A 56324-nucleotide genomic window follows, 5' to 3' on the forward strand; every position below is an offset into this window, starting at 1 on the left:
TGGCGGCGCGCAAGCCGCGCGGCGAGTCTTCCACGGCCACGCAGTCGGCGGCGGCCAGGCCCAGGCGCTGCAAGCCCAGCTGGTAGCCGTCGGGCGCCGGCTTGCTTTCGCCATACATTTCACGCGTCAGCACGAAATCGAAGTGGCGCAACAAGCCCGTGGCCGCATGGCTGATCCGGAAATGCTGCTCGTAGGCACTGGTGACCACGCCCATGGCCACGTGCGGGCGCAGCGCCGCCAGCACTTGCCCGATGCCGGGCATGGCCAGTTGGCGCGCCTGGCGCAGGCGCTGCGCGAACAGCGCGGTGCGCTCGGCCCGCAAGCGCTCGACCAGCTCGATCCCATGGCCCTGCCCCAGCAGCACATGCCAGGCGCCGTAGTTATTGTCCAGGAACCAGTCAAAGAATTGCTTCGGCGTCAGGTCTATGCCGTAGGGCAAGAGCAAGTCGCGGTTGCTTTCATAAAACAGCTGCTCGGTATTGACCAGCACGCCATCGTTGTCCCACAGCACGCCCTGGATGGTTTTCATGGCTTGTTGTCGTTCAGAAACTTACTTGAAGAAAATGTCGTAGGACAACTTGACGATCAGCAACACCAACAGCACGAGGAACAGAATGCGCACGAAGGCGGCGCCACGGCGCACGGCGATCCAGGTGCCCGTCAGGGCGCCCAGGATATTGCACACGGCCATCGGCGCAGCCACGGCATACACCACGTGACCGGCGGGAATGAAGAAGGCCAGCGCGGCCACGTTGGTGGCGATATTCACCAGTTTCGAGCAGGCCGAAGCGAGGATGAAATCGAAGCCGAAAACGCGGATGAACAGGAAAATCAGGAAACTGCCCGTGCCCGGCCCGAACAGGCCGTCATAGAAGCCGATGGCGCCGCCGATGACGATGGCGAGGATGCGTTCGCGTCCACCGATGGGGCGCGCCTCGCGCGTCGTGCCGAAATCCTTCTTGATGAAGGTGTAGATGGCCATGATGATGATCAACACGAGCACCATGGGGCGCACCACCTGCTGCGGCACATACGACACGGCCGCCGCGCCGATAAAGGACATGACAAAGGCGCTGGCCACGGCCGGCAGCACCAGCAGCCACGGGATGTGTACCTTGCCGACAAACGAGCGGGCGGCAAACGTGGTGCCGCAGGCGGACGCCAGTTTGTTCGTGCCCAGCAAGGAGGTCGAGGCCATGTTCGGCATCAGGTTGAACAGGGCCGGCAGCTGTATCAGCCCGCCCCCGCCCACGGCGGCATCGATCAGGCCGGCAAAGAAGGCAAATAAACACAGCAGCGAGATGGTCAGCATGATAGGCAATGAGGAATGGGCGACAGCGGCAGTATAGGCGCCGTGGATTTTTCCGGATGCAACTTCATATTGCGGAAAACGCAATCAGGCGTAACGCTTGACGGAATGCGCCCCATACGGTCTACTGGCCTCTTTTGCCGGGAGTCACGCGATGTCGATGAAACTGATGTGGGAGATCCGCGCCTTTTGCACCGTGGTCGAAAAGCGCAGCTTCATCCACGCGGCGCGCATGCTGGGGCGCTCGCCGTCGGCCGTCACGCGCGCCATCCAGTTCCTCGAAGATGCCATCGGCGCCGAGCTGATCCTGCGCACGCAAAAGCAGTTCACCCTGACGACGGCCGGCGAAACGTATTACGCGTCGGCCAAGCACTTGCTGGAAACGCAGGCCGAGGCGGAAGATCAATTGGCGGAATTGAGCAATTCCCCGCAAGGCTGGGTACGCCTGTCGGCGCCGGAAATCCTCTCGCTGGGCTTTCTGCCGAAAGTGGTGGCGCAATTTTCGCGCGATTACCCGAACGTGTCGGTGGACATCCATTTCTCCGATAAATCCATCGATCCCATCCAGGAAAAGCTGGATTTCGCCATCCGCGGCGCCTTTCCCCAGTCCAGCGAGCTGATCGGCTACCCCCTGTGGAATTACCGCCGCTACATGTACGCCTCGCCCGACTATATACAACGCATGGGTGCGCCCGGGGAACCGGAAGAGCTGGCCGGCCACGACATCATCATGCACTCGGCCCCCCGCATCCTGCGCGACTGGCATTTCGTTTCCGGCGAACGCAACGTGCGCTACCAGGTGCAGCCCCGTTTCCGCTTCACTTCCGGCATCGCCACCTTCCAGGCCGCCCTGGAAGGCGCCGGCATCGTGCGCCTGGCCAGCTGGCTGGCGGAACCGGCCGTGGCCAACGGCACCCTGCGCAGGGTCTGCACGGCGTACCGGCTGACGTCATCGAAGGAGCTGGACCCCAGCATCCATGCCGTCTACGGCACCTCGCGCATGGCCAAGGGGGCGCGGTTGTTTCTGGAATATGTGCGCAAAAGGGGGATGGAGATACCGGATGAAAGAGAAAGTTAGGGTCTATTGCGCCACGATGGCATCGCCATACACGGCGAACTGCGCGCCGTCGAAGGCAAAGACGGCCACCTCGCGCATGGCAGCGTACAGCAGCGCCAGCAAGGCCTGCACCACAGACGCCTGCACGGTCGCCGCGCTGAACGTCAATGCACAACTGCACAACTCGCCGTCTTATTGGCCCTGGCAGCATCCGCCACCTGTAAGGCACTCCGCCTGACATCTCCCCACAAATACAATATTAGAAAAATGCCCACCAGCGGAAAAATAAAGTGCAGGACCTCATACTTTTTTTGCAAAACAGGACAGTCTTCGCCAGCGCAACGCTTATTTCGCCATAGCCCCACCACGCCGTAGCGACACAAATAAATAACTGCGTTCATCGTCACTGCAAGTAGCCACACTATCAAAATAACAAGGAGGCTGCCCAACCATTGCCTAACATTCGATAGAAGACTCTTGGTCAGCACTTCCGAAAAGACGAGCGACAATAACATCCCGGTAGTCATTGACACTGTATGCGAGATGCCATGTATGACAGGTACTAGTACTTTCTGCCTTAAAAAATGCCCCCACTCTGCAGCCAACAACATGGTGCATGACACCAGGAATAGGACAAGACTGGACAGCGGCGAGGGAATAGCCATGTAATGCGCAATAAATTCCCCTTGTAACGATTTGGCCATGTCACTGACAAGCTGATCGCTCGTGAATTGCAATCCAAATAAGACCAAACCAGTAAACAAGCCACTCGCAATACCAATACCCGTATGCTGTATCGCCTGCGCCAACGCTGGTGAAATCATCTCCACATGACATAACCATTGATTCGACTGAATCGAACGCAAGCGCCGGTAAAGGTCGTCGACTTTCGTCAGCAAACGCTCGAAACGATTGCATTCATCGCACATGATCGGCCTCCTGTCCCGTATCCGATGAGGTGTATTACTTTATCGGCCATGCCAGTAGCGCCGCCGGCTGGCCCGGTACCGCGTCACCTCGATATTGCCGCCAAACGCCAGCACCACCGCCCCCTCCACATCCGTGCGCAAGCGGGTAATACCCATGTCGCCATAGCGCGCATACACCTGCGCCTTCGGATGTTTATAGCGGTTGCGGTGCCCCACCTGGAAAATGGCCAGGGTCGGATGCACGGCGCTCAAAAACGCCGGCGTGGAAGACGTGCCGCTGCCGTGGTGCGGCGCCAGCAGCACGTCTGCAGCCAGTTCACCCTCCGCCGAGCGCGCCAGCAACTGCGCTTCCTGCGCCGCTTCGATGTCGCCGGCCAGCAAGATGGCATGCTTGCCTGCCGTGATTTTCACGGTGCAGCTGCGGGCATTCGGCGTCAAGCTGATGTCCGTATGGCTGGAGGGCAGCGGGTGCAACATGGCGAAATGCACCCCTTCCCAGGTCCAGCTCTGGCCCGCCGTACAGTGCAGGTACGGGAGCCGGGCTTGGCGACGGGCCTCGATGGCCGGGTGGCCGTCGAACAGGGACGAGGCCAGCCAGCCGACTTGCACGTTTTCCAGCAAGGATACAGCGCCGCCCGCGTGATCGAGGTCGCTGTGGGAAATGATCACGCCGTCGAGCCTGGCGATGCCGCGCGCGCGCAGGTAAGGCACGATGACCCGGCTGGCGCCATCGGAATCGAGACTGTAGGCGGGGCCCGTGTCGTACAGCAGACGGTGGCCGTGCGTTTCCACCAGCACGGCCATGCCTTGCCCCACGTCAAAGGCAGTCACCCATAGCTGGCCCGGCGGCGGGCTGGACGGCAAGGCCGTCAGCAGGGGCAGCCAGCCCAGCATGCCCGCCCAGCGGTGCGGCCAGCCGCGTGGCGCCAGCAGCCAGGCCGTGCCGAACAATGCCCAGCAAAAACTCCACATTGGCGGCGCGGGCGCCGTCCACACGGCAAAGCGGCGCGCGCCCAGCCAGTCCAGCACCTGTGCCAGCATCTGCACAATGGCGTGCGCCAGCAGCAACAGTCCATCGGACAGGGGCGCCGGCAGCAGGCTGCCAGCCAGAGACAAGGGCGTGACGACCAGGCTGATGACGGGAATGGCCAGCGCATTGGCGACGGGAGAAACCAGTGAGACTTGCGAAAACAGCAGCATCGTCAACGGTACCAGCCCCACCGTCACCACATACTGCGTGTGCGCACCGAGCGCCACGGCCGCGCGCAGGCGGCGCCAGCGTCCCGCCTGCTGCGGCAAGGGCACCGTGGTGCGGCCTGCCGTCGCATACAGCATGGTGGCGACGGCGCCGAACGACAGCCAGAAACCAGGCCATAGCACGGCCCACGGGTCGAGCAGCACCACGACGCCCAGCGCCAGGCACAGGATATGGCCGATGCTGGTAATGCGCCCCAGCCACAGGGCCAGCGCCACCACCAGCAACATATACAAGGTGCGCTGCCCGGGCACGCCGAAGCCGGCCAACAGCACATACAGGAACGCTGCCAACGCGCCGGCCAGCGCCGCCACCTTTTGCGCCGGCAGCCGCAAGGGCAATTGCCAGTCGGTAAAAAACGAGCGCCGCCACAACGTGCCCGCCCCCAGGGCGAACAGTCCCGCGATCATCGTGATGTGTAAACCCGAGATAGAGATCAAGTGGCTCACGCCCGTGCGGTTGAATACTTGCCAGTCCGACTGGGGGATGGCGCGCTGGTCGCCCACCACCAGCGCCACGATCACGCCCGCATACTGCCTATCTTCCAGGCTGCGCAGTATGCGTGCGCGCAAGGCCGCGCGACTAGCTTCCACCACATTGCCGAAGCCGCGCACGAAGGCAGCCAGGCGCACGTTCGGCGTATCGGCGCGCGGCTGCGGCCGCACATAGCCCGTTGCGCGCACGCCCTGTTCCAGCAGCCACGCCTCGTAGTCGAAGCCCATGGGATTCGCATTGCCATGCGGACGCTGCAGCCGCACGGTGAGGCGCCAGCGCTCGCCCGGCTGCACGTCGCCCACCTCGTTCGTCACTTCATCGCGAAAACCCGCATACCAGGACAAGGCGATCAAGGGAGGAACCTTCGCGCCAACCGCCTTTTCCACGGCAAAGTTAAAACGCACGCCCTGCTCGAAGCGGTACGGCAGGCTGGCAACGGTGCCCGTGACGATGATGTCCTGCCCTTCATCGGCCAGCTCCAGCTGCGGCGCCATGGCGGCCTGAGCCAGCCAGGCCGCCCAATAAAAGCCCAGTCCCACGCCAGCGGCAAGCGCAACAAAGCAGCGCCAGCCGGAGCCCCAGCGCGCATGACGACGCAGCGCCACGCTCGCTGCCAACCCGGCGCCCGCGATCCCCCACAGCAGCACGCCCGCATGCGGCGGCAAGCTTGCCTGCGTCTGCAACCAGGCGGCGCCAGCGGCAAAGCCGAGTATCAGGGTGCGCATGGGAACTCGACGCGAAAGGGATTCAGCTACTGTGCCCTTTCCCACTTTTTGCCCTCTGATCTGGCGCAATGGTGGCGTGGATAAACGCGGCCCTGCACGCCATCCAGCGCCACCGCTGGCGACACTTTCCGCATGCTAAGATGGCCATCCGGCGTTAAGGCGCCATGACTTTGCGAACCTTGCATGACACCACTGACTGCGGCCGAAACCTATTTGCAGGACTTTCATCAAAGGCAAGTGGGCGTCACCAGCGCCGCATTTGCCCATCTGCCGGCCAGTTCCCGCACCGGCGGCTGGGCCTCGTCCTACGACGTGCTGACCAGCCTGATACCAAGCGCGGACACGCCATTGAGCGTGCTCGACCTGGCCTGCGGCGATGGCCATCTGCTGGGTTTGCTGGCAGCCAGGCGGCAGCCCCGGCTACAATTGCTCGGCGCCGACATGAGCGAAGCGGAACTGGCCGCCGCGAGCGCAGCCCTGCCCGCTTCCGTGCGGCTGCTGCTGGGACGCGCCCAGGCGCTGGACCTGCCATCAAGCAGCGTCGATTATCTCGTGTCGCACATGGCGCTGATGCTGATGGACGACATCGAACAAGTCGTGCGTGAAATGCGCCGCGTGCTGCGTCCCGCTGGCCAGTTTGCGGCTATCGTCGGCCGGACATTCTTGCGGGGAGAAGTCAACGACGTTTTCATGCGCGTGTTCAAGCCGATCGCCAGTGACGCGCTGCCAAGCATGCGCTTCGGCGACCGGCGCGCTGGATCGGAAGCGGGCTGGCGCGAACTGCTCGATACCGGTTTCGCAGACGTCGCGTTTGACGATATCGACGTGCCATGGACGCCAACGCCGGGCGAATTGTGGACCGCCCTGCTGGACACCTACGATATCGACCGCCTGGACGACGGCGCCAGGCGGCGCCTGCGCAGCGCGCTCATGGAGGCCATGGCGCCGCTGCAAGACGGCGATGGCAAGATCGCCACCGGCTGGGGCCTGCGCCTGGTGCGCGCGCGTGCCGCCTGAACTGCCATCGACGCCATGGCTTGCTGGCGTCGATGGCAACAGGCTACGCTAGCGGGCTGCGCTCTCCTGTCAATTGCAGCCTTGCTGGCAGGCGGACCGCTCGGCGCCGCACTCGGCTTGAGACGTACCGCTGGCAATGCAAGCCCGCCATTCGGCGGCGCAGGCGCTATAGCAGCTGGCAAAGGCTGGCGTCGCAGTCACGGCTAAACCGAGACCGGTCGCAAAAAGAAACGCAGCGAGCTTTTTATTCATGATGTTCTCCTCAAGTCGGATGGCTGATGAATCCCTGCGCGCGCCATCCTCCGGCGCAGGGCCACATACACAGGTATGTCCTGGTTCATCGCTAGCTGGCTGTGCGTCAGCGCGAAGTGGAAATCATGGAGATAGGCGCGCCCTTTCGCGCAATAAGGACAGGTCTGCGTGCCATACACAACAACCTTGGTGGCGGTGCCGGCAAAATACGCGCTGTGATTCCTTTCGCCATACGCACGCTGCAGCCGTTCATATAAATTCGGCACGCCCCAGCCGATAGCAAGACCGCCAGCGAGAATAATGCCGCATATCGCCGTCGATTTCAGATGTTTTTGAAAACATGCCAAAATTTCCTCGAAAAATCTGAGGCCATGATCAGCTCACCATTATTAATTGTCAAGATAATTCAATTCATGTCGCCCCGCTGCACAATTGCTCATGCAATCAACATTGCAGGCGCGGTTCGCTCACTGTGCGCCAGGTTGAATTTCAAATCTGCAGTCTCGGTGGCCGTCATCGGCGCGCCGGCTGCCGCTGGCGCCATTGGAACAACGCGGCGTTTATTTATTTCCGATGCACGCAAGCGAATATGTGCAAGCCTGCCCCGCAAAAAACAATCTGCATACCAGGTAAATATCGTCGCCATGCGCTGATAGAAACAGACTCTCTGTCACCATCAATGTTAAGATAATTTAGATTCCACAATTAAATTAAAAAAATTAAACATTATTAATAAAAATATATTTGATAATTTTTCAGCCGGATATAAGCGCAACAGGCAAAAACCGGCAAGCGCAAACCGTCAGATATCGCCTGCCCATTTCGCATCCAGGCAACCTGATTCGCGATACCGTGGAAGCGCTGTTTTCCACGCTTGCCGGAAGCTTATCCAGCCCAGGTATCACCGCTTTCAAGATCAGCGCTGCTGCAGCGGCCGCACCGCGCGCCGGACAAAATCTTTACCCTGCGCACGGTATAATCGGCCTCGCTTACTTCAACACCCAGGCACGACATGACTTCCTCCGCACTTCCTCCCGATACTTCCACCGACATTTCCGACAGCAGCGAAGACAATAACGACGCCACCCTGGTCGCGGAACTGGGGGAACTGGCCGAGCATATCCGCCTCGTCAAGATGGAAGGCCGCGTCTTCGTGCGTTTTTCCGGCGTCGTCAAGGCGGGCCATCTGGTGGTGCCGTATGCGCTGGTACCAAGCCAGGGCGTGCTGGCGCGGCCGGCCAAGTGGCGCAAGATGGACCGCGAGACCAAGCTGGCCCTGGTGCGCGAACGGGCCAGCGCGGCCGTCTTCGAGGAGCTGCGCCAGCATGTGATCGATTTCGTCGCCGATATCGCGGGCTTGAGCGAGGACGTGGACACGGACCCGATGGTCTTCCTGCACACCCTGGCCGACATGCAGACGTCGGAGCCGGCCGGCATGGTGTTCGACCGCATCCGCCAGCGTTTCAATCACGCCATCGAGCGCCAGCAGGAAGAACAGCATGCTGCGCGCACGCGCCAGAGCATCAACCTGGCCGAATATCCCGCCTCGTTCGAGATGGCGCGCCGCCTGCCGCGCCGCTTTGTCGCCCTGCTAGGGCCCACGAATTCCGGCAAGACGCACCGCGCCATGGAAGCGCTGGTCAAGGCAAAGAGCGGCATCTATCTGGCCCCCTTGCGCCTGCTGGCTCTGGAAAACTATGAACGCCTGCAGGAAGCAGCACCGCACGGCAAGCCGCTGGCCGTGAGCCTGATCACGGGCGAGGAACGCAGGGTCGTCGACGGCGCCACGCACGTGGCCAGCACGGTGGAAATGCTGGACACGAAAACCGTCGTCGAAGTGGCCGTCATCGATGAAATCCAGATGCTGGCCGACCCGGACCGGGGCGCCGCATGGACGGCGGCCGTCTGCGGCGCGCCCGCCCACACCGTCTACCTGGTAGGGGCGCCCGAAGCGCGGCGCGCCATCGAAGCGCTGGCCGAGCGCCTGGACTGCCCGCTGGAAGTGCATGTTTTGAAACGCATGGCGCCCCTGTCGATGGAGCCGACGGCCGTGCGCAAGGTGCGCAACCTGCGCCGCGGCGACGCCGTCATCGCCTTTTCGCGCCGCGAAGTGCTGATGTGGCGCGACATGATCACGGAAACGGGGTTGTCGGTGGCGACTGTGTACGGCAACCTGTCGCCGGAAGTGCGGCGCGCGCAGGCGCAGCGCTTCCGCGACGGCACGGCCGATATCGTCGTCGGCACGGACGCGCTGGCGATGGGCCTGAACATGCCGATCGCGCGCATCGTCATGACCACCTGCGTCAAATACAATGGCCGCGAGGAGGAAGAGATTTCGGCCGCGCTGGCGCGCCAGATCGCCGGACGCGCAGGCCGCTACGGCGTGCATGAAGAGGGACTGGTGGCCGGCTACGACAACGAAACGCATGAAGTGATGCGCGCCCTGCTGAAGGAAAAGCTGCATCCGCTGAACACCAGCGGCTTTGCCGTGGCGCCGTCGCTGGAACACCTGCACCGCATTTCGTCGGTGACGGGCGAGCTGTCGCTGTCGAAACTGCTGCGCCGCTTCATCCACAATATCGACGTGCCGGATGGCTTTTTCTTCCCCCGCATCACGGAAGACCAGAAGGAGCGCGCCATCTGGCTCGACACCCTGCCCCTGTCCGTGGCCGACAAGTTCACCCTGTCGCTGGTGCCGATATCGAGCAAGGTGCCGTCCCTGCAAACGGCGTGGGAACACTGGGCGAAGAATCTGTCGCAGGGCAAGACGTCTACCTTGCGCCAGCACGCGTATGGCGGCGGCACGCAGAATCTGCAGCAGGTGGAAGACACGTGCCGCTACTATTCCGCATATGCGTGGCTCAGCTACCGCCTGCCCGAATTCTTCCCCGATATCGCCGTGGCGCAAAACCTGTCGCGCGATGCGTCCGAGCGGGTCGATTCCATCCTGCGCGCGCACAATGCGGCTTCGCGCGGACGCTCGAAGAAGTTCAAACAAGCGTAGAAAGCAAGCGTCAACGGAGTGGCCAGAACCAGACCTCGCCACACTCCCAGTAGCATTCGGTGCCGCACTCCTTGACGCCGATGGATGGCAGCAGGATATCGATATGCCCGCCCGCGCCGCCCAGGTAGCCGGGGATGCGGAAGAAGGCGACGAGGCCCTGGCGCTGGCCGATGCCGGCGATGGCGGCATTCCTGGCGAATTTTTCAGGCGTGCCGAACATCGACGGGCTGGCCAGCATGTGCGCCAGCTTGGCCTGACCCGGTTCGATCAGCGCGCCCTTGAACGGCCCCTTGCGGATGGCCATGCGGCCCCTGACCTGGACGCCGGCCTTGATCAGGGCCAGGCTGACGCGGATGGCGCAGGTATTGGCAAAGCTGTCCTTGCCGATCAAGTCTTCCCAGCCGATTTCGCCGAACAAGGCCGCCTGGTCGACGGCCGCCACGCTCGAGTAATTTTCACGCAGATTGATGAATGCGGGTTTCACGCCGGCCTCCCGTTGCCCCTGGACGATAGGGAACCTCAGGCCGATTGTAGGAGGATGCGGCAGCCCCCGCACTGAGCGAGGTCAAGCGATATGCATTACGGTTTGCCCGCCTCGTAATGCAGTTTCAACACCAGCCCATTATGGTCATCGGCCATATAGATATCGCCATCCTGCCCCTGCTTCACGTCGACGGGCGCGCCCCTGCCCTGCTTGCCCTTGCGCTCCCAGTTGCCGATCAACTCGACGGACTTGCCCAGCGGCGCGCCAGCCTTGTCGGGCAACAGGGCCACCATGCGGTGGCCATTGCTGCGGTAGCCGTGGTAGCCGATGATCAGGCTATTCTTGTACAGTGCCGGGTAGCGGCTGGCCGTGTAAAAGGTCATGCCCATCGGTGCGGCGTGGCCGGGCAGCAGGCGCTGCGGCGCCGCATACTGGGCGTCGCAAGCCGTCTTCGGATACTCGGGACTGGCCACATTGTCGTCGTAGCAGTACGGCCAGCCATAGTGCCGGTCGGCCTTGATCAAGTTGAGTTCTTCATGCGGCAGGTTTTCGTCGCTTTTCAGCTGCGGCATGGCGGCCTGGATGGCGTCGCGCGAGTTTTCCGCCTGCCACAGCTCGCCCGTGGCCGGATGGAAGGCCAGCGCCATCGAATTGCGCAAGCCGCGCGCATGCGTGCGCCAGCTCGTCACCGTGCCGGCCGGCCACGCCATCGTGTATTCGCGGATGGCGCCCAGCGCGTCAAGGCCTTCCGCCGAGGGGCAAGCCTTGGCCGGATCGGGCGCCTTGCCATCGTTCTCGCAATGGTCGGTACTGGAACCCACGTTCACATACAGGTCGCCCTTGGGGCTGAAACGCATGTTCGTCAGCAGGTGCAAACCGAGGCCCGGCAGGCGCGGCGTCTTGGCCGTGCCGCCGATCACGTCGGTGATGGCGCGGGCCGGATCGCGCAAGTCGAAGCGGAAGATGCGCCCCACCTCGCCCACGTAGACCATGCCGTCCGGTCCCTGCACGATGCCGTTCGGGCGATCGAGCTTGTCGAGCAGCAGCTTGCGCTCGTAGCCGCCACCGGCCGCCTTGGGCTGCAACAGCCATAATTTACCCTGTTTCGGCGCCCATCCCGCCATGTCCGTGACGACGATGTCGCCATTCGTCAGCGGCAGCACGCCGCGCGGGAATTTCAGGCCGTCGGCCAGCACGGCCACGCAAAAACCGGCCGGCGTGGTGACGTCGAGGCGCGGCATGCCGTCGCACTGGGCGCCGGTCGCCGCCTGGGCTGGCGCCAACACGGTGGACATACAGGCTGCCAGGGCGCCCGCAAGCATTTTCTTGTTCATGGTCTCACTCCATCAGGGGTAATCGGGGCATCACGGCGCGCGCGTTGGCGCTGGTGGCAAGCGCCACTTGCGCGATATCAAGGCCGCGCAGCTCGGCCAGCACGGCGCCGATGCGCGGCAATTCTTCGGGGCTGTTGCGGCCAGGGTGGATCCAGCTGGGGGAAATGTCGGGCGCGTCCGTCTCCAGCACGATGGCTTCCAAAGGCAGGTCGGCCGCCATGCGGCGTATCTGCAGCGCGCGCGTAAACGTCATGGCGCCGCCAAACCCCAGCTTGAAACCGAGGTCGATATAACCTTGCGCCTGCTGGAAGCTGCCGTTGAACGCATGGGCGATGCCGCCGTTCGGGCGGATCTGGCGCGCATGTTTGAGGACGATATCCTGCGAGCGGCGCACGTGGGTCAGCACGGGCAAGTCGAAGTCGCGGGCAATCTTCAGCTGCTCGCGCAGGAAATGCTCCTGTTTGACTCTCATGGCCGGTTCGCACAGCATGGGGATGAAGAAATCGAGGCCGATTTCGCCGATGGCGACAAAGCGCGGGTCGGCCATGGCGGCTTGCACGGCCTCGCGCAGGGCGATCAAATCGTCGTCCGTGGCGTGCGGCACGTAGATCGGGTGTATACCAAGGGCATAGCAGGCGTTGGGCGCCGTTGCCGCCAGATCGCGCACGATGCCGAAATTGGCCCGTTCGACAGCGGGAATGACGATCATGCCCACGCCCTGCTGCTGCGCGCGCGCCGCCACCTGCAGCGATTCGCTGCCGAATTCATGCGCGTCGAGGTGGCAGTGCGTGTCGATCCACATGGCGAATTCCTAGTATTGGTACGGCTGCAGCCCTTCGTCCGTCAGGCGCAGCACGCGGTCGCAGCGCTTGGCCAGCTCGATATCGTGCGTGACGATGACGAAGGCCGTACCCAGGGTGCGCGACAATTCCAGCATCAGGTCGAAAATCTGTTCGGCCGTGGCGTGATCGAGGTTGCCCGTCGGTTCATCGGCCAGCACGCAGGCCGGCTGCGTGACGAGGGCGCGGGCCAGGGCCACGCGCTGGCGCTCGCCGCCCGACAATTCGCCCGGCGTGTGCGTGACGCGCTTGGCCAGGTTCACGCGCGTGAGGATCTGCTGCGCCAGCTCGGTGGCGGGCGCGCGCTTCATGCGCCGTATCATCAGCGGCATGGCGACGTTGTCCAGCGCGGAAAACTCGGGCAGCAAGTGATGGAACTGGTAGACGAAGCCCAGCGAGGCGTTGCGCAAGTCGCCGCGCGCCTTTTCGCTGAGGGTGGCGAAATCCTTGCCCAGCAGGGTCACCTTGCCGCTGGTGGGCGTATCGAGCCCGCCCAGCAGGTGCAGCAGGGTCGATTTGCCGGAGCCGGAAGCGCCGACGATGGCGACCCGCTCTCCGCGGTGGACGTCGATGTCGATGCCGGCCAGGACCTGCACCTTGTAGCTGCCCTGCGTGAAAGTCTTGCCCAGGCCGCGGCAGCTGAGGACGGCGGAATCGGCGGAAGCGCCATTGGAGGCAGGTTTGTTCAGATCGGTCATGGTCATAGTCAGTGGTTTATTCATAGCGCAGGGCTTCCGCAGGTTTCACGCGGGCGGCCCACCAGCTTGGGTACAGGGTCGCCAGGAAGGCGAGGATCACGGCCAGCACGCCGATCTTGGTGACGTCGGGCCAGCGCAGGTCGGACGGCACGGTGCTGATGAAGTAAATGTCCTTGGAGAGGAACTGCACGCCCAGCAGGTGCTCGATGAAGGGCACGATGACGTCGATGTTCATGGCGACCAGCACGCCGCCGCCCACGCCCAGGATGGTGCCCAGGATGCCCACCAGCGCGCCCTGGATCATGAAGATCTTCATGATGGAACGGGGCGATGCGCCCAGGGTGCGCAAAATCGCGATATCGGCCTGCTTGTCCGTCACCGTCATCACCAGGGTCGAGACCAGGTTGAAGGCCGCCACCGCGATGATCAGGGTCAGGATGATGAACATCATGCGCTTTTCCGTCTGCACGGCAGCGAACCAGTTGGCGTTCAGCTTGGACCAGTCGCGCAGCCACAGGTCGCCCGGCATGGATTTTTTCAGCTCCGCCGCCACTTGCGGCGCCTGGTTCATGTCGGCCAGGCGCAAACGCAGGCCAGATGGGCCGTCCAGGCGCAGCAAACGCTGGCCGTCTTCGATATTGATGAAGGCCAAACCCGCGTCGAATTCATTGTGACCCGCCTGGAAGATGCCGCTGACGGTAAAGCTGCGCATGCGCGGCAGCACGCCGGCCGGCGTGACCTGGCCCTGCGCCAGCATCAGCGTGACTTTTTCGCCCAGGTTGACGCGCAAGGCGCGCGCCAGCTCGATGCCCAGCACGATATTGAAGGTGCCCGGCTGCAGGGCCTTGAAGCTGCCCATGCGCGTCTGGCCGGCCACGTCGGAGACGTTCGGCTCTTCCTCGGGCAGCACGCCGCGCACGATGGCGGGGCGCAGCGCATCGTCGCGCAGCAGCATGCCTTGCGTTTCCACAAACGGCGCGGCGCCTTTCACGGCGGGATTCTTGAACGCCTGCGCCGCTTCGGCGCGCCAGTCGGGCATGCTGCCGCTGTTGTCGAACACTTCCACGTGGGCCAGCACGGACAGCATGCGGTCCGTCACTTCCTTCTGGAAACCGTTCATCACGGACAGCACGACGATCAGCGCCGCCACGCCCAGGCCGATGCCGGCCATGGAAATGAGCGAGATGAAGGAGATAAAACTGTTACGGCCACTGCGCTTGCCGGCCCGCGTGTAACGCAGGCCAACCAGCCATTCGAAGGGCAAATTCTTGAAAATACTCATTGTTCAGGCGGTCTTTATCGTTTCTTGGAGTGTTATTCGTAGCGCAGCGCCTCGGCCGGCTTGACGCGCGCGGCGCGCCAGCTCGGGTAGATGGTCGCCACCAGCGCCAGGCCAAAGGCGATCAGGCCGATCTGCGCCACGTCCAGCCAGTGCACGTCCGACGGCACGGCGCTGATCTGGTAGATTTCCTTCGAGATGAAGTGCAGGCCGAAGATGCCTTCGATGAAGGGCACGATGACGCCCACGTTCAGCGCCAGCACGACGCCGCCGATCACGCCCAGCGCACTCCCCAGCAAGCCGACCAGCGCGCCCTGGATCATGAATATCTTCATGATCGAGAACGGCGAGGCGCCCAGGGTGCGCAAAATGGCGATGTCGGCCTGCTTGTCGGTGACCGACATGACCAGGGTCGAGACGAGGTTGAACGCGGCCACGGCGATGATCATGCTGAGGATGATGAACATCATGTTCTTCTGGCTTTGCACCAGCGCATACCAGCTGGCACTGGCGCGCGACCAGTCGCGCATCCACAGCTGGCCCGGCATCGACGCTTTCAATTCGCGCGCCACCTGCGGCGCCTGGTTCATGTCGTGCAGGCGCAAACGCAGGCCGGACGGGCCGTCGAGCTGCAACAGCTGCTCCGCATCCTGCATATTGACAAACGCCAGGCTGCCATCGATTTCATTGTGGCCTGCCTCGAAGATGCCGGCGACTTTGAGCGCGCGCATGCGCGGCATGACGATGCCAGTGGCCGGGTCGCCCGCCTTCGGCTCGCGTTCCAGCATCAGGGTGACGTTCTGCCCCACCTGCACGCCCAGCGCCTTGGCCAGGTCGATGCCCAGCACGATGTTGTACGAGCCTGGCGTGAGGTCCTTGAAACTGCCCTGCTTCATCTGGGAAGCCACGCTGGAGACGGTGGCTTCCTGCTGCGGCAGCACGCCGCGCACGACGGACGGGCGCATGGTTTCGTCGTTGAGCAGCATGCCCTGGGTTTCCACGAACGGCGACACGGCTTTCACTTGCGGGTTGGCGTAGGCGGCGCGCTCCTGCGCCTGCCAATTCGGCATCGAGCCGCTGGTATCGAACACCTCGACATGGGCCAGCACCGACATCAGCCGGTCGGTGACTTCCTTCTGGAAGCCGTTCATGACGGAGAGGACGACGATCAGGGCGGCCACGCCCAGGCCGATGCCGGCCACGGAAATGAGGGAGATGAAGGAAATGAAGCTGTTGCGGCCGCTGCGCTTCCCGGCACGCGTATAGCGCACGCCAACCTGCCACTCAAAAGGAAATTGTTTGATGATGCTCATGCGCTCCCGCGACAACGTAATATGCGAGCGCGCAGTGTGCCACACAAATGACACTCATGCGTGAAACACATCACCGTGGCGCGACTTTTCCCGCGCCCGCCGTCAAGGGAAAAAGCGCGGGAACTACTCCCCCACCGCCACAATCGCCTACAATCTCGGGATGAATCAACTTACCCTCGTCCTGCCCTTCGCCTTGCCCAATGCCGAACTGGCTGCCGACCTGCTCAAGGTCTTGCAGGCACCCGCCCTGGCGGCCCTGCTGTCGCGCACCTCCGATTGCAATTTGGAAACTTTTGACAACGCCAACCGCCTGCTGCCGCACGAAGCGTGGCTGGCGCATGCCTTGACCCTGTCGCCCGCGCCCAACGGCGAGGCGGCGCAGGCGGCCTTTGCGGCCCAGGCCATGCGCGGCTACGGCCTGGCGCCGGAACCGGGCGCGCGCTACTTCCTGCTGCATCCGGCCCACTTGGCCATCGCCCGCAGCCATATCAGCCTGGAAGACTTGCGCCAGCTCAAGCTGAGCGAGACCGATGGCCGCACGCTGTTCGAGACGGCGCGTCCGTATTTCGACGAAATCGGCCAGCCCCTGGCGTATGGCGACGCGGGCACCTGGTTCATGCGCGCCGATGGGTGGAGCGACTTGCAGTGCGCCACGCCGGACGCCGCCACCACGCAAGACCTGTCCGTGTGGATGCCGGAAGGCGAGCATGCGCGCGCCGCGCGCCGCCTGCAGAATGAAGTGCAGATGCTGTGGCATGAACATCCCGTCAACGCGGCGCGCGAAGCGCGGGGCTTGAAAGCCATCAATTCCTTCTGGATCTGGGGCGGCAGCCTGGCTGCATCTGCGCGCTGCGCGGCCAGCCTGCATACGAAGGACGCGCCCGGCTGGCTGGCCGCGCTGGCGGAACCGGCGCGGCGCGATGCCAGTCCAAGCAGTGTGCTGGCGGACCAGAGCGACGCCATCGTCGTGCTGGGCGGATTGACCGAAGCGGCGCAGGCGCAGGAATGGGGCATGTGGCTGCAACAGTTGCAAGCGCTGGAGGCGGACTGGTTCGCGCCCCTGCTGGCGGCCCTCAAGGATGGCCGCCTGGGCCAGTTGCGCCTGGTGCTGAGCCACCGCGACGCCTGGCTGGACTGCACCACCAGCAAGCATGCGCAGCGCAAATTCTGGCGCGCGATTACCCTGAACAAGTTGAAAGCATCATGACCCGTACCCGCATCGCCACCCGTCCCTGCCCTTACCGCGAATCCGAATTGCTGCGCCAGGGCGGCATCCACCCCGTGCTGGCCCGCTTGTACGCGTCGCGCGGCCTGTCCGACGCGAAAGAGCTCTCGATCGAGCCGAAGGACTTGATACCGCCGTCCGGCTTGCTGCACATCGGCGCGGCCGGCGTCTTCCTGGCCGACGCCATTGCCGCCAAGAAACGCATGGTCATCGTGGCCGACTACGATTGCGACGGCGCCACCGCCTGCGCCGTGGCCATCCGCGGCTTGCGCGCCATGGGCGCCGACGTCGACTTCATCGTGCCCAACCGTTTTGAATACGGTTACGGCCTGACGCCGGAAATCGTCGAGCTCACCGCGCGCGAAAAGTCGCCCGACATCATCATCACCGTCGACAACGGCATCGCCAGCATCGACGGCGTGGCCGAGGCCAACCGGCGCGGCATCCAGGTGGTTGTCACCGATCACCATTTGCCGGCCGACACCCTGCCCGACGCGGCCGTCATCGTCAACCCGAACCAGCCCGCCTGCGGTTTCCCTAGTAAACACCTGGCGGGCGTGGGCGTCGTGTTCTACGTCTTGCTGGCCTTGCGCGCCGAGCTGCGCCGGCGCGGCATCTTTGATGCGCAAACGCAACCCAAGCTCGACAACCTGCTCGACCTGGTGGCGCTGGGCACGGTGGCCGACGTGGTGCGCCTCGATACCAACAACCGCATCCTCGTCGCGCAAGGTCTCAAACGCATGCGCAAGGGCAATATGCACGCGGGCGTGGCCGCCCTGTTCCGCGTGGCGGGCCGCGAAGCGCGCAGCGCCACGCCGTTCGACCTGGGTTTTGCGCTGGGACCGCGCCTGAATGCGGCCGGCCGCCTGCAAGACATGTCCCTGGGCATCGAATGCCTGGTCACGGACGACGAAGGCCGCGCCTGGGCGCTGGCCCAGCAACTCAACGACATCAACCTGAAGCGCCGCGAAATCGAGGCGGAAATGCAGGATACTGCCCTGCTGCACCTCGATGCTTTCGAACCGGCCAACAGCAGCACCATCAGCGTCTTCGACGAATCCTGGCACCAGGGCGTGATCGGCATCGTGGCCTCGCGCCTGAAGGAAAAGTTTTATCGTCCGACCATCACGTTCGCGCCAGGCGCGGATGGCTGGATCAAAGGTTCCGGCCGCTCGATCCCCGGTTTTCACTTGCGCGACGCGCTCGACCTGGTGTCGAAACGGGCGCCCAGCCTGATCGACAAGTTCGGCGGCCACGCCATGGCGGCCGGCTTGACCATCCGCGCCGACGCCTTCGACGCCTTTTCCCAGGCCTTCGAAGCCGTGGGCCAGGCCTGGCTCAGCCAGCAACAGCTGGAACGGGTGGTGGAAACGGACGGCCCGCTGGAAGACGCGTATTACACGACGGCCTTCATCGAGCTGATGGATGAGCAGGTGTGGGGCCAGGGCTTCGCCCCGCCCGTCTTTTGCGACGAATTCCGCGTCGTCAGCCAGCGCATATTAAAAGAGCGCCATTTGAAACTGTTGCTGGAAAAGAACGGCGTGCGCTTCGACGCCATCTGGTTCGGCCACACGGACGCCCTGGGCGAGCGCACGCGGGTCGCCTTCCGGCTCGATGCGAATGAATACAATGGCACGACCAAAGTACAACTCATGGTGGAGCACGCCGAGCCTGCGTAGTGACACCTGACACCACCTACTGCGCGTCGGCATAGGTCGCCTGCGATGCTCACCGTACTGGAAGTACGGTTGCGCTTCTGGGCCACAAGGGGGCGCCGAGCCTCACTGCCGCTCGCTACGGTTTGGTCAGGTGCCGTGAGGTTTGTGGCCTTGTTGCTGTATCTCAAACTTCTGTGGAACAAAGTGATATCAAATCATGGCGATAGCCGACACAGGCCTCCCCCACCTGAAAGCTATCCAGCCCCATGTTGACCGGCCTGAACCACCTCACCCTGTCCGTGCGCGACCTGGCGCGCAGCGTGGCCTTTTACCGCGATACCTTGGGTCTGCACCTGCATGCGCGCTGGGACAGGGGCGCGTATCTGTCGGCCGGGGATTTGTGGCTGTGCCTGTCGCTGGATGGACAGGGCACGGCCGCGCTGGCCAGCCCGGCTTACACGCACTACGCGTTTTCCATTTCCACGGAAGACTTCGCCGCCTTTGCCGCCCGCCTGCGCGCCGCCGGCGTGCCCGAATGGCAGCAAAACCGCAGCGCCGGCGATTCCCTGTATTTTCTCGACCCGGACGGCCACCGGCTGGAAGCCCATGCTGGCAGCCTGGCGCAGCGGCTGGCGGCCTGCCGCGCAGCGCCGTATCAGGGCATGGTGTTCGAGGATTGAGACCGGCAAGAACGCATATTCAGTAAATTCGTTAGATTCATTAGAAAACGAAAAATGCAAGCGCCGTTGCCGTGAAAAAACACTGTCACGCCTCGGTACACCCTTGATAACCTTGCTTTTAAGACTTAATCAGGCTGACAAGATTCCATCCATCAATAGGCAAATTTGCCACATTTTATTGCATAAATAAAAATATTGATTGAAAATAGTTAACACTTATTTGGCAAATTCACTAAAATCGATGACGCATCAGGAAATTCCCAATGATGCATGATCAGTTTTGAGGGCAAACCCGTCGAAAGGCGGGGACGCAAAGCCACCGGCCTACCGCGCGCAAGCGCCACGGCAGCGGGGCTGCCAATGCAGGGCCGGGACCGCCAGCGCGCGGCGCCAGCCTGGAAGCATTGTCGAGATGTGGCCCTCGCCCAACTCGGAGAGTTTCGCCATGAAAAAAATCATTCCCCCGCATCACCGTCACGGGCGCCTGCTGCTGGGCGCCACAACCGCCCTCCTGCTGGCCGCTTGCGGCCCCGGCCAGGAGACTTCCACGCCGCCCGCCGCCATCGCCACGGCAGCGACACAGTTCACTGTCGAGGTGCCCGTCGTCCCCGCCGCCGTCGGCGCGCTGGTGGTGCAACCGATGTTCCATGCGGCCCCGGCCCTGCTCGATGCGCCTGACGGGCGCGACAGCGCCAACAGCAGCGGCTCGGCCCACTGGCGGCCGCACTTGCAAAACGTGCCCGGCGCCATGCGGGAAATGACCACGCGCCGCCTGACGGCGCAAAAAATCGCCGCCTCGGAACAGGCGGCACAGGATATCGCCCCCTTGCTGGACGGCGGCGCGGGCGACATCGCCGCACCCATGGCCGGCAGCAGCGTGGTGGCGACCTATTCTCCCGCGCAAATCCGCGCCGCCTACGACTTGCCCGCCCTGCCGGCGGCCGGCACGGCGCTGACGCCAGCCCAGGCGGCCCAGCTGGGCGCGGGACAGACGATCTACATCGTCGACGCCATGCACAACCCGAACGCGGCGGCCGAACTGGCCATCTTCAACCAGAAATTCGGCTTGCCCGGCTGCACCACCAAGGCTATCGCCACAAATGCCACCCTGCCCCTGCCGCCCGCCCCGGCCAGCGGCTGTGAATTTTCTGTTGTCTACAACACGCCATCGAGCACCATGACGGCCACGGCACCCGCCTATAACTCGGGCTGGGCCATGGAAATCGCGCTCGACGTGCAGTGGGCGCATGCCACGGCGCCACTGGCGCGCATCGTGCTTATCGAGGCGCCCGACGCTTCCATCAACAGCCTGCTGGGCGCCGTGCGCCTGGCCAACCAGATGGGGCCTGGCGTCGTGTCGATGAGCTTTGGCGCCGCCGAAGGCAACTGGACAGCTTCCGTCGACAGCGCCTTCACGGGCAAGAACATGAGCTACCTGGCCGCCACGGGCGATTCGGGCAGCGGCGTGTCCTGGCCGTCCGTGTCATCCAACGTCCTGGCCGTGGGCGGCACCACGCTCAGCTACAGCGGCAGCGGCGTGCGCAGCGAAACGGCCTGGTCCGGCACGGGCGGCGGCATCAGCGCCTATACGGCACTGCCCACCTACCAGACGGCCAGCGTGCCCGGCCTGACCAACTTGCTGCGCCGCAACGTGGCCGACGTGGCCTTCAATGCCGACCCCGCCACAGGCCAGTACACGGCCGTGATGACGCCCGGCAGCAGCACCGCCAGCTGGCTCAGCATTGGCGGCACCAGCCTGTCCACGCCGCAATGGGCCGGCCTGGTCGCCATCGCCAACGCCAGTCGCGCGCTGCAAGCGAGGGCGGCGCTCGGCCTGCCGCACAACATCTTGTACGGCCAGATCGCCAGCGTGCCCGGCACCTTTGCCAGCAGCTTTGCCGACATCACGCGCGGCAGCAACGGCACCTGCAGCGTGTGCACGGCCAGGGTCGGCTATGACCCGCTGGGCGGCCTGGGCACGCCGAACGTGAAAAGCCTGCTGGCCGGCCTGTCGGGCATGCAGATTGTACCGACCGCGCCCGTGGTGGCGCCGGCCAGCATCAGCGGCGCGGCCGGCAAGCCGCTGTCGTTCACCGTCTCGGCCAGCGCTGCCAATCCCCTCAGCTACAGCATGCTGGGCGCGCCGGCCGGCATGAGCATCGCCGCCATGGGCGTGGTCAGCTGGGCCGCCCCCGTCGCGGGCACGTATGCAGTGACCATGGTGGCCAAGGATACCGTCAGCGGCCTCAGTGGCCAGGGCGTGTACGCCATCGTCATTACCCCCGTCGCGCCGCCCGTCGTCGGCGCCGGCGCCATCACGGGCAAGGTTGGCACGGCCCTGGCGTTCAATGTCAGCGTCTCCGCCCCCAATCCCGTCAGCTACACGCTCGCCGGCGCGCCGGCCGGCATGATCATCAGCAGCGCCGGACTGGTGAGCTGGGCCGCGCCCGTGGCCGGCACCTACGCCGTGACCGTGACCGCCACGGACAGCAAGACTGGCCTGAGCGGCAAAGGTATCTATACGGTGGCCATCGCCGCCCCGCTGCCCCCCGTCGTCACGGTGGCCAGCGTGAGCGGCAAGCCGGGCGTCGCGCTGTCATTCACCGCCACGACGGTGGCGCCCAACCCCGTCACCTACAGCCTGTCGGGCGCGCCGTCCGGCATGGCCGTCAGCGCCGCCGGCGTCGTCAGCTGGGCCAACCCCGTGCTGGGCAACTACAGCGTGACCGTCATCGCCAAAGATAGCAAGACGGGCTTGACGGGCCAGGCCGTGGCCACGGTGAAAATCGCCGCCGCCGGCCCCACGATCAGCGCCGCCGCCATGACGGGCGTGGCCGGCAAGGCCATGAGCGGCAGCATCGTGCTGACGGCTCCCGGCGCGAACGCCCTGTGGATCTCCATCCTCGGTGCGCCGCTTGGCATGCAGTTTTCCATGAGCGGCATGACCATCACGGCCACCTGGCCGCAACCGGTGGCCGGCAGCTATGCGCTGAAGGTCGTGGCGCTGGACAGTAACGGCTTGACGGCGCAACTCAACGTACCCGTCACCGTCACGGCCAGATAAGCGAACGGGGCCCGCCAACGGGGCGCACCGGGACTCCCGTCCTGGTGCGCCCCGTTTTGCATGCGCGCGGCCGTTGCAACGAATCCAGAAAAGGAGTATAAATAGTCCACATACAGAGTTTTAATGAAGGATATGTCATGAATCTCGCCTACGCCTACCCCAAGAGCCGCTTCGAGCCGGCCGTGCTCGTCGACCTGAATGCCAAAGCCGAGCGCGAGCGATTGTCGCAGGCGGCCTTGAAAGGGTTTTTCAAGCTGGCCGCCGCCTGGAAGCTGCGCGACGACGATGCGCGCGAATTGCTGGGCGGCCTGTCCAGCAGCGCCTGGTACGAGTGGAAGAAGCACCCGGACCGCGTGCTGGAAGTGGACCGCATCACGCGCATTTCCTATTTGCTGGGCATCTACAAGGCCTTGCACATCCTGTACGGCGACAAGCTGGCCGACGAATGGGTAAGTTTGCCCAACAAGAATCCCATCTTCGGCGGCCGCACGCCCCTGTCGCAGATGCTGGCCGGCGGTTTGCTGGCCATGCAGACGGTGCGCAAGCTGCTCGACGCGCGCCGCGGAGGGCTGTGATCGTGCCTGCCGCCCCGAATGAGCACCTGCCGCCGCTGGCCGCCTTGCGCCAGATCGACACTTGCCGCCTGATTCCCTCGCGCTTCGCCGACATGGAAGACTCCGTGCTGGCGCCCCTGGCCGAGAACGACGATCACCTGCGCGAGCTGTTCGAGCTCGACAACGCGACCAACGCGCGCCTGGTGGCCGAGTACGGCGGCGCGCCAGGAATTGGCGTGGACGAGCTGGTTTTTGGCGTGCCGCACTTCCGCATCATCAACGCCGCCTACACGTATGCCCGCCCGGAAGGGGCGCGCTTCAACGATGGCGAACGGGGCGCCTGGTATTGCGCCTTCGACATGCCAACGGCGCTGGCCGAGATCATTTTCCACAAGGCCGTGGAATACCAGGAAATCGACTATTTCGACGACAGCGTCAACTACCAGTCGCTGCTGGCCGATTTTTCCGCCAGTTTCCACGACTTGCGCGGCCAGCAGCGCTACCAGGCTTGCCTGGACCCGGCCAGCTACATCGCCTCGCAAGACCTGGCCGCCATCCTGCTCGAAGCCGGCTCCATGGGCGTGATCTTCCCCAGCGTGCGTCACGCCAGCGGCACCAACCTGGCCTGCTTCCGTCCTGCCCTGGTGGGCAATGTTCGCAAAGGCGCCGCCTATCGGTTAACATGGCGGGGTACGCCGACGCCGCAGGTGGAAGCCTTGCCAGGCAAATAAACCGCGCGCACCGGCACCCGACTCACCGCAACCAGATATTTCGCATGCAAACCAATCCTGAAAAAGACACCGAACTGCGCCTCAAAGTGAACAGCGAAACGGCCCGCCTGGCCTGGAGCGAGCTGGAAAAGCATTTCGCCCAAGGCAACGTCGTCTGGGTCGCCAATGAACTGGACCTAGTCGAAGTGGCCGTGCGCATCTCGCACGACGACAAGGCCACCATCACGCAATGGATGGTCGATGGCAAGGTCGCCAAGGTGTCGGACCAGCAGGCGCTGGACTGGCAGGCAGCCGATGCCGCGCTGTGGGCCGTCGTCGTCAGCCCGTTCATTCTGGTGCAGCAGGAAAAGCCCACCAAGCACTGATGCCTACAGGCTGCGCTCGAGCATCAGGCGCAGCGATGCATGCCCGAGACAAAATCGTCCGATCTCGGTGCATCGCCATACACGCTTTACAGAAGGTCGCAACGTTATGTTTAATCATTTTGCCTTCTTGATTTTAGAGCGATTAAATGGACGCAAGTTGGCCGTATCGTTTGGTGAGTTTTCGGGCACATCCGAACGCACTTGGCGAACCCGCTTTAAGCATGGATGGGTGCCAACCGAGGAGGATCGCAAAAATCTCGGCAAAAGAACCAACGCTGCGCTGACCAAGCAAATGATTGATATCGGAGGGTGGTCCGCCGATGAGGCAAGCACCATTCTTGCGCAATACCCATCTGTCAGGACCGGTAAATTTTTGCCAACTGCTGATCTCATTTACAGTTTGAGTCCCAATCATGGAAAGTATTGTCAGGAAACGCTAGCTCTGGCGGAACACTTCGACCAAGATTGCGCAGCGCTCAGTGACGCCATTACCTTGCACGATACTGCCCTGGTACGTGACGTGTTGATCACTATGCTAGATTGGCTGCAGTCGTTCTGCCTAGAGGAGGCCGATATCGACGAGGCGCGTGTGCTGCGCGCACAGCTTAAGCTCGATTCGGATGTTGATGCATTGCTGGAGACAGCCAAGCCTTTGAATGACGCACTGCTCCTCCATATATTGTCATGCTGGGATGTGGAATTCTGTGCTGGTTACTTTGGCAATACTATGCAGGCCTATCCACTTTTTCAGCTGGTGATGCCCCGCTTTGATCCCCGCATTGATTTCGATCATGAGACAGGACAACTCTCGAAAAATGGCAAGCAACCTAAAAAGGGGGTTTTCAACACCGCGACCTCGCGTCTGTTTGATTTCTTATTTGTGCTTGTAGCCTGGAGGCGTGACCGACGTTTGCCCGAAAACATGCCTCGGGTGAAGGACTTCGTAGCCTGGTCTGGCGAAAGCGAGGCACGCCTGATAAGCTGGCGCGACGAGACTACGCGCTTCACAATACGCCAGCTGGAATGCTTGTGGACAACCGTGATCAAGCCGGACAGCAACGGCATTTACCTGTCAATGCCATTGCCTATGTTTTTCTGCTCACATCTATGGAGTCCGCTCCTGACCCGAGAGAAGGGTCGCGCCACCGCCTTGCTCGATTGTACAGACAGCTATGGGGCCTGGTGGAAGCGGAACCGGGACCGTTTGGTCACCAAAGGCCTGCAATTCGGCGTGCAGGCCTGGCCTAGCTATCTTACGTCTCAAGAAGCTGAAGGCAAATCATTTGCATCCTTCTGCGCCTCCCAGTCCGCCGGTCGCTCATCCTCTCCCCACGACTGCCAGTAGGCATCATTATTCGGGTTCATCTGATTGCTATGGTTATCGCGTTCCTGTTGGCTTGTCATGTCCGCGCTCCCTTTACTTGACACCTGGCTTGCCAGAATTATTGGCAGCTGCTGCCTGAAGGCGGCCAACGTAGCTGCCTTTAGGGACGCTGCCGCCGGTCGAACGGGCAACGGCTGCCTGTACTCGCGATGCCGCACGGGTTGTGGTGAGTGTCGACGGTTTTTGATTGTGCTTTGCTTTGGTCATGATGTCCTCAGTGATTCGGTTAGGTAACTGCGCTGAAATCAGCAAATGCAGTGTGCCGTATCGTGATGGATTTTTAGTTCCAGAATTCGGAAGCCCGGCGTCGTCGCCATTGACTTGGGTGTTCGTGAATCACAAGTCCCGGCAAATGAAAACGCGATAGATGATTTGCCGCCGGTAGCGTAGACCTTCTTGATTCATAATTCTGGGTAAAGGAGACTTCGACAGGTTCTGTTGAGCACCCATAAGTCCGGCCAGGCAGGCGATGAGTGCCTGGCAGAACACTACATTGCGCAACGCAGAGAATTTGACAATGCGCAGCAAGCGCATTGTCCAGCCATGCTCAATGCCCGCCGCCCAGATAGGCCGCGATCACCTTCGGATCATTTTTCAGGCTTTCCGCCGGCCCGTGCACGGAAATGCTGCCGTTTTCCAGCACATAGCCGTAATCGGCCACGTTCAGGGCGGCGGCGGCGAATTGCTCGACCAGCAGCATGGTCACGCCTTCCGCCTTCAAGCGCGTGATGATGCGGAAGACTTCTTCCACCAGAATCGGCGCCAGGCCCATCGACGGCTCGTCCAGCAGGATCACTTCCGGGTTCAGCATCACGGCGCGGGCCATGGCCAGCATTTGCTGCTCGCCGCCCGACAAGGTGCCGGCCAGCTGGTCGCGCCGCTCCTTCAGGCGGGGGAACAGTTCCAGTGCCTTGTCCAGGTCGCCCTTGATGTCGCCTTTCGGGCGCGCCCGCGTAAAACGGGGAAAGGCGCCCAGCAGCAGGTTGTCCGTCACCGACATCGAGGCGAACACCCTCCTGCCTTCCGGCGAATGGGCCAGTCCCGCGCGGGCGATGCGGTGCGAATCGAGCCCCGTGACATCCTTGCCGCCCAGGGTGACAGTGCCGGATTTCGGTTTGAGCATGCCGGAAATGGCGCGCATGGTGGTGGTCTTGCCGGCCCCGTTCGAGCCGATCAGGGTCACCAGCTTGCCTTTAGGGACGTCGAGCGAAATGCCGTGCAAGACTTCGACTTTGCCGTAGGCGGCGTGCAGATTGTTAATGGTCAGCATGGTCTTCCTCTCAGTGCGCCGCTGGCGCCAGGGTTTCGGCGCTGCCGCCCAGGTAGGCTTCGATCACTTTCGGGTCGCCCTGGACAAGCGCGGGTGCGCCTTCGGCGATCTTCTGGCCGAAGTCCAGCACCGTCACCACGTCCGACAGGGCCATCACCACGTCCATGTGATGCTCGATCAGGATGATGGTGATGCCGTGCTCGCGGATCTTGCGGATGATGGCCATCAATTCCTTGATGTCGGGCGCCGTCAGACCCGCCGCCGGCTCGTCGAGCAGCAGCAGGCGCGGGTTCAGGCCCAGCGCGCGGCCGATTTCCAGCAGCCGCTGCTTGCCGTACGGCAAATTGCGCGCCTCTTCGTTGGCCAGGTCGGCCAGGCCGACGAATTCGAGGATGCTGGCGGCCCGCTCGCGCGCCGCCTTCTCTTCGCGCTTGTAGCGGGGCGTATGCAGCATCACGTCCAGCACGTTCGACTTGAACGTGTTGTGCAAGCCCACCAGCACGTTTTCCGTCGCCGTCATCTCGCCGAACAGCTGCACGTTCTGGAAGGTGCGCGCCACGCCGCCCAGGGCGATTTCGGACGGCGTGCGGCCGGAGATCACCACGCCGGCAAATTCCACCTTGCCCGCCGTCGGCTTGTAGATCCCAGTCAGCACGTTCATCATCGTGCTCTTGCCCGAGCCGTTCGGCCCGATCAAGCCGTGCACGGAGCCCTGCGTGACGTTCAAGTCCACCTGGTTCAGTGCTTTCAGGCCGCCGAACTGCATCAGGGCCTGCTCCACGCGCAGCAAGGTCGCGCCCTGCTGCCCGCCCTGGGCGTGGTCGAACGGCGCCACGCCGTGCGAGGCGACGGCTTCCACATGGCGCCGGCCCTTGCCGATAAAGCTCATCAGGAAGCCGACGATGCCATCCTGCAGATAGTACACGACAAATAAGGTCATCAGGCCGAAGATGGTCAGGCGCCAGTCGACCATGTTTTCCAGCTTGTACGAATACGCGGCCAGGCCGATGGTGGCCACCAGGGGCACGAGCACGCCGCGCACGGTGGAGCGCTTCTTCGCCAGCATGATGATGGATCCGATCACGCCCAGCACGGCGGCGCCGACGGCGATCTTGCGGAACAATTCGATGTCCGACAGCAGGCTGGGCAGCATGACGACGATCAGGGCGCCGATCAGCGCGCCCGAACGCGTCTTGCGTCCGCCCATGATGACGGCCAGCAAGAACAATATCGTCAGTTCGAAGTTGTAGGTATTGGGCGAAATGTACTCTTCCGAATACGCATACAGGCTGCCGGCCAGTCCCGCGAAACCGGCGCTGATGACGAATGCATACACCTTGTAGCGATACACGGATACGCCCATGCAGTCCGAGGCGATGGGGCTGTCGCGCAAGGCTTCGAAGGCCCGGCCCAGGTTCGATTTCAGAATGCGGTGCACCACCACCAGCGAGATCACCAGCAGCGCGGCGACCATGTAGTAGTACTCGACCTCGGAAAGCTTGTGGCCGAACAGGACGGGCTTGTGGATCTTGATGCCCATCGGCCCTTCCGTCAGGAAGCTCATCTCATTGATCAGGATTTGCACGATGGTGCCGAAGGCCAGGGTCACCATCGCCAGGTAGGGCCCCGTCACGCGCAGGGCCGGCAAGGCCAGGATGGCGCCGAAGACGGCCGCACCCAGGATGCTGGCGGGGATGGCCAGCCAGAACGGCGCGCCCAGCTTGAACACCAGCACGCCCGTGGCGTAGGAGCCGATGCCGAACAGTCCCGCGTGGCCCAGCGACACCTGCCCCGTGTAGCCGACGACGATATCGAGACCGAACAGCAGGATGGCATAGATCAATATGGTCTCGGCCAGGTGGATGTAATATGGGTTCGGGATGACGATGGGGAACAGCGCGAGCACGGCCAGTCCCGCCGCGCTCAACGCCAGCATGGTGATTTTCTTGTTCATGTCGTCCTCAGACTTTCTTGATCGCGGCTTTGCCGAACAGGCCGGACGGCTTGATGGCCAGCACCAGCAGCAGGAGCAGCAGGCCTGGCACTTCCTTGTAGCCGGTGGAGATGTAGTAGCCGGTGGTCGTCTCGGCGATGCCCAGGATCAGCCCGCCGACGATGGCGCCTACGCCCGAGGTCAGGCCGCCGATGATGGCGACGGCAAACGCTTTCAAGCCCAGCGAAGCGCCCATGGTCGCGCCCGTCAGGGTCAGCGGCGCCACCAGCACACCCGCAAAGGCGGCCGTGGCCGACGACAGCGCATAGGAAAAGGTGATGACCATGCCCGTGTTGATGCCCATCAAACCGGCCGCGTCGCGGTCGTTGGCCGTCGCCACGACGGCCTTGCCATAGATCGACTTGCGGTTGAATACTTCCACGGCCAGCATGATGGCCAGCGCGCCGACGATGACGGCCACCTGCATCTGCTGCACATTGGCGCCGAATACCTGGAACGGCGCGGCCGACAGCGGCGACGGGAACATCAGGTCATCCTTGCCCCAGATGTTTTCCGCCACGTTCTTGAAAATGATGGCCAGCGCGATGGTCGACATGATCCAGCCGAATTCGGACTTGATCTTGATGGCGGGCCGCACGCCTATCCATTCGACGAATACGCCCTGCAAGGCGCCGAAGACGATGACGATGGGGATCATCAGCAGATAGCTCATGTACGGCCCGCCATGGATGGTGCCCACCAGGGAGAGGCCCACGAGCGCGCCCAGCATCAGGGATTCGCCCTGGCCGAAATTGAGGGTGCCGGAAGTGGCAAAGGTCAGCTGGTAGCCGAAAGCGATGACGGCATAGATCATGCCCAGCGCGATGCCGCTGAAGACGAGCTGCAGGAAGATTTCCATGGTATTCCCCGGAAGACGAAAGATGAAAAAATGGCCAGTCCTGATTCCTCAAGGCTGGCCACTGCGCGGCGACTGTCCGCCAGGCTTATTTCGCGAGGACGACCTTGCCGTCCTTGACTTCGCCAAACACGGTCAGGTCGGCCGTGATCGCTTCATGGTTGGTCTTGCTGAACGGTTTGTTGTAGGTGGTGACGGCGCCTTCCACCTTCTCGTTCAGGTTTTCCAGCGCGGCGCGCACTTTCGGGCCGTCCGTGCCGCCCGCCTGCGTGATGGCCGCGGCCAGCAGGTAGATGGAATCGTAGCCTTGCGCGGCCGAGACGGCCGACGGCATGCGTCCGCCCGATGGCTTGTAGGCGGCCACGTAGGCATCGATGAAGGCCTTGCGCTTCGGCGTGCTGGCGTCCTGGATGAAGGTTTGCGGCATGCGCGTGCCGTTGCCGTTCTTGCCCGCGTTGTCGATGAAGTTACCCATGGCCAGGGTCCAGCTGCCGATCAGCGGCACTTTCCAGCCCAGTTTTTCCATGCCGTTGGCGATCTGCGCCAGTTCCGGGCCGATGCCGTAGGTCAGCACGACTTCCGCCCCCGCCTGCTTGGCTTTCAGCAGCTGGGCCGTCATGTCGACGTCCTTGATGTTGTATTTTTCCACGACGACGGGCTTGATGCCCTTCTTGTCGAGCGCCTTTTCCAGGTCTTCGCGGCCCAGTTGGCCATAGTTGGTGGAATCGGCCAGGATCGCCACTTTCTTGAACTTGCGGTTTTCGATCGCCTCGTGCACGATCATGCCGGACTGGATGGTGTCATTGGCCGCATTGCGGAAAATGTAGTTTTCCGGCTGGTCGGCAAATTGCTTGGTGACGATGGAACCCGTCGCCACATTGTTCATGACGGGAATCTTCGCTTCCTGGTAGAAGCGCTGCGAAGCGAGGGCCACGCCCGTGTTGATGTAGCCGACGGTGGCGGCGACCTTTTCCTTGTTGATCAGCTCCTGGGCGATCTGCACGCCGCGTTCGTTCTTCGCTTCGTCATCGCGCTCGATGAGCAGCAGGGAACGACCCAGCACGCCGCCTTTGGCATTGATTTCAGCGACGGCCAGCTTGACGCCGTCGCGCATCGACACGCCCATCGGCGCGGAACCGCCCGTAAACGGTCCGGACACGCCGATCTTGATGGGGTCGGCTGCGACTGCCGCCTGCGAGAAACCCAAAACCAAACTTGCCACGAGCAATTTCTGTTTCAAATTCATTGTCATCTCCTCTGATACAACGTTTTTAATGCCACTTATTTTTATAGTCGTACGCTGGATAACCGCCCCATCGATAAATCATTGTAGGTGAGTAAACATGCACCAGCAACAACTACATATGACGCGTCGCAACATGCGGAAAAGCCGCAATTGCAGGCCTGTTGTCAGTCTTTTGTAAGGAAAATATGGCGCAAATTGACACAGGTGCTACACCATGACACACGATGCATATGTCTGATCTGCGTCAAAAGTATGGTGATGTAATGGTGATATGGTCATTGAACCAGGGTCAACCGTCCATGGCGGCAATCCCTTCCCTACCATGGAGACCCTATGCGCCAGCCCATGACAAGCATCTGCGCCTGCCTGCTGATCGCCGGCATGAGTAGTGCCTGCAAGAACTTCACGCCGGTCGACAAGTTCGCGGGACAGACGGTGGCGATAACGGAAGTATTCAAACCCATGCTGACCCACTCCATGAGCAGTTGCACCAATAATGTACGGCGCAACAGCATCATCACCGACCGCCCCTACGTTGCGCAGGAAACAGAACAGGACCTGCTCCGGCGCTGCAAGGACTATGCGGCGCAGTTGGCGGGCACAGCCGAACTGAACGATGTATTGAAACGCTACGCGGAAGTACTTGCCGCGCTGGCCAACGACAAGCTGGCGAACTACAAGGAGGAGATCGGCGCCCTTGGCGGTTCGCTGGGCGCCTTGCAGCAGTCCGGCGGCATGGCGCCGGTGCTCGACGCCGACCAGCTGGACAAAGTCACACGCCTGAGCGCGCTGATCAGCCAGATCGTCACGCAGCAAAGACAGCAGTCGGGAATCAACGAACTGCTGGCGCGCGAAGACGATATTTATATCATCAGCAATGCGCTAAAAAAATATGCGCAGCAAAACTACCAGGCCAATCTGCACGACGAGAGCCTGACGCTGGCATCCCTGAATCGCTCGCTCGACAACGCTGCCGCCAGGGAACCCGTGACCAGCAACTATCTGAAGGCCAAGCTCTACCTTGACGGGCGGCAGTTGCAGGAGCGTGGCAAGGTCATCGACGCCTATCTTGCCGCCATGACGGAATTGCAAAACAGTCTCAGCACCTTGCGTGCCAAGTCCATGCAAGACCCGGCATTGAAGCGTCAACTGGGCACTTTTGCCAAGCAAGTCGATACCCTGCAAAAGCAGGCCGCCAATTATTCACCATCCCCCTGGTAGGAGTCGGACATGGGCAACGTTATCGCACTCGATGAAAAACAAACCACGGAAATCGCCGACAAGCTGGCACAGGCCTCGAACCAGGTACTGGAGCTGCGCATCGCGCTGACCGACCGCACGCCGCCGACGCCGTCAGCCGTGCTGCATGATCTCAAGCAATATGAAAGCCACCTGGATCAGATGGTGTCCTTTTTCCGCGCCCACGGCATCTACCTGATCAACCAGAGTGCGCAGCAGGCATTAACCAATGTGAACACGGCCATCGACCAAGGCAGGAAAACCGTGGCCGACATCGGGCACACGCACGCGGCCATCAAGGCGGCGGCAGGCCTGCTGGACCTGGCCGCCGCCCTGCTGTCGCGCAACCCGCTGGCCATTGCCGAGGCTGCAAATAGCCTGCGAACCTGACCTGGCGAACAATCACGGCTCTGCGGCCCTGTGCCCCATCGCATGCGTGGCCATCTTCAAGTACAGGTTTGCCTGTTCCTCGCTGTGCGCATAGCCCATGCGCCCTTCGGCCAGGGCGACGGATTTCTGCTGCAGCGCTTCCGGGTATTCCAGGTCGCAGGCGGCGTCCAACCAGAAGCGCGCCTGCTCCTGGTCAGTCTCCAGCAGCATGTTTGCCACGATGAACATGGCGGGCGCCACGCCGCGTTGCGCGGCCAGTTCCAGCCAGCGCAACGCGGCGGCGCTGTCCTGCGGGCCGCCCATGCCGTTCTTGTGCATCAAGCCCAGGTAGTAGGCGGCAGGACCGCCGCCCTGCCCCGCCGCGTGCTCGAACAGGGCGCGCGCCTGCGGCTGGGTCGCCTCGCCCGCGCGCATCAAGACCTTGGCCTTGGCCGTGACATCCGGCCCTGCCGATGCCAGCGGCGATACGGCCAGGGCGACGGCAAACACCCATGCCTTCATTTCGACAGGTCGAGCTGATACAGCGCAAAGCCCTTGCCGGCGCCATCATCAAGCTTCAACTGCGTGACGTTATCGATGCCGGCCGCCTTCGCCAGCTCGATCACGTTCGGCGCGGAATGGAAGACCACAGGCCCTTTCGTGGCAACCCTGGCGAAGCGCCAGCTGCGCGCGGAACCGTTTTTCGCGCGCGTCAGGTGTTTCTGCTGCGTGACGTAGGCGATCAGCAGTTCGCGGTTGTTGTCGGGCGACGCCACCACCGTCTTGCTGCCGTCGAGGCCGGGGAAATTGCCGCCGCCGCTGGCGCGGTAGTTATTTGTCGCGATGAGAAATTCCTGGCTGGCGTCCACCGGCTTGCCCTTGAACGTCAAGCCCTGGATGCGATGTCCCGGCGGCTGCGTGACGTCGATCTGATAGCGCACGTCGGCGCTCGTAAGCGTGTCGAAGTTATAGCTCGGATGCGCCGTGTTGACCAGTTCCTGCGGCTCGGTCTTGTTGACATCGATGGTATTGAAGCGCCGCGCCGACTGCTCCAGCCAGGCCTTCAATTCGACGCCATTCATCTTCACGCCGTACAGCGCGTTTGGATACAGATACAAATCAGCCGCGTTGTTCAGCGCCACATTGCCCGCCTTGACGTCCGTGTAGTCGGACACGCCGGCCGAGCCGCTCTTGAACGGGGACGACATCGACAGCACAGGCAAATGCGCATATTGCGGCAGGTTCGCCTTCACGTAAGCGGCCAGGTAGCCCGCTTGCGCCTGGTTCACCACTTCGATGGCGCTGACGTCGCCCACGTCGGCAAAATACGTCGACATGCGGAAGTCCGTGGCGCCGACCGGTGTCTGCACGTAGGCGATCGTCGCTGCGTGCTCCTCGGCCACCAGTGCGGCGATGGCTGCGTCGGGCTGGACGTAACTCTTGTCCGCATTCTGGATGCCGCGCGCTTCCACCGTCGTGGCGCTCTTGTCGACCACCCATTGCTTGCCGTCGTGGCGCAGGCGCAAACCGATCACGCCCAAGTGCTTGCCCCACAAATTGGCCATCACGGTGGGCACGCCGTTAACCAGCCCTTTGACCTTGTCGACGCCGGGCAAATTAAACTGCGGCACCGTGCTGGCCGCGTTCGGAAACAGCTGGTGCGAGTGGCCGATCAGCATGGCGTCCACGCCCGACACTTGCGACAGGTAGTAATTGCCGTTTTCCATGGTCGGCGAATACGGGCTGTCATCGAGCCCGCCGTGCGAAATGGCCACCACCAGCTCGGCGCCTCTGGCGCGCATCTCGGGGATGAATTTTTCCGCTGTCTCGCGCACGCCCTGCGTGTAGACGCGGCCTTCCAGCCAGCGCTTGTCCCAGGCCATGATGGTGGGCGGCGCAAAGCTGATGATGCCCACCTTCACGCTGCTCGTCACCGGTTTGCCATCGGGGCCGGTGGCCGTGATCTGCTTGTCGATGATGTGATATGGCGCAAACAGGGGCTGGCCCGTCTTGACGCTGTAGACGTTGGCCAGCACTTGCGGGAATGCGGGACCGGCGCAGCGCGGTTTGCTGGCGTCGACGCTGTCGACGTCGAAGCGGTTGCCCGTCACCTGGCTCAAAAACGCCAGGCCGTAGTTGAATTCGTGGTTGCCGATGCCGCCGCCGTCCACTTTCAGCAAGTTCATGGCCTTGTAGATGGCCAGGGTCTGGTCGCAAGCCAGCGGCTTGACCAATGCCTGGTAGTCGGCCAGGGCCGTGCCCTGGATGGTGTCGCCGTTGTCGAGCAAGAGATTGTTCGGGAATTCGGCACGCGCCTGGGCGATCAAGGCCGCCGTGCGTTCCAGGCCGATCGACGGTTCCGCCTGCAGCTTGTAGTAATCATAACTGAGCACATTCGCGTGCAAGTCCGTCGTCTCCAGCAGGGCCAGGGTGGCGCTGCTGCCGGCCGGCGCGGCCGATGGCGACCGGGCGGGTCCCGTGGCGGCGGGCGGCAAGGCGCCGCAGCCGGCCAGCAGCAGCGGTAACAGGGCGAGACGGGGAAGTTGAAGCATGATGTATTCCTGTGGAAAGACAATATCGCCAGCATCATACGCAGCACGGCAGCCCCTATCAAGGCAAAAATATTGTCGCAAATACAGCAAAATCGTCATTTTATTGCCCCGTGCGGCAGCAATTGCGCCGCGGCGGCAGCGGAAACGCGCCGCGCTCGCGTATAATTCAGGGTTTGATTTCACCATAGAAGACCAGAACATTATGGAAGCCGAACGCATCAATATCATCTCCGCCCTGCTCAACGACCTGACGGTCCGCGAAGCCGAACTTCGGAGGTATCTTTGACTTCACTGTCAAGTCGGAGAAACTAGAACAAGTCAACGAAGAGCTGGAAGATCCAACCGTCTGGAACGATCCCAAGCGCGCCCAGGACCTCGGTAAAGAGAAGAAGGCACTGGAAGCCATCGTCTTCACGCTCGCCAAGGCCGATGCCGACCTGCGCGACACCCGCGACCTGTTCGACATGGCCCGCGAAGAAGGCGATGACGAGACGCTCGAAGCGATCGAGCAGGACGTGCAGGAAATCCGCAAGGTCATCGAAAGCATGGAATTCCGCCGGATGTTCAACAATCCGATGGACCCGAACAACTGCTTCATCGACATCCAGGCCGGCGCCGGCGGTACGGAAGCCCAGGACTGGGCCTCAATGCTGCTGCGCCAGTACCTGCGCTATTGCGAACGCAAGGGCTTCAAGGTCGAAATCCTGGAGCAGTCCGACGGCGAGGTCGCCGGCATCAAGACGGCCACCCTGAAGGTCGAGGGCGATCACGCCTACGGCTTCCTGCGCACGGAAACGGGCGTGCACCGCCTGGTGCGCAAGTCGCCATTCGACTCGGCCAACGGCCGCCACACCTCGTTTACGTCGCTGTTCGTGTATCCGGAAGTCGACGATTCGATCGAGATCGACGTCAACCCGGCCGATATCCGCGTCGACACCTACCGCGCGTCGGGCGCCGGCGGTCAGCACATCAACAAGACCGACTCCGCCGTCCGCATGACCCACGCGCCGACCGGCATCGTGGTGCAGTGCCAGAACGACCGTTCGCAGCACCGCAACCGCGCCGAAGCGATGGAAATGCTGAAAGCGAAGCTGTACGAGCATGAACTGCGCAAGCGCATGAGCGAGCAGCAGAAGCTGGAAGACTCGAAGACGGACGTGGGCTGGGGTCACCAGATCCGCTCCTACGTGCTGGACCAGTCCCGCATCAAGGACTTGCGCACCGGTTTCGAGACGGGCAATACCAAGGGCGTGCTCGATGGCGACATCGACGACTTCATCTCCGCCTCGCTCAAGCAAGGCGTGTAAGGATGAACGCATCCGCTCCGGTGCAGCGCGCCTTCCTGTTCGACATGGATGGCACGATCGTCGACAACATGGCCTTCCACATGACATCGTGGCTGGCGTTCTTTGAACGCCACGGCCATGCGCTGGACGCGGACGCCTTTTTCCGCGACACGGCGGGACGGCAGGGGCACGAAATCATCGCCAAGTACCTGGGCGCGGATGCCGACCATGTCACCCTGCTGGCGGAAAAGGAAGTCGTCTACCGCGAACTGTATGGCCCGCACCTGGCCACGGTGCCTGGCTTCGACCGGCTGATCGCCAGCGCGCGCCAGGCTGGCGTCGGGCTGGTGGTGGGCACGGCCGCGCCGGACGAGAACATCGCGTTCACGCTCGACGGCCTGGACCTGCGCCACCGCTTCGACGCCATCGTCGGCGCCGCCGACGTGGAACGGGGCAAGCCGCACCCGGACGTTTTCCTGAAAGGCGCGCTGCTGGCCGGCGCGCTGCCGCAAGACTGCATCGTCTTCGAAGACGCACCCCTGGGCGTGGAAGCGGCGCGCCGCGCCGGCATGCGGGTCGTGGTGCTCACCACCACCCTGCCGGCCGAGGCGTTTGCCGCCTTCGACAACGTCATTGCCATCGTGCCGGATTTCTCCGCACTCGACGTCGACGCACTGTTTGCCAGCGTGGCGCCAGCGCTGGCGCCACATCATCAATAATCACCAACGAAGAACACCATGACTACGGATATCCAAGAACAAGCCGCCGCCCCCGATGAAAACAAGATCATCGCCGAGCGCCGCGTCAAGCTGGCAGCACTGCGCGAACAAGGCGTCGCCTTCCCGAACGATTTCCGCCCCGAGCACAAGGCGGCCGACCTGCACGCGCAATACGGCGGCAAGACGCGCGAAGAGCTGGAAGCCGAACCTGTCACCGTGGTGCTGGCCGGCCGCATGATGCTCAAGCGCGAAGCGGGCAAGAAAGCCGCTTTCGCCACCCTGCAAGACGCCTCCGGCCCGAAGGCCGACGGCCGCATCCAGATCTACGCCACCTTGGACCTGACCGGCGAAGCTGCCATGGCCGCCCTGCACCACTATGACCTGGGCGATATCCTGGGCGTGACGGGCACCCTGTTCAAGACCAAGACGGACGAACTGACCATCAAGGTCACGGAACTGCGCCTGATCACCAAGTCGCTGCGCCCGCTGCCGGACAAATTCCACGGCCTGGCCGACCAGGAAACGAAGTACCGCCAGCGCTACGTCGACCTGATCATGAACGAAGAGACGCGCCGCACCTTCAAGGCGCGTACCGCCGCCATCTCGTCGATCCGCCGCTTCATGGAAAAGAACGAGTTCATGGAAGTGGAAACGCCGATGCTGCACACGATTCCGGGCGGCGCCGCGGCAAAACCGTTCATCACGCACCACAATGCGCTCGACATGCAGATGTTCCTGCGCATCGCGCCCGAGCTGTACCTGAAGCGCCTGGTCGTGGGCGGCTTCGACCGCGTGTTCGAGATCAACCGTAACTTCCGCAACGAAGGCGTGTCGATCCGTCACAACCCTGAATTCACGATGATGGAATTCTACGCGGCCTACACCGACTACAAATGGCTGATGGACTTCACGGAAGCCGTCATCCGCCAGGCCGCCATCGATGCGCACGGCACCGCCACCCTGACCTACGGCGGCCGCGAACTGGATCTGGCAAAACCGTTCCACCGCCTGACCATCGTCGAAGCGATCAACAAGTATGCTCCAGGCTACACCGCCGAGCAGTTGAACGATGCCGAATTCATCAAGGAAGAGCTGAAAAAATTCGGCGTCAAGCCATTCGCCACGGCCGGCCTGGGCGCGCTGCAACTGGCGCTGTTCGAAGAAACGGCGGAAGCGCAGCTGTGGGAACCGACCTACATCATCGACTACCCGGTCGAAGTGTCGCCACTGGCGCGCGCTTCCGACACGGTGGCCGGCATCACGGAACGCTTCGAGCTGTTCATGGTGGGCCGCGAAATCGCCAACGGCTTCTCCGAGTTGAACGACGCGGAAGACCAGTCGGCCCGCTTCCTGGCGCAAGTCGCCGCCAAGGACGCCGGCGATGAAGAGGCGATGTTCTACGACGCCGACTACATCCGCGCGCTGGAATACGGCATGCCGCCAGCCGGCGGCTGCGGCATCGGTATCGACCGCCTGATGATGATCATCACGGATTCGCCGAACATCCGCGACGTCCTCCTGTTCCCTCATCTGCGCCGCGAAGAGTAATCACGGACGCAAGCCGATAAAAAGCCGCCTGGTCTCCCGATCAGGCGGCTTTTTTACTTCTACGGCCGGCCGTCAGGCGTCCAGGGTCACGCGCTGGTGGCTGCGGCTGGCCTGCTGCGCCGCCAATGCGGTGGCGAGCGCACGCATGCCGTCGTCGCCGGTGGCGGCCGGCAGCCCCTCGCCGCGCATGGCGCGCTGGAAGGCGCGCACCGAGCGCACGTACAGGTTTTCATGCTCGACGGGGATGTCGACCTTGCCGCTGTCGCGCGTCAGGGTAATGCTGCCGACGGGGCGCTGCGTCATCACGCCGGTGGCGAAGATGGTGCCCTTGGTGCCGATGATTTCCACGCCGGACAGCGAATGCGGCGCATTGAACGCATCGTGCACCTGCACCAGGGTGCCGTTGTCGAACTCGATGACGGCCATCAGGCCCTCTTCCAGCCCGGCCACCGTCATGCCGCCGCTGGTGGCGCAGGCAGTGACGTGGCGCGGCTCCGCATCCAGCAGGAAGCGCAAGGTGTCGACGTCGTGCACGAACATGTCGAGCGTGACGCCGCCCGACTCCGGCGCATCCAGGCGCCAGCCGCGCAGGTGCTGCGGCAGGTTATTCGCGTGCAGCACGCGGCAATACAGGGGCTGGCCGATCTCGCCGGCGCGTATCAGCTCGCGCACCTTGCCGTGGCTGGCGGCGTTGCGCAGGTGGTGGTTAATTCCCAGCACCACGCCCGCCTCGGCGCAGCCGTCGACCATGCGGCGGGCGTCGTCCAGGTTCAGCGCCAGCGGCTTTTCGCACAGCACGTGCTTGCCGGCACGCGCCGCCTGCAAGGTCTGCGCCATGTGCCATTCATTGGTGGTGCTGATGTACACGGCGTCCGCGCCCGGATGCGCCAGTGCCGCATCGAGGTCCGTATAGCTGGCGGCGATGCCGAACTGCTCGGCAAAGGCGGCGCCGCGCGCGGCGTCCTTGCTCACCACGGCCAGCACTTCCGCGTCGCCCTGCTGGCGGATCGCGTCGACCATCCATTCGCGCGCCACGGTGCTGGCGCCGACCAGTATCCATCCGATTTTCTTCATTCGATTCTCCCGTTAAAAAGTGTGGCGCAGGCCGAGGTTCCAGGCCTGGTTGCCGGTGCCGTTGTCGGTGGCGTTGCCCACCACGTAGGCGGCGCCGTTGCGGTTGTCGATATGCGCGTATGCCGCGTACAAGGTGCTGCGCTTCGACAGCGCGTAGGTGTAGCCGATGCCGACCTGGGAAGCGTCGCCGTTGGCGGCGCGCCGGTCGTCGCGCCGCACGTACGAGAACAGGACGCGGTGCGGGCCAAAAGGCACGGTGGCGCCCAGCATCAGGTCCGCGCTGTCGACCGTGGTGGCGGCGCCCGCCGTGCTCTTGCTGACGGCGACGGCGCCATGCGCCTTGACCACGCCGAAGTCCCAGGTGGCGCCCAGCACCGTGTTGCGCGCCCTGCCCGCCACCAGCGCGTTTGACAGGGTGTTGGCATCCTGGTGCGCCAGGCGCACATACAGAGGCCCGCTGGCATAGGTGGCTGCCGCGCCCGTGTAGCGCCTGGCCGAAGCATCACCGGGCACTTCGCCGAAACCGTACGCCAGTTCGCCGGAAAGGCCGCCGCGCACGGGCGAGCTGTAGGTGATGCTGTTGTCGACGCGGCTGATGTAGCCGGCCGTGAAGACGTTGCTCATCCTGCCCGCAAAACCCAGGTAGAACGGGTCCAGCGCCCCCAGGCTGCTGTCGATGAACGTGTACTGGCGCCCCAGCCGCAGCGTGCCCGCCGCGCCGCCCAGGCCGACGAAGGCCTGGCGCCCGAACAGCAGGCCGCCCTGGGCCGAAGCGCCCGTGTCGGCCAGTATGCCCGCATCCATCGTAAACAGCGCCGTCATGCCGCCGCCCAGGTCTTCGCTGCCCTTGAAACCCAGCCGCGAGCCATTGGCGATGCCGCTCGTCACCTTGAGCACCCTGCCGCCGGCGCCGCCGCTCTCGGACACCACGCCCATGTCCATGATGCCGTACACGGCCACGTTCGACTGCGCGCAGCACAAGCCGCTGCCGGCGCCGATGATCATTGCCCCTACTACCTTCTTCATGTCTTGCCCTGTCTATCTTCTTGTGAAAACTGTCCCTGGCTCACCAGGTGGCGCGGACGCTCGCCGCGCAAACCGGCCAGCAGGTTGTCCACGGCCTGCTGCGCCATGGCGTAGCGCGTTTCGTGCGTGGCCGAGCCGATATGCGGCAGCGCCACCACGTTCGCCATGTGCGGCAGCGGATTGTCCGGCGCCAGCGGTTCGCGCTCGAACACGTCGAGACCGGCGCCGTGGATGGTGCCCTGCTGCAGCGCCTCGATCAGCGCCGCCTCGTCGACGATGCGCCCGCGCGAACCGTTGATGAAGATGGCGCCGGGGCGCATCAGCGCGAACTCGCGCCGGCCCATCATGCGTTCCGTCTGCGCCGTCAGCGGCAGCACCACGCAGACGAAGTCCGACCCGGCCAGCAAGTCGTCGAGCGCTACCTGGCGCGCGCCCAGCGCCGCCTCCACCTCGGGCACGGCTTCGCCGTTCACATACAGCACCTGCATGCCGAAGCCCAGCGCGGCGCGGCGGGCGACGGCGCGGCCGATGCGGCCCATGCCCAGCATGCCGATGGTCTTGCCATGCACGTTGATGCCGTACTGGCTTTCACCCACGCTGCGCGTCCAGCGTCCCGCCTTGACGAATTCGGCCAGTTCGACGACGCGCCGCGCGCTGGCGAGGATCAGCGCGAAGATCGTGTCGGCCGTCGTTTCCGTCAGCACGTCCGGCGTATTGGCCAGCAAGATGCCCCGTTCGCGCAAATAATCGACGTCGAACTGGTCGACGCCCACCGAAATGGTGGAGATGATGCGCAGCCCTTCCGCCGGGTCCAGCAATTCGCGGTCCAGGCGCACGCTGGCGCCAAGCAAGCCGTGCGCGCCGCGGATGGCGGCGGCGAATGCGGCGCGGTTGCCCGCATCGATCGCCTCGAAATACGTCACCTCGCATTCGGCGCGCAGGCGCGCCAGCAGCGGCTCGGCCAGTTTTTTGTACACAACCACATGTTTTTTCACGAGTATTTCCCCTGTATGGTTCAAGATGGGACCAGCGCGTCGAGCTGGGCGCGGGTCGGCAAGCCTTCCATGTCGCCGGCCACCTGGATGGCGAAGGCGCCGACCCGGTTGCCGCGCCCCACCGCCTGCGCCAGCGGCAAGCCTTCCAGCAAGGCGCTGACCAGGCCGGCCGCGAAGCCGTCGCCGGCGCCCACCGTGTCGACCACGTTGGCCACGCGCTCGCCCGGCACCATGCCGCTGTCGCCCTCGGCCGTGCGGTAATAGGCGCCGTCGGCGCCCAGCTTGACGACCACCAGCCGCGCGCCACGCTGCAGGTAAAAGCCGGCGACGTCGTGCGGCAGGTCGTGGCCGGTGAGGATTTTTCCCTCCCCCAGGCCGGGCAGCACCCAGTCCGCCTTGGCGGCGAGGCGGTTGATCTGTTCGACCATGACGGCTTGCGACGGCCACAGCGAGGGCCGCAGGTTCGGGTCGAACGACACGCTCCGGCCATGAGCGCGCATGAAGTCGAGCGCCTGGCCGGCGAACGCCAGGCTGGTCTCGGACAGCGCCGCGGCCACGCCCGTGGCGTGCAGGTGGCGCGCGGACAGGAAATAGGCGGGGTCGAAGTGCTCGGGTGCCAGCCGGCTGGCGGCGGACCCCTTGCGGAAGTATTCGACCAGCGGATCGGCGCCGTTCTCGGCCTTTTCCTTGAGCAGGAAGGCGCTGGACTGGCCGGCGACGGTGACGACCCGGCTGCAATCGACGCCTTCGGCCTGCACGCTGGTGCGGATGAAGCGGCCGAAAGAATCGTCGCCCACCCGGCTCAGCCAGCCGACCCGCAAGCCCAGGCGCGCCAGGCCGATGGCGACATTCGTCTCGGCGCCGGCCAGGCGGCGCGTGAAATGCGCCACGGCCGCCAGGTCGCCCGTTTGCTCGGCAACGAACATCGCCATCGCCTCGCCATAGGTGACGACGTCGAGCGCGTGCGCCCCTTGATTCGCTTCCTGCGCCATCATGCTGCCTCCAGCATCTGAATGTAGCGGCCCGTTTCGGCCACCAGGTCGGCGCCCTCGAGCGGGAATTCGATGGCCCGCTGCACGCCCGGCGCGAAATGCGCGAAGACGGCGCGCCAGGCCGGATCGGCGTCGGAAACGGCGCAGGCGGACAGCCTTCCGCCGTCGTCAAGGACAGCCTTGCAATGCACATAGCGCACGTACGGCGCCAGCAGGCGCGCCGCCTGCTGCGCATCCTCGCCCACCCAGCGCCAGTTGCCGATGTCGAAGGTCAGCCCCACCGGCAGCCCCGCTTCGTCCGCCGCCGCCAGGAAGCGCGCCATAGTCGCCAGCTTGCCGCCGTGGGCCGTCTGGTCGTTTTCCACCAGCAGCGCCACGGGCGCGGCCGCCAGTTGGGCGTGCAAGGCCGCCAGCTCCGGCGCGGCCGGGTAATGACCGAGCGACACCTTCAGGTAGCGCGCGCCCAGCCGCGCCGCCTCGTCCAGCATCTGCTGCAGCAGCGCGTGCTGCGGCAAGCCGTCCGCACCCCACAATTCGATGGGCGTGGAATACACGCAGTACAGGCCGCGCGCGGCCACCGCCGCGCCCATGCGCGCCAGGTCCGGCAAGTCGGACGTAAACAGTTCGCGGCGGATCTCGATGCCGGCGCCGCCCGCATCGGCCACCACGTCGATGAACTGGCTTTGCCCCAGCTGCCTTACCCTGCTTGCGCCGTAGGCCGACGCGGCCACCAGGACGGGGCTCACTTGATCGCTCCCGCGCCGACGAACTGGCGCGCTTCGGGCGTCTGCGGATTGCTGAAAAAGGCTTCCGACGGCCCGCTCTCCCACACCAATCCCTGGTGCATGAAGATGGTGACGTCGGCCATGCGCCGCGCGAACTCCATCTCGTGCGTCACCAGCAGCATCGTCATGCCCGCCTGCGCCAGCTCTTCCATCACCTTCAGCACTTCCTGCGTCAATTCCGGGTCGAGCGCCGACGTCACTTCGTCGAACAGCATCACCTGCGGCTCCATCGCCAGCGAGCGGGCGATCGCCACGCGCTGCTGCTGGCCGCCCGACAGCTGCTCGGGATAGGCTTCGCGCTTGTGGTCCAGGCCCACCTGCTTGAGCACGCGCAGCGCCGTGGCCCGGCCCTGGGCGTCGGGCACCTTCTTGACGATGCGCGGCGCCAGCATGACGTTTTCTTCCACGGTCAGGTGGGGAAACAGGTTGTAGCTCTGGAAGACCATGCCGACATCCTTGCGCAAGTCGAGCAGATGTTCCTGGCGCGCCGTCAGCGTGTGGCCGGCCACGACGATGCTGCCGCTGTCGATGGTTTCCAGGCCATTGATACAGCGCAACATGGTGCTCTTGCCGGAGCCGCTGCGGCCGATCACGGCGATCACCTGGCCCCGCTCGACGGCGAACGACACGCCCTTGAGCACGTGGTTGGCGCCGAAGCTCTTGCTGATATGGTCGATTTCAACGATGGGCATGGAATTTCCTTTCCAGTGAATGGCTGTAGCGCGACAGCGGATAACACAGCGCGAAGTAGATCAGGGCGACGATGGGGAAGACGATGAAAGGCAGGAAGGTCGCATTGCTGACCAGTTGCCCTGCCCGCGTCAGTTCCACCACGCCGATGATCGAGGTGATCGAGGTGTTCTTGATGATCTGCACCATGAAGCCCACCGTCGGCGGCAGCGAATGGCGCAGCGCCTGCGGCAGGATGACGTAGCGCAGCTGCTGGTAGCGGTTCAGCGCCAGCGCGGCGGACGCCTCCCACTGCTGCCGCTGCACGCCTTCGATGCAGCCGCGCCAGATCTCGCCCAGGTAGGCGCTGGCAAAGATCGTCATCGCCGCGCCGGCCGCGATGACCGGCGACAGCTTGTAACCGAACAGGGCCAGCCCGTAATAGGTCAAAAACAGCACGATCAGCACGGGTGTGCCCTGGATCAGCTGGATGTACAGGGCGCTGATACAGCGCAGGAATCGGCTGCGCGCCGTGCGCAGCAGCGCCACCGCGAAGCCGGCGATGCCGCCCGTGATAAAGACGATCAGCGACAGGCCGATGGTCCAGCGCGTGGCCTCGAGCAGGAATTGCAGGTTATCCCAGGAAAAGTCACTGATCATGTCATGCTCCCATGCGCACCGCGCCCAGACGGCGGCGGCGTTTGAAGACGATCTGGCCCAGCACCCAGAAGCTGAAGCGGAACAGCAGGGCCAGCAGGATGTACAGCACCATCACGACGATGTAGATCTCGAAGCTGCGGAAGGTTTCCGCGTCGAGCAGGTGGGCGGCGGCGGTCAGCTCTTCGGCGGAAATGGCCGACACGACGCTCGAGGCGAGCATCATCAGCGTGAACTGGCTGGCCAGCGCCGGATACACTTTTTCCAGCGCCGGCAGCAGCACCACGTGGCGCATCACCTGCCAGCGCGTCATGCCCAGCGCCTGCGCCGCTTCCAGCTGCGACGGATGCACGGCGCCGATGCCGGCGCGCACGATTTCCGCCGCGTAGGCGCCCAGGTTGACCGTCATGGCGACCAGGGCGGCGCCGTTCGCGTCGAGCTGCAGGCCCAGCGACGGCAAGCCAAAGTAGATGATGAACAGCTGCACCAGGAACGGCGTGCTGCGGATCACCTCGACATACGCGCGCACCGCCGCGCGGGCATAGGCGGGACCGTTCTTCAGGATGACGGCGGCGCACACGCCCACCGCCAGCCCCAGCACCATGGACAGGGCGCTCAGGCGTATCGTCAGCGCCGCGCCCCACAGCAGGCGGTCCAGCGATTGCATGACGAGTTCGAAATGAAATTCATACGGCATACTCAACTCCTTGTCTACGTGCGCATCCCCGGCCGCGCCACCATGGCGGCGCGCCGTGCGGACGAACACTCTCCCTGTGCGGGTCGCGGTATCAGAAGGTCGGCAGCGCCGGCAGCGGCGCGCCGCTCCACTTGCGCGCGATGGCGTCGAGTTCGCCATTCAGCTTGACGTAGTAGATGAAGTTGTTGAGCCACTGGTGCAGTTCGAAGTCGCCGCGGCGCACCGCCATCGAGTTGGGCTGCAGCGAGTAGGCGAAGCGGACTTCGATCTTGCCCGCGCCGCGCGTCTTGATGATGTCCAGCGCCATCGTGCTGGGAATCGAGACGGCGTCGACCTGCTTGCTGAGCAAGGCCTGGGTGACGGTGGCGTCATCCTCGAAACGCACGATGCTGGTGCCGGCCGGGGCCATGCGGCTCAGCGCCGTGTCATTCGTGGTGCCGCGCGTCACGCCCACCTTCTTGCCCTTCAAGTCCGCCAGGGCCTTGAGTTTGCCGCCGACCGGCGCGACGATGGCCAGTTCGAACGCGCTGTAGGGCATGGTGAACATCAGGGTCTTGGCCCGTTCCGGCGTGGGCGCCAGGGTGGCCACGAGGAAATCGACCTTGCCCGATTCCAGCGACGGCACGCGCGACGGCGCCGTCAACGGCACCACTTCCACGGGCAGGTTCAGGTATTTGCCGATCAGGTTGGCGACGTCGACGTCATAGCCAACGGGCGCGCCCTTGGCGTCGATGCTGCCAAACGGCGGCGTGCCGCTGACCACGCCGATGGTCAGCTTGCCTTTTTTGATCAAGTCGCCAAGCGTCTGGGCGCCGGCATCGGCCACCGCGCCGAGGGCACACGTGGCTGCCAGTGCGCAAGCCAGTATTTTCGAATAGAACAGTGTGGTCATCTTCATGTTTCCGTCTCCTGTGATCCCGGTACCGGCCTCGTCGAGGCGCTTCCGGGAATATTGTCAAATGGACGATTCAGATCGTCTCTTGCCGTGTCGTACCAACCTCCTGCCATTGCCCTGCCTGACTATCCACGCCCCTTTCCAGTGTGAATACAATTCATGAAACCGGTTCCATTACCTTTCCAAAAAAAAGGGCGTACGCCCTCTTTCCGTCAATCGCCGTCCTTGCGCACTTCCCCGCTCCGGGTGGAATTGCGCACAATCAACTTGCCTGGCAACAGCACCTCGCGCGGCGGGCACTGATCGCCCTGCAGGCGAGACAGCATGCACGTCATCGCCGAAAAGCCGATCTCGTACGTCTGCTGCTCGATCGTGCTCAGGCCCGCCAGCGGCGACCACGGCAATTCGTCAAAGCCCAGCAAGCCCACGTCCTGCGGCATGCGCAATGCAAGGCGTTGCAGCATCAGCGCCAGTTCCAGCGCCACCATGCCGTTCGACGCCAGCAGCGCCACGCGGCGGCCGCGCCACTGCGCCAGGCATAGACGCACCTGCGCGTCGATAGAGGGCCGGTCGTCCAGGTCCACCGCCAGCACTTCACCCACGCATTCCGGATGTTCGGCCATCACGGCCTGGAAACCCTCGGCGCGCATCAGGCGCGAACTGACGCCCGTCAAGGGCGGCGCGACGAAGGCGATGGCGTCGAAACCCTGTTCGATCAGATGCGCGGTGGCCAGCCGGCCCGCCTGCACATTGTCCAGGCCCACCAGGTCGAAATCGCTACCCTCGATGCGGCGGTCAACCAGCACGATGGGCATGCCCGCCTGCTGCAAGTCGGACGACTGGATGTTGCGCCCCTGCGTGTTGACGATCAGCCCTTCCACGCTGTACGAGCGCAGCGCGGCAAGCGACTGGCGTTCGCGCTGTTCGTCATTGCCTGTATTACACAAGATCAAGGTATAGCCATGTTGCTGGCAAGCCGCTTCCACGCCTTGCAGCACGGCCACCGTGTAGGGGTTCAGCATGTCCGCCACGACCATGCCGATCAGGCGCGTGCGGCCGCGCTTGAGGCCGCGCGCCATCTGGTTCGGCTGGTAGCCGAGGCGCGCGATGGTGCTGGTGATCTGCTGGCGGATGTTTTCGGACAGGGCGTCCAGTTCGCCGCCGAGAAAGCGCGACACGCTCGTCTTCGACACGCCCGCCTCGCGCGCCACCTGGGCGATGGTCACGGGCCGTGCCGGCTCGCCGGAGACTGTCTTTTTATTGCCGCGTACTGAATCCAAGGTTGCTCTCCACTACCTGTTGATATGCATATTTTTATTTTGGAACCGGTTCCAAAGATAGCACCCACGAATCGATGACGCAAGCGATTTGATTGCCTGTGGCGGCGAAGGAACACGATGGGGGCATGGCTGGGAACGCGGATGAAAAGGCGCCGCCCTCCCCTTGCACACGCAGGGGGCGGGCGGCGCTGCTTGAAAAACGACTTACTGGACCACGGTATAGCAAGGCACGTACGCCGTGCCCGCCAATTTCATGCGGTGCTGCGCCACGAAGGAAGCGAGCAGCGCATCCATGGGGCCGGCGATGGATTTGTCGCCGTGGATCTCGAAGTTGCCGTGCTTTTCGATCGAGCGGATGCCGTCATCCTTGACGTTGCCTGCCACCACGCCCGAGAACGCGCGGCGCAGCTGGGCCGCCAGCAAGTGCGTGGGCTGGTTCTTGTGCAGGCTCAGGTTGCGCATGTTTTCATGCGTGGGCTGGAACGGCTTCTGGAATTCGTGGTCGATCTTCAGCAGCCAATTGAAGTAATACGCGTCGCTGTGCGCCTTGCGGAATTCGCGCACTTGGCGGATGCCTTCGAGCATTTCGCGCGCCACCAGTTCCGGGTCGTCGATGATGATTTTATAGCGCTGCTGCGCTTCCGGACCCAGGGTATCGCTGATGAACTGGTTGATCTGCACGAAATACTCGCGCGACGTTTCCGGACCCGTGAAGATCAGCGGGAACGGAATCTCGGCATTGTCCGGGTGCAACAAAATACCGAGGATGTACAGAATCTCTTCGGCCGTGCCGGCGCCGCCCGGGAACACGACGATGCCGTGGCCCGCGCGCACGAACGCTTCCAGGCGTTTTTCGATGTCCGGCATGATGACGAGGTCGTTGACGATGGGGTTCGGCGACTCGGCCGCGATGATGCCCGGCTCGGTGATGCCGAGATACCGTCCATTGTGCAGGCGCTGCTTGGCATGGCCGATGGTGGCGCCCTTCATGGGGCCCTTCATGGCGCCAGGGCCGCAACCGGTGCAGATGTCGAGGCCGCGCAAGCCCAGTTGGTAGCCCACTTCCTTCGAATAATTGTACTCGGCACGGTTGATCGAGTGGCCGCCCCAGCACACGACCAGGTTCGGGTTGAGCTGGGTTTGCAGCACGTTGGCGTTGCGCAGGATGTGGAAGACGGCGTCCGTCACGCCTTCCGTGCTCTGCAAGTCGAATTTCGGGTTGCCCGTCACTTCATCGCTGACGAAGATGATGTCGCGCAGCACGGCAAACAGGTGCTCGTGGATGCCCTTGATCATCTTGCCGTCGACAAAGGCAATGGCCGGCGCGCCCTTGATGTCGAGCTTGATGCCGCGCTCGCGCTGAATGATGGAGATTTCAAACGATTGGTAGCGCTCCAGCAGGGCGCGGCCATCGTCGATGGTGCTGCCGCAATTCAGGACCGCCAGCGCGCAGCGGCGGAAAGTGTTGTACAGGCCGCCCTGGCTGGTGTCGAGCAGTTTGTTGACTTCAGTCTTGGAGAGCACGTCCAGGCGGCCTTCCGGTGAAACCAGAGTATCGATAACGTCGTGTTCCATAATGCGAAAAATCCCTTTAAAAATCGATGCTCGAAGGTCTTGCAGCCTCAATATACGACAAGTCAGGCAAGTTGTGCTGTGCCGCCGCAAAATCGCCGGGGCCGCCCTTGCCTGCAAACCGGTTTGACCAATATGAAACAGTCATTCTTGCTAATGCGAATCGAAATCTTCGCTCAGCGCAATTTGTAGATTAGAATGCCAGCCTATTGGAATTCCCGTGCGTGAGGTTCTTCATGAGAGTCCCCGCCGCCCGCAGGCTTCCATAAGTTCGTTGTATCGATTGACTATAATAATTTTTCAGGAGGAACCGCATGAGCGGTGCGACTACGCCCAACAAGGAAGCCGTTATTCCCGAGTTCAAGCAGATTATGGGCCATCCAAGCCCATTGTGGATGTTGTTCATGACTGAATTCTGGGAACGCTTCGCGTTCTACGGAGTTCGCTGGGCGCTGGTACTGTACATCGTGGCCCAGTTCCACGGCGGCGACGGTTCGGGACAGGCAGCGGCCAACCTTACCTACGGTTCCTTCCTCGCGCTGGTGTACGCCGGCGCCCTGTTCGGCGGCTACATCGCCGACCGGGTCATCGGTTACCAGCGCTCCATCCTGCTGGGTGCCGTCTTCATGGCTGCCGGCCTGTTCTGCATCTCGGTACCGAACCAGGACATCTTCAACCTGGGCCTGGCCACCATGATCGTCGGTAACGGCATGTTCAAGCCGAACATCTCGACCATGGTCGGCAAGCTGTACACGACGGCCGATCCGCGCCGCGACAGCGGTTTCACGATCTTCTACATGGGTATCAACATGGGCGCCATGGTAGCCCCTGTCTTTACGCAATGGCTGGCCGGGTCGATCTTCGGCACCAGCGACATGCCTGCGTACAAGATGGTCTTCATGGCCTCCGGTTTCGGCATGCTGATCAGCCTGGTATGGTTCGCCATCGGCCGCCGCGCCCTGAAGGGCATCGGCGCACCGGAAGCCGGTGCCGGCAGCCCGATGCGCGTCGTCTGGGTGGCCGTCGGCTCCCTGTGCGTGATCCCGCTGATGTACTTCCTGCTGACCGTCGGCGCTGAAAAGCTGCAAATCGTCCTGACCGTGCTGTTCGTCGGCCTGGCCGTGATGCTGATGATCGAAGGCATACGCAACGGTAAAGTGGCGCGCGACCGCGTCATCGCCATGCTGTTGATCTTCGTCTTCAACATCCTGTTCTGGATGTTCTTCGAACAGGCAGGCAGCTCGTTTACCTTCCTGGCCGACAAGATCGTCAACCGCGACCTGGGCTTCGCCATCTTCCCGACCGCCTACTTCCAGACCGTCAATTCGGTCGCCATCATCGTCTTCGCGCCGATCATCGCCGCCGTCTGGGTCTTCCTGGCGCGCCACAACGTCAATCCTTCGATCCCGCGCAAGTTCGGCCTGGGCTTGCTGGGCAATGCGCTGGCCTTCGGCCTGCTGATCTTCGCACTGTCGAGCCTGGTTGGCGCCGACAACAAGATCCCGTTCTGGACCCTGGCGACCGTGTACATGCTGCAATCGATCGGCGAGCTGTGCCTGTCGCCTATCGGCCTGTCGATGGTCACCAAGCTGGCGCCAGTACGCCTGGTCGGCCTGGGCATGGGCGGCTGGTTCCTGTCGACCGGTATCGGCAACAATCTGTCCGGCATCTTCGCCAGCCACGTCAGCGGCGAAAGCGGCATGTCGGTACAGTCGGCCCTGTCCGGCTACACCTTCGGCTTCTGGTCCCTGCTGGGTGCCGGCGTGATCCTGTTCCTGATCGCACCGCTGATCAACAAACTGATGCACGGCGTGAAGTAAGCGTCTTGTTGTAGATCAAAACGGCGGCCTGCGGGCCGCCGTTTTTCATTCCAGCAGCCGTTTTCCCCGTGCCGGACGGTACAATACGGCCAGGGCCAGCGGCCATCCACCCACATTACTGAAAAATTCCATGTCCAGCCTCTCCACCACCACGCCCCTCTCCGACGACGAATACGCCGAACTCGACACCCTGCTGGCCGCGCCCGCGCTGGACAGCCGCGCCATGGATGTGTCGATGCTGGAAGGTTTTCTCACGGCCGTCGCCCTGAGCCCGAGACAGATCGCGCCGGAACAATGGCTGCCCTGGGTCTGGGACAAGGCGGCCGGCAGCGCCTCGCCGGCACAGGACGAGGCCAGCGAACGGGCGGCCAGCCTGGCGCAGCGCCACCACGCCTACATGGTCGAATGGCTGGCGAAGGACCCGGACAGCTTCGAGCCCATCTACGTCTGCGGCCCCGAATGGAGCGTGCCCGCCTGGTGCGCCGGCTTTGTCCTGGGCACGAGCCTGGACAAGCCCCAGTGGGCGGCCCTGGCCGTCAGCCACCCGGAGTACCTGACGCCGTTCCAGTACCTGGCCACGGCCAGCGAGCTCGACGACGATGCGGCCGAAACGGCCATGGATGGCGTGATTCCCGCGGTCATCGCCATCAACGCCGCCTGGGCGCGCCAGCGCCACCTGAAAAGCCAGGCCCAAAGCCAGCCCGGCGCCACCGTCTTGCGCGAAGTGCCGAAGACGGGCCGCAACGACCCGTGCCACTGCGGCAGCGGCAAGAAATACAAAAAATGCTGCGCCGATGCCGATAGCGCGGCCACCTAAGGCGACTCCTCCTTGCGCCAGCTGCTGACGGCCATCCTGCGCTTCCTGCTGCGCCACGCGCTGCAGTTTGCGCTGTTCATCGTCATCCTGCTGGCCGGGCGCCTGCTGCTGGCCGAATGGCGCGCCTACAGCGCCGGCAGCGAGGCCGTGGCCGCGCTCAAGCTGGCCGCCGACGGCGCCGACAGCCATGGCGCCGGCCTGGCCGCTGCCGCCACGGCGCGGGTCAACGCCCTGCAAAAGGCCTCACAGACGGCCTCGCACGCGGCCATCGCCACCCGCCTGGCGCAAGTGCAGGCGCAATTGACGGCCTTGCGCGCGCGGCAGCAGGCGTCGCTGTTCACCCTTCCCCTGCCCGACGCGAACACCCTGGCCCGGCACGCGCAGGAGGAAGCGGCGCGCCGCGTGGAGATCGAAGTGCTGGCGCAGGAAGCCCGCTATCTGACGGCCCTGCAAGCGGCGGTCAGCGGCGAAGATGCGCGGCACACGCTGGCGCGCCTGCACGCGGAACACGTGGGCGCATATGCTGCACTGCAAAATAATCTGCGCCAGCGCCGGCAGCTGGAAGCACAGCACCCGCTGGCGGCGCGCCTGCCCGGCAGCGACGCCTACGCACAGCTGTCGCAGCTGGAAGCGCAGGGTCAGCGTTTGCGCGACATCAACCTGCAAGCGTATCAGGCCTGGGCGGCGCAGCGCGCCCGCACCGGCAACGCCGCCCGTCCGGCGCCATTTGCCATCGACGAGCAAGCCTTGAAGGGCGCCCTGGCGCCCATACAAAAGGCCATCGCGGCCGGTGAAGGACAATTGGCGCGCAACTGGATAGCCCGCTGGCGCGCGCCCGTCATGGACGTGGCGCCCACGGCCGCCCTGCTGGTGCTGTCGGCCATCCTGCTGCCCGCCGCCATCAAGGCCTTCTTTTACTTCGTGCTGGCGCCCGTCGCTTCCCGTTTGCCGCCGCTGTCGATCGCGCGCGAACTGCAAGTCGCGGGCAGTTCACTGCCACTACCGCCGCCGGGCGAATCGCGCATCTCCGCCGTCTCGCAGGGCTTGCTGCTGCAGCCCGGCCAGCAGATGCTGATCCATCCCGAATACCTGCAATCGTCGCCCGTCAGCACGCACAAGCGCACGCAATGGCTGCTGGACTGGCGCTTCCCGTTCACCAGCCTGGCCGCCGGCATGGTGGCGCTGACCCGCCTGCACAGCGACGAGGAAGCGTGCGTGACGATATCCGCCAGCGACGACCCGCTGCTGGAAGTGGCCGTCGTCCACCTGCCGGCCGGCAGCGCATTGGTCTTCCAGCCGCGGGGACTCGTGGGCCTGATCTGCGACTCGAATCAGCCGCTGGCGATATCGAGCCACTGGCGCCTGGGCAGCCTGCATGCCTGGCTCACCCTGCAGCTGCGCTTCATCGTCTTTCGCGGCCCCGTCACCCTGCTCGTGCGCGGCTGCCGCGGCGTGCGCCTGGAGCGGGCCGGCCAGGGGCGTTCCATCAGCCAGTCCGCCACCCTGGGTTTCACCACCGACGTGCTGTACTCGACCCTGCGCAGCGAAACCTTCGTCCCGTATCTGCGCGGCCAGCAAGCCTTGCTCAACGACCGCTTCGACGGCGACAACGGCGTCTACCTGTACGAAGAAACCCCGCGCCACGGCAAGCAGCCGGGCAAGGCGGGCAGCTGGTTCGAGGGTTTCACGGACGCCATATTGAAAGTGTTCGGCATCTAGCCGAGGAAAGCAAAATGAACGACTTCCTGTTTGCCGATTTTCTCGAGGACCAGGCCACGTATACGGCGCTGCAGGCGTACTGGCAGGCGCGCCTGGCCTTCCTCGACGGCCAATGCACGCCGTATCTGCGCACCGCGTTCGCCAATGGCCAGCCGTTTTATGACGGCAATCCCATCGTCAACCTGGCGGACCGGCACGCCGGCAAGGCGGCCCGCATCGTGCAGCAATGCCCGCATGAATGCGGCCACGGCTACACGAGCTTCGAACAAGCCATCGAGCTGGCCGGCGGCGACGGGCACCGCCCGGCACGGGAAAAAATCATCGTGCTGACCCTGACGCAGGAGACGGCGCAGAGGGCCGAGGCGGAATTGCGCGCCTGGTTTGCGCCTGCGTAAGGCTGCGCGCTACCAGAGGTAGGCCACGCGCACGCCGACATTGCGCTGTTCGCCGTAATTGCAGGCCCGCGCCGAGAAACACGAGGCGACATGGTATTTGTCGAACAGGTTCTTCACCGTCATGCTCACGCTCAAGCCGCGCCAGTCGCTGCGCGCCTGCCCCAGGTCATAGCGCAGCGACAGGTCGGCCAAGGTGAACGCCGGCACCTGGAAGGTGTTCTCCGCGTCGCCCCAGCTGGCGCCCACGTGGCGCACGCCGGCGCCGGCCGACAGCCCGCGCAAGCCGCCAACGAAGGCGTAATCGGCCCACGCGGAAGCCATCTGCCGGGGCACTTCATACGGCGACTTGCCCTGCACGTTCGTGCCCCACATGTCCGGATTCGCCCTCGTCACCTTCAGGGGGTTGTAGGTGAGGGACGCCAGCAGTTTCAGCTGACTGCCCGGCTGCGCGGCCACTTCCAGTTCGATGCCGCGCGAGCGCACCTCCCCCTGCTGGATGGAGAAATTCGGTGCGTCCGGGTCCGTCGTCAGCACGTTCTGGCGGCGCAGTTCGAATGCGGCGGCCGTCACGGACAGGTGCGCGCCAGGCGCGTATTTCACGCCGACCTCCACTTGCCGCGCCGTTTCCGGCTCGAACGGACGGTCATGGCGGTCGGCGCCGGAGACGGGCGAAAACGATTCGCTGTAGCTGGCGTAAGGCGCCAGGCCGTTCGCCGCCAGGTAAGTGATGCCGGCGCGGCCCGTGAATGCCGTGGGTTTGCGCACCGTCGTGGCCGACGGCGATACCAGCAGATTGCGCTGCTCCTGGCGCGTCCAGTCCTGGCGCCCGCCCACGGTGAAGACCCAGTTACGGTACTGCATGCGGTCTTGCAGGTAGGCGCCCAGCTGCCGGTTATGCTCGCGGCGCAGGGCATCGGGTGCCAGCGCCGCCAGGTCCAGCGCGCCGCCGTAGACGGGGCGGTAGATATCGATCTGCGGACCGTCGGCGATATACGAGCTGAACGAAGTACTGCTGCGGCTGTAATCGATGCCGGCAACCACCTCATGGCGCAGCGCGCCCGTCGCCACCTGGCCCGTCACACTGGTGTCGAGCGAGTACACGCTGCCCTTGCCGTCGCGCGTATCGATTTCGCGGTTGGTGACCGCATGGTCGATTAAGTTGCCATAACGAAACATGTACTGTTCATGGTTATTCGCGTGCAGGAAGCGGAAGTTCTGCCGGAGCGTCCACCCGCTGTCGAACGTGTGGCGCGCCGCGTAGCCCGCCGACGCGACGCGCGTTTCCTCGTGGTCGAAGCCGGGCTCGCCCAGGAATCGCCTCAGCGGCAGGCGGCCGTTGGGATTGCTGCCGTTCAAGGCTTCCCACTGCACGTTCGACGATTGCATGGCGCGATTCTGCTGGAAAAAGCCCAATAAGGTGATGCTGGTGCGGGCGCTCGGCGCCCACGTCAGGCTGGGCGCCAGATAGTAGCGGTCGTCCTGCATGTAATCGATCTGCTGGTCCGCCTGGCGCGCCAGCCCCACCAGCCGGTACTGCAGGCTGCCGTCGTCGGCCAGCTTGCCGCCCACGTCGAGGGCCAGCTGCTTGCGCGCGTAGCTGCCGAGCGACAGTTCGACCTGGTTTACCTGGTCCGCCGCGGGGCGCTTGGCGACGAAATTGACGATGCCGCCCGGCGCATTCTGGCCGTACAGCACGGACGAAGGGCCCTTCAGCACTTCCACGCGCTCGGCGCCGTACGGCTCCACGCCGAAAAAGCCCAGCGTCCCCATCGGCATCAGGCGCATGCCGTCCAGGTAGAACGCGCCCGAGAACTGGCTGAAGCCCCGTACCGACAGGCTGTCGTCGGCAGGATTGGCGCCTGCCGTGTTGCTGCGCAAGCCGGCCGTGTACTGGATGGCATCGTTCAGGGTGCGCACGCCCTGGTCATCCATGCGGTCGCGCGTGATGACGGACACCGATTGCGGCACTTCCAGCAGGGAAGCGTCGGTCTTGGTGGCCGTGCTGGCCCGCCGCGCCACATAGCCGCTGGCCTTGCCCCACGGGTTTTCCTCTTCCGCCTGCGCGCTGATGGTCACGGGCGCCATCATCTGCACGCCATCCGCCGCCGCGCCGGCAGCGGACGTAGTGGCGGCACGCAGCGCATAGCCGCCGCCGGCCGTGCGCACGGCAGCGAGCCCGGTGCCGGCCAGCGCCCGCGCCAG

At 63.7% G+C, this 56324-nt stretch carries 54 protein-coding genes and 1 riboswitch (2 of these 55 only partly in view); of the genes, 22 read left to right on the plus strand and 32 right to left on the minus strand.

The window, feature by feature from the left end; all coding sequences use genetic code 11:
- A protein-coding gene (locus O3301_RS04945) for an HAD family phosphatase (RefSeq protein ID WP_305055728.1) crosses the window boundary here: on the minus strand, window positions 1-529 show its 5' portion. Its footprint begins 167 nt before the window's first position; 529 of the gene's 696 nt are visible here — the first part of the coding sequence; it begins with the start codon at window positions 527-529; the stop codon falls past the left edge of the window.
- A 21-nt stretch (window positions 530-550) separates the two neighbouring features.
- The gene (locus O3301_RS04950) at window positions 551-1312 is read right to left on the minus strand and encodes a TSUP family transporter (protein WP_152252001.1); all 762 of its coding nucleotides are present in this window, start codon (window positions 1310-1312) and stop codon (window positions 551-553) included.
- A gap of 151 nt (window positions 1313-1463) precedes the next feature.
- On the opposite strand from O3301_RS04950, the gene O3301_RS04955 reads away from it, so the two are divergent.
- Window positions 1464-2387, plus strand: coding sequence for a LysR family transcriptional regulator (locus O3301_RS04955; protein WP_289904746.1), 924 nt, complete (start codon window positions 1464-1466; stop codon window positions 2385-2387).
- A gap of 3 nt (window positions 2388-2390) precedes the next feature.
- Here O3301_RS04955 and O3301_RS04960 read toward each other — a convergent pair whose 3' ends face one another.
- Genes O3301_RS04960 through O3301_RS04970 form a run of 3 tightly spaced genes read right to left on the minus strand, consistent with a single transcriptional unit; the run spans window position 2391 to window position 5770 of the window.
- Window positions 2391-2534: a hypothetical protein gene (locus tag O3301_RS04960; RefSeq protein ID WP_305055729.1), complete on the minus strand. Its 144-nt coding sequence runs from the start codon at window positions 2532-2534 to the stop codon at window positions 2391-2393.
- Entirely contained in the window at window positions 2531-3295 is a 765-nt protein-coding gene (locus O3301_RS04965; protein WP_305055730.1) for a hypothetical protein, read from the minus strand. Before O3301_RS04965 ends, O3301_RS04960 begins: the two co-directional genes overlap by 4 nt.
- Before the next feature lie 39 nt (window positions 3296-3334).
- Entirely contained in the window at window positions 3335-5770 is a 2436-nt protein-coding gene (locus tag O3301_RS04970) for a DNA internalization-related competence protein ComEC/Rec2 (protein WP_305055731.1), read from the minus strand.
- A gap of 183 nt (window positions 5771-5953) precedes the next feature.
- On the opposite strand from O3301_RS04970, the gene O3301_RS04975 reads away from it, so the two are divergent.
- On the plus strand, window positions 5954-6787 hold the full coding sequence (locus tag O3301_RS04975) for a class I SAM-dependent methyltransferase (RefSeq protein WP_305055732.1): 834 nt from the start codon (window positions 5954-5956) through the stop codon (window positions 6785-6787).
- A gap of 69 nt (window positions 6788-6856) precedes the next feature.
- On the opposite strand, the gene O3301_RS04980 is transcribed toward O3301_RS04975, so the two are convergent.
- Together O3301_RS04980 and O3301_RS04985 are read right to left on the minus strand one after the other, a co-directional pair.
- Window positions 6857-7039, minus strand: coding sequence for a hypothetical protein (locus tag O3301_RS04980; protein WP_143451532.1), 183 nt, complete (start codon window positions 7037-7039; stop codon window positions 6857-6859).
- A complete protein-coding gene (locus O3301_RS04985) occupies window positions 7036-7386 on the minus strand; it encodes a glutaredoxin domain-containing protein (protein WP_305055733.1) in 351 nt (116 codons plus the stop codon). The genes O3301_RS04980 and O3301_RS04985 overlap by 4 nt, the downstream gene beginning before the upstream one ends.
- Before the next feature lie 24 nt (window positions 7387-7410).
- Between O3301_RS04985 and O3301_RS04990 the strand changes: the two genes are divergently transcribed.
- Complete coding sequence (locus O3301_RS04990; RefSeq protein ID WP_305055734.1) at window positions 7411-7692, plus strand: hypothetical protein; 282 nt, start codon at window positions 7411-7413, stop codon at window positions 7690-7692.
- A gap of 359 nt (window positions 7693-8051) precedes the next feature.
- Window positions 8052-10043 (plus strand): helicase-related protein, encoded by a 1992-nt coding sequence (locus O3301_RS04995; RefSeq protein ID WP_289910407.1) that lies wholly within the window; start codon window positions 8052-8054, stop codon window positions 10041-10043.
- Between the two features lie 10 nt (window positions 10044-10053).
- Here the strand turns inward: O3301_RS04995 and O3301_RS05000 are convergent, their stop codons facing one another.
- From O3301_RS05000 to O3301_RS05025, 6 genes are all read right to left on the minus strand, one after another.
- Entirely contained in the window at window positions 10054-10527 is a 474-nt protein-coding gene (locus O3301_RS05000; RefSeq protein WP_305055735.1) for a T6SS effector amidase Tae4 family protein, read from the minus strand.
- Window positions 10528-10622: 95 nt separating this feature from the next.
- Window positions 10623-11861 (minus strand): sorbosone dehydrogenase family protein, encoded by a 1239-nt coding sequence (locus O3301_RS05005; RefSeq protein ID WP_305055736.1) that lies wholly within the window; start codon window positions 11859-11861, stop codon window positions 10623-10625.
- A gap of 4 nt (window positions 11862-11865) precedes the next feature.
- Window positions 11866-12663: a TatD family hydrolase gene (locus O3301_RS05010; protein WP_305055737.1), complete on the minus strand. Its 798-nt coding sequence runs from the start codon at window positions 12661-12663 to the stop codon at window positions 11866-11868.
- A gap of 9 nt (window positions 12664-12672) precedes the next feature.
- Entirely contained in the window at window positions 12673-13398 is a 726-nt protein-coding gene (gene lolD / locus O3301_RS05015) for a lipoprotein-releasing ABC transporter ATP-binding protein LolD (protein ID WP_035819561.1), read from the minus strand.
- A 16-nt stretch (window positions 13399-13414) separates the two neighbouring features.
- Window positions 13415-14680: a lipoprotein-releasing ABC transporter permease subunit gene (locus tag O3301_RS05020; RefSeq protein ID WP_071076820.1), complete on the minus strand. Its 1266-nt coding sequence runs from the start codon at window positions 14678-14680 to the stop codon at window positions 13415-13417.
- Between the two features lie 32 nt (window positions 14681-14712).
- A complete protein-coding gene (locus O3301_RS05025) occupies window positions 14713-15990 on the minus strand; it encodes a lipoprotein-releasing ABC transporter permease subunit (RefSeq protein ID WP_305055738.1) in 1278 nt (425 codons plus the stop codon).
- Window positions 15991-16150: 160 nt separating this feature from the next.
- On the opposite strand from O3301_RS05025, the gene O3301_RS05030 reads away from it, so the two are divergent.
- From O3301_RS05030 to O3301_RS05065, 8 genes are all read left to right on the plus strand, one after another.
- Window positions 16151-17197, plus strand: coding sequence for a hypothetical protein (locus O3301_RS05030; protein WP_305055739.1), 1047 nt, complete (start codon window positions 16151-16153; stop codon window positions 17195-17197).
- Window positions 17194-18894, plus strand: coding sequence for a single-stranded-DNA-specific exonuclease RecJ (recJ, locus tag O3301_RS05035; RefSeq protein WP_099667585.1), 1701 nt, complete (start codon window positions 17194-17196; stop codon window positions 18892-18894). Before O3301_RS05030 ends, recJ begins: the two co-directional genes overlap by 4 nt.
- 245 nt (window positions 18895-19139) lie before the next feature.
- Window positions 19140-19553 (plus strand): fosfomycin resistance glutathione transferase, encoded by a 414-nt coding sequence (gene fos / locus O3301_RS05040; RefSeq protein WP_305055740.1) that lies wholly within the window; start codon window positions 19140-19142, stop codon window positions 19551-19553.
- A 275-nt stretch (window positions 19554-19828) separates the two neighbouring features.
- Window positions 19829-19915, plus strand: a riboswitch (cyclic di-GMP riboswitch).
- 83 nt (window positions 19916-19998) lie between these two features.
- Window positions 19999-22617, plus strand: a complete 2619-nt coding sequence (locus O3301_RS05045) for a putative Ig domain-containing protein (RefSeq protein ID WP_305055741.1) — start codon at window positions 19999-20001, stop codon at window positions 22615-22617.
- Between the two features lie 137 nt (window positions 22618-22754).
- The gene (locus O3301_RS05050) at window positions 22755-23192 is read left to right on the plus strand and encodes an MbcA/ParS/Xre antitoxin family protein (RefSeq protein ID WP_071076812.1); all 438 of its coding nucleotides are present in this window, start codon (window positions 22755-22757) and stop codon (window positions 23190-23192) included.
- A 2-nt stretch (window positions 23193-23194) separates the two neighbouring features.
- Window positions 23195-23902 (plus strand): RES family NAD+ phosphorylase, encoded by a 708-nt coding sequence (locus O3301_RS05055; protein ID WP_305055742.1) that lies wholly within the window; start codon window positions 23195-23197, stop codon window positions 23900-23902.
- A gap of 44 nt (window positions 23903-23946) precedes the next feature.
- Complete coding sequence (locus O3301_RS05060; RefSeq protein ID WP_251348370.1) at window positions 23947-24267, plus strand: DUF2288 domain-containing protein; 321 nt, start codon at window positions 23947-23949, stop codon at window positions 24265-24267.
- 106 nt (window positions 24268-24373) lie between these two features.
- On the plus strand, window positions 24374-25612 hold the full coding sequence (locus tag O3301_RS05065; protein WP_305055743.1) for a hypothetical protein: 1239 nt from the start codon (window positions 24374-24376) through the stop codon (window positions 25610-25612).
- A 72-nt stretch (window positions 25613-25684) separates the two neighbouring features.
- Here the strand turns inward: O3301_RS05065 and O3301_RS05070 are convergent, their stop codons facing one another.
- The 5 genes from O3301_RS05070 to O3301_RS05090 all read right to left on the minus strand — a co-directional run bounded on the left by O3301_RS05070 (window position 25685) and on the right by O3301_RS05090 (window position 31016).
- A complete protein-coding gene (locus O3301_RS05070) occupies window positions 25685-25858 on the minus strand; it encodes a hypothetical protein (RefSeq protein ID WP_305055744.1) in 174 nt (57 codons plus the stop codon).
- A gap of 340 nt (window positions 25859-26198) precedes the next feature.
- Entirely contained in the window at window positions 26199-26921 is a 723-nt protein-coding gene (locus O3301_RS05075; protein WP_099667581.1) for an ABC transporter ATP-binding protein, read from the minus strand.
- Window positions 26922-26931: 10 nt separating this feature from the next.
- A complete protein-coding gene (locus tag O3301_RS05080; protein WP_099667580.1) occupies window positions 26932-28875 on the minus strand; it encodes an ATP-binding cassette domain-containing protein in 1944 nt (647 codons plus the stop codon).
- Between the two features lie 7 nt (window positions 28876-28882).
- Window positions 28883-29773 carry a branched-chain amino acid ABC transporter permease gene (locus tag O3301_RS05085; RefSeq protein WP_034782923.1) on the minus strand — a complete coding sequence of 297 codons (891 nt, stop codon included), beginning with the start codon at window positions 29771-29773 and terminating at the stop codon, window positions 28883-28885.
- 85 nt (window positions 29774-29858) lie between these two features.
- Window positions 29859-31016, minus strand: a complete 1158-nt coding sequence (locus tag O3301_RS05090; protein WP_046682990.1) for an ABC transporter substrate-binding protein — start codon at window positions 31014-31016, stop codon at window positions 29859-29861.
- A gap of 345 nt (window positions 31017-31361) precedes the next feature.
- Between O3301_RS05090 and O3301_RS05095 the strand changes: the two genes are divergently transcribed.
- Together O3301_RS05095 and O3301_RS05100 are read left to right on the plus strand one after the other, a co-directional pair.
- A complete protein-coding gene (locus O3301_RS05095; protein ID WP_305055745.1) occupies window positions 31362-32237 on the plus strand; it encodes a hypothetical protein in 876 nt (291 codons plus the stop codon).
- 9 nt (window positions 32238-32246) lie between these two features.
- Complete coding sequence (locus tag O3301_RS05100; RefSeq protein WP_289910423.1) at window positions 32247-32645, plus strand: hypothetical protein; 399 nt, start codon at window positions 32247-32249, stop codon at window positions 32643-32645.
- A gap of 12 nt (window positions 32646-32657) precedes the next feature.
- On the opposite strand, the gene O3301_RS05105 is transcribed toward O3301_RS05100, so the two are convergent.
- Window positions 32658-33146, minus strand: coding sequence for a tetratricopeptide repeat protein (locus O3301_RS05105; RefSeq protein WP_305055746.1), 489 nt, complete (start codon window positions 33144-33146; stop codon window positions 32658-32660).
- On the minus strand, window positions 33143-35176 hold the full coding sequence (locus tag O3301_RS05110; protein ID WP_305055747.1) for a bifunctional 2',3'-cyclic-nucleotide 2'-phosphodiesterase/3'-nucleotidase: 2034 nt from the start codon (window positions 35174-35176) through the stop codon (window positions 33143-33145). The genes O3301_RS05105 and O3301_RS05110 overlap by 4 nt, the downstream gene beginning before the upstream one ends.
- Between O3301_RS05110 and O3301_RS05115 the strand changes: the two genes are divergently transcribed.
- The 4 genes from O3301_RS05115 to lysS all read left to right on the plus strand — a co-directional run bounded on the left by O3301_RS05115 (window position 35175) and on the right by lysS (window position 38729).
- Complete coding sequence (locus tag O3301_RS05115) at window positions 35175-35462, plus strand: hypothetical protein (protein WP_171984906.1); 288 nt, start codon at window positions 35175-35177, stop codon at window positions 35460-35462. The two genes, O3301_RS05110 and O3301_RS05115, sit on opposite strands and share 2 nt — an antisense overlap.
- A protein-coding gene (gene prfB / locus O3301_RS05120) for a peptide chain release factor 2 (protein ID WP_139143151.1) occupies window positions 35379-36483 on the plus strand; the annotation gives its coding sequence in 2 pieces (ribosomal slippage) (window positions 35379-35459 and window positions 35461-36483; 1104 coding nt in all). Before O3301_RS05115 ends, prfB begins: the two co-directional genes overlap by 84 nt.
- Before the next feature lie 2 nt (window positions 36484-36485).
- Entirely contained in the window at window positions 36486-37181 is a 696-nt protein-coding gene (locus tag O3301_RS05125; RefSeq protein WP_305055748.1) for an HAD family phosphatase, read from the plus strand.
- A gap of 18 nt (window positions 37182-37199) precedes the next feature.
- Window positions 37200-38729, plus strand: coding sequence for a lysine--tRNA ligase (lysS, locus tag O3301_RS05130; protein ID WP_099667574.1), 1530 nt, complete (start codon window positions 37200-37202; stop codon window positions 38727-38729).
- 72 nt (window positions 38730-38801) lie between these two features.
- On the opposite strand, the gene O3301_RS05135 is transcribed toward lysS, so the two are convergent.
- The 11 genes from O3301_RS05135 to ppnN form a co-directional block, all read right to left on the minus strand.
- Window positions 38802-39803, minus strand: a complete 1002-nt coding sequence (locus O3301_RS05135; RefSeq protein ID WP_305055749.1) for a Gfo/Idh/MocA family protein — start codon at window positions 39801-39803, stop codon at window positions 38802-38804.
- A 12-nt stretch (window positions 39804-39815) separates the two neighbouring features.
- On the minus strand, window positions 39816-40829 hold the full coding sequence (locus tag O3301_RS05140; RefSeq protein WP_305055750.1) for a porin: 1014 nt from the start codon (window positions 40827-40829) through the stop codon (window positions 39816-39818).
- A complete protein-coding gene (locus O3301_RS05145; protein ID WP_289910434.1) occupies window positions 40826-41824 on the minus strand; it encodes a D-glycerate dehydrogenase in 999 nt (332 codons plus the stop codon). The genes O3301_RS05140 and O3301_RS05145 overlap by 4 nt, the downstream gene beginning before the upstream one ends.
- Before the next feature lie 20 nt (window positions 41825-41844).
- Complete coding sequence (locus O3301_RS05150) at window positions 41845-42819, minus strand: sugar kinase (RefSeq protein WP_305055751.1); 975 nt, start codon at window positions 42817-42819, stop codon at window positions 41845-41847.
- Window positions 42816-43562, minus strand: a complete 747-nt coding sequence (locus O3301_RS05155) for a sugar phosphate isomerase/epimerase (protein WP_305055752.1) — start codon at window positions 43560-43562, stop codon at window positions 42816-42818. The genes O3301_RS05150 and O3301_RS05155 overlap by 4 nt, the downstream gene beginning before the upstream one ends.
- Window positions 43559-44293: an amino acid ABC transporter ATP-binding protein gene (locus O3301_RS05160; protein ID WP_305055753.1), complete on the minus strand. Its 735-nt coding sequence runs from the start codon at window positions 44291-44293 to the stop codon at window positions 43559-43561. Before O3301_RS05160 ends, O3301_RS05155 begins: the two co-directional genes overlap by 4 nt.
- Entirely contained in the window at window positions 44280-44930 is a 651-nt protein-coding gene (locus tag O3301_RS05165) for an amino acid ABC transporter permease (protein WP_251348358.1), read from the minus strand. The genes O3301_RS05160 and O3301_RS05165 overlap by 14 nt, the downstream gene beginning before the upstream one ends.
- Before the next feature lies 1 nt (window position 44931).
- Window positions 44932-45624, minus strand: a complete 693-nt coding sequence (locus tag O3301_RS05170; RefSeq protein ID WP_305055754.1) for an amino acid ABC transporter permease — start codon at window positions 45622-45624, stop codon at window positions 44932-44934.
- 91 nt (window positions 45625-45715) lie between these two features.
- Window positions 45716-46522 (minus strand): transporter substrate-binding domain-containing protein, encoded by an 807-nt coding sequence (locus O3301_RS05175; RefSeq protein ID WP_289910438.1) that lies wholly within the window; start codon window positions 46520-46522, stop codon window positions 45716-45718.
- A gap of 209 nt (window positions 46523-46731) precedes the next feature.
- Window positions 46732-47799 carry a LacI family DNA-binding transcriptional regulator gene (locus tag O3301_RS05180; protein ID WP_305055755.1) on the minus strand — a complete coding sequence of 356 codons (1068 nt, stop codon included), beginning with the start codon at window positions 47797-47799 and terminating at the stop codon, window positions 46732-46734.
- A gap of 204 nt (window positions 47800-48003) precedes the next feature.
- A complete protein-coding gene (ppnN, locus tag O3301_RS05185) occupies window positions 48004-49374 on the minus strand; it encodes a nucleotide 5'-monophosphate nucleosidase PpnN (RefSeq protein ID WP_070254173.1) in 1371 nt (456 codons plus the stop codon).
- A 311-nt stretch (window positions 49375-49685) separates the two neighbouring features.
- Between ppnN and O3301_RS05190 the strand changes: the two genes are divergently transcribed.
- The 4 genes from O3301_RS05190 (at window position 49686) to O3301_RS05205 (ending at window position 54122) form a co-directional block, all read left to right on the plus strand.
- The gene (locus O3301_RS05190; RefSeq protein ID WP_099667564.1) at window positions 49686-51191 is read left to right on the plus strand and encodes a peptide MFS transporter; all 1506 of its coding nucleotides are present in this window, start codon (window positions 49686-49688) and stop codon (window positions 51189-51191) included.
- Window positions 51192-51321: 130 nt separating this feature from the next.
- The gene (locus O3301_RS05195) at window positions 51322-52008 is read left to right on the plus strand and encodes a UPF0149 family protein (protein ID WP_305055756.1); all 687 of its coding nucleotides are present in this window, start codon (window positions 51322-51324) and stop codon (window positions 52006-52008) included.
- A gap of 12 nt (window positions 52009-52020) precedes the next feature.
- Complete coding sequence (locus tag O3301_RS05200; RefSeq protein WP_305055757.1) at window positions 52021-53727, plus strand: hypothetical protein; 1707 nt, start codon at window positions 52021-52023, stop codon at window positions 53725-53727.
- Between the two features lie 14 nt (window positions 53728-53741).
- On the plus strand, window positions 53742-54122 hold the full coding sequence (locus O3301_RS05205; RefSeq protein WP_305055758.1) for a hypothetical protein: 381 nt from the start codon (window positions 53742-53744) through the stop codon (window positions 54120-54122).
- Between the two features lie 9 nt (window positions 54123-54131).
- Here O3301_RS05205 and O3301_RS05210 read toward each other — a convergent pair whose 3' ends face one another.
- On the minus strand, window positions 54132-56324 hold the 3' portion of the coding sequence (locus tag O3301_RS05210) for a TonB-dependent siderophore receptor (RefSeq protein WP_305055759.1). Its footprint extends 297 nt past the window's final position; 2193 of the gene's 2490 nt are visible here — the last part of the coding sequence; the start codon falls outside the window, past its right edge; it ends in the stop codon at window positions 54132-54134.

Origin of the sequence: Janthinobacterium sp. SUN211 (genome assembly GCF_030587315.1) — a bacterium.
GTDB classification, from domain to species: Bacteria; Pseudomonadota; Gammaproteobacteria; order Burkholderiales; family Burkholderiaceae_D; genus Janthinobacterium; species Janthinobacterium kumbetense.

What these genes read in the sequence shown, in the direction of transcription:
- O3301_RS04950 (WP_152252001.1), bottom strand. Translation starts at nt 1,312, where the DNA reads ATGCTGACCATCTCGCTGCTGTGTTTATTTGCCTTCTTTGCCGGCCTG.
- O3301_RS04955 (WP_289904746.1), top strand. Translation starts at nt 1,464, where the DNA reads ATGTCGATGAAACTGATGTGGGAGATCCGCGCCTTTTGCACCGTGGTC.
- O3301_RS04965 (WP_305055730.1), bottom strand. Translation starts at nt 3,295, where the DNA reads ATGTGCGATGAATGCAATCGTTTCGAGCGTTTGCTGACGAAAGTCGAC.
- O3301_RS04970 (WP_305055731.1), bottom strand. Translation starts at nt 5,770, where the DNA reads ATGCGCACCCTGATACTCGGCTTTGCCGCTGGCGCCGCCTGGTTGCAG.
- O3301_RS04975 (WP_305055732.1), top strand. Translation starts at nt 5,954, where the DNA reads ATGACACCACTGACTGCGGCCGAAACCTATTTGCAGGACTTTCATCAA.
- O3301_RS04980 (WP_143451532.1), bottom strand. Translation starts at nt 7,039, where the DNA reads ATGAATAAAAAGCTCGCTGCGTTTCTTTTTGCGACCGGTCTCGGTTTA.
- O3301_RS04990 (WP_305055734.1), top strand. Translation starts at nt 7,411, where the DNA reads ATGATCAGCTCACCATTATTAATTGTCAAGATAATTCAATTCATGTCG.
- O3301_RS04995 (WP_289910407.1), top strand. Translation starts at nt 8,052, where the DNA reads ATGACTTCCTCCGCACTTCCTCCCGATACTTCCACCGACATTTCCGAC.
- O3301_RS05005 (WP_305055736.1), bottom strand. Translation starts at nt 11,861, where the DNA reads ATGAACAAGAAAATGCTTGCGGGCGCCCTGGCAGCCTGTATGTCCACC.
- O3301_RS05010 (WP_305055737.1), bottom strand. Translation starts at nt 12,663, where the DNA reads ATGTGGATCGACACGCACTGCCACCTCGACGCGCATGAATTCGGCAGC.
- lolD (WP_035819561.1), bottom strand. Translation starts at nt 13,398, where the DNA reads ATGACCGATCTGAACAAACCTGCCTCCAATGGCGCTTCCGCCGATTCC.
- O3301_RS05020 (WP_071076820.1), bottom strand. Translation starts at nt 14,680, where the DNA reads ATGAGTATTTTCAAGAATTTGCCCTTCGAATGGCTGGTTGGCCTGCGT.
- O3301_RS05025 (WP_305055738.1), bottom strand. Translation starts at nt 15,990, where the DNA reads ATGAGCATCATCAAACAATTTCCTTTTGAGTGGCAGGTTGGCGTGCGC.
- O3301_RS05030 (WP_305055739.1), top strand. Translation starts at nt 16,151, where the DNA reads ATGAATCAACTTACCCTCGTCCTGCCCTTCGCCTTGCCCAATGCCGAA.
- recJ (WP_099667585.1), top strand. Translation starts at nt 17,194, where the DNA reads ATGACCCGTACCCGCATCGCCACCCGTCCCTGCCCTTACCGCGAATCC.
- fos (WP_305055740.1), top strand. Translation starts at nt 19,140, where the DNA reads ATGTTGACCGGCCTGAACCACCTCACCCTGTCCGTGCGCGACCTGGCG.
- O3301_RS05045 (WP_305055741.1), top strand. Translation starts at nt 19,999, where the DNA reads ATGAAAAAAATCATTCCCCCGCATCACCGTCACGGGCGCCTGCTGCTG.
- O3301_RS05050 (WP_071076812.1), top strand. Translation starts at nt 22,755, where the DNA reads ATGAATCTCGCCTACGCCTACCCCAAGAGCCGCTTCGAGCCGGCCGTG.
- O3301_RS05060 (WP_251348370.1), top strand. Translation starts at nt 23,947, where the DNA reads ATGCAAACCAATCCTGAAAAAGACACCGAACTGCGCCTCAAAGTGAAC.
- O3301_RS05065 (WP_305055743.1), top strand. Translation starts at nt 24,374, where the DNA reads ATGTTTAATCATTTTGCCTTCTTGATTTTAGAGCGATTAAATGGACGC.
- O3301_RS05070 (WP_305055744.1), bottom strand. Translation starts at nt 25,858, where the DNA reads ATGACCAAAGCAAAGCACAATCAAAAACCGTCGACACTCACCACAACC.
- O3301_RS05075 (WP_099667581.1), bottom strand. Translation starts at nt 26,921, where the DNA reads ATGCTGACCATTAACAATCTGCACGCCGCCTACGGCAAAGTCGAAGTC.
- O3301_RS05080 (WP_099667580.1), bottom strand. Translation starts at nt 28,875, where the DNA reads ATGAACAAGAAAATCACCATGCTGGCGTTGAGCGCGGCGGGACTGGCC.
- O3301_RS05085 (WP_034782923.1), bottom strand. Translation starts at nt 29,773, where the DNA reads ATGGAAATCTTCCTGCAGCTCGTCTTCAGCGGCATCGCGCTGGGCATG.
- O3301_RS05090 (WP_046682990.1), bottom strand. Translation starts at nt 31,016, where the DNA reads ATGAATTTGAAACAGAAATTGCTCGTGGCAAGTTTGGTTTTGGGTTTC.
- O3301_RS05095 (WP_305055745.1), top strand. Translation starts at nt 31,362, where the DNA reads ATGACAAGCATCTGCGCCTGCCTGCTGATCGCCGGCATGAGTAGTGCC.
- O3301_RS05100 (WP_289910423.1), top strand. Translation starts at nt 32,247, where the DNA reads ATGGGCAACGTTATCGCACTCGATGAAAAACAAACCACGGAAATCGCC.
- O3301_RS05105 (WP_305055746.1), bottom strand. Translation starts at nt 33,146, where the DNA reads ATGAAGGCATGGGTGTTTGCCGTCGCCCTGGCCGTATCGCCGCTGGCA.
- O3301_RS05115 (WP_171984906.1), top strand. Translation starts at nt 35,175, where the DNA reads ATGATGTATTCCTGTGGAAAGACAATATCGCCAGCATCATACGCAGCA.
- O3301_RS05110 (WP_305055747.1), bottom strand. Translation starts at nt 35,176, where the DNA reads ATGCTTCAACTTCCCCGTCTCGCCCTGTTACCGCTGCTGCTGGCCGGC.
- O3301_RS05125 (WP_305055748.1), top strand. Translation starts at nt 36,486, where the DNA reads ATGAACGCATCCGCTCCGGTGCAGCGCGCCTTCCTGTTCGACATGGAT.
- lysS (WP_099667574.1), top strand. Translation starts at nt 37,200, where the DNA reads ATGACTACGGATATCCAAGAACAAGCCGCCGCCCCCGATGAAAACAAG.
- O3301_RS05135 (WP_305055749.1), bottom strand. Translation starts at nt 39,803, where the DNA reads ATGAAGAAAATCGGATGGATACTGGTCGGCGCCAGCACCGTGGCGCGC.
- O3301_RS05140 (WP_305055750.1), bottom strand. Translation starts at nt 40,829, where the DNA reads ATGAAGAAGGTAGTAGGGGCAATGATCATCGGCGCCGGCAGCGGCTTG.
- O3301_RS05150 (WP_305055751.1), bottom strand. Translation starts at nt 42,819, where the DNA reads ATGATGGCGCAGGAAGCGAATCAAGGGGCGCACGCGCTCGACGTCGTC.
- O3301_RS05160 (WP_305055753.1), bottom strand. Translation starts at nt 44,293, where the DNA reads ATGCCCATCGTTGAAATCGACCATATCAGCAAGAGCTTCGGCGCCAAC.
- O3301_RS05165 (WP_251348358.1), bottom strand. Translation starts at nt 44,930, where the DNA reads ATGATCAGTGACTTTTCCTGGGATAACCTGCAATTCCTGCTCGAGGCC.
- O3301_RS05170 (WP_305055754.1), bottom strand. Translation starts at nt 45,624, where the DNA reads ATGCCGTATGAATTTCATTTCGAACTCGTCATGCAATCGCTGGACCGC.
- O3301_RS05175 (WP_289910438.1), bottom strand. Translation starts at nt 46,522, where the DNA reads ATGAAGATGACCACACTGTTCTATTCGAAAATACTGGCTTGCGCACTG.
- ppnN (WP_070254173.1), bottom strand. Translation starts at nt 49,374, where the DNA reads ATGGAACACGACGTTATCGATACTCTGGTTTCACCGGAAGGCCGCCTG.
- O3301_RS05190 (WP_099667564.1), top strand. Translation starts at nt 49,686, where the DNA reads ATGAGCGGTGCGACTACGCCCAACAAGGAAGCCGTTATTCCCGAGTTC.
- O3301_RS05195 (WP_305055756.1), top strand. Translation starts at nt 51,322, where the DNA reads ATGTCCAGCCTCTCCACCACCACGCCCCTCTCCGACGACGAATACGCC.
- O3301_RS05205 (WP_305055758.1), top strand. Translation starts at nt 53,742, where the DNA reads ATGAACGACTTCCTGTTTGCCGATTTTCTCGAGGACCAGGCCACGTAT.